The organism is Pseudoduganella violacea, assembly GCF_014191875.1.
Classification (GTDB): Bacteria; Pseudomonadota; Gammaproteobacteria; order Burkholderiales; family Burkholderiaceae_D; genus Rugamonas; species Rugamonas violacea_A.
The window spans coordinates 1-56944 of record NZ_JACHXD010000020.1 but is presented as its reverse complement, the minus strand read 5'-3'; the positions used below and the strand labels follow the sequence as shown (position 1 = coordinate 56944).

Here is a 56944-nt window from a genome sequence, read left to right as displayed (position 1 = left end):
CGGGGGCGGCATGCACCCGCTCCTCCACGCGCTCGATCAGGGCCAGTTTCCATTGCAGGCGCTGCATTTGCCACGTCCCTAAAGCGAAAAAGCCTGCACAAAGCAGGCTTCCCATCGCAATCAGGAAGAGGCGCAGGCCAGGTGAACGGCGCCGTGCCGCTTCCGGCGCCGCCAAGGCGGCTCCCGGTTGCTGCACGGCGCGATCCGCCGGGTCAGGCGTTTTCTTCATCACGGCATGTCATGGTGCATTACGTCGGGCGACATGCCCGGCATCATATTGTGGTTCATATGATACATGACCCAGATCGAGCCGGACAGCGTGATGACCACGATGATGATGGTGAAGATCAGCGCCAACATATTCCAGCCGCCTTCCGACTTGGCGTTCATGTGCAGGAAGTAGACCATGTGGACCACGATCTGCACCGCCGCCAGGCCCAGCAGCACGAAGGCTGCCGTGCTTGAGCTGGAGAAGACCTTGCCCATCACCAGCCAGAACGGAATCGCGGTCAGGATGACGGCCAGCACGAAGCCGGTCACATAGCTGCGCACGCTGCCGTGGTCATGATCGTCGTGACCGTGGTGGCCGTGGCCGTGGTCATCGTGTTCGTTATGGTTATGGCCGCTCATGGCAGGACTCCCATCAGGTAGACAAAGGTGAAGACGCCGATCCAGACCACGTCCAGGAAGTGCCAGAACATCGACAGGCACATCAGGCGGCGGCCGTTTTCCGGCGTCAGGCCGTGTTTTTTCAGCTGGAACAGCAGCGTCACCAGCCACACGATGCCGAAGCTCACGTGCAGGCCGTGGGTGCCGACCAGGGCGAAGAAGGAGGTCAGGAAGCCGCTGCGCTGCGGGCCCGCGCCTTCATGGATCAGGTGCATGAACTCATACAGCTCGAAGTAGATGAAGGCCACGCCCAGCAGGCCGGTAATGCCCAGCCAGATCATGGTCGGTTTCAGCTTCTTCTTTTGCATTTCCAGCATGGCGAAGCCGTAGGTGATCGACGACAGCAGCAGCAGCGCGGTATTGATCGCCACCAGCTTCAGGTCGAACAGCTCGGCGCCGGACGGGCCGCCCGCGTAGTTGCGGCCCAGCACAGCATACGCCGCGAACAGCACGGCGAAGATCAGGCAGTCGCTCATCAGGTACAGCCAGAAACCGAGCAAGGTGCCGTTTTCCGGGTGGTGCTCGCGCACCAGGAAGCGCGAGCTTGGGTTGGCGCCCAGGGCGCCGTCAGCAGTAACGTTATGGTTGCTCATGGCGTTAAGCGTGGCCTTCCAGCAGACGGGTGCGCGCATCTTCCGTGCGGGTGACTTCTTCCGCAGGGATGTAATAGTCGCGCTTGTAGTTAAAGGTATGGATGATGATCGCCGCCATCAGGACAACAAAGCCCAGCACGGCCGGCAGCCACATTTGCCAGATCAGCGCGAAACCGACCGCGAAGCTCAGAGCCGAGATGATGAAACCGGCGCCGGTATTCTTCGGCATGTGGATCGCCACGAAGTCTTTCAGCGGACGCTGGTAGCCATTCTTCTTCATGTCAGCCCAGGTGTCGTTGTCGTGCACGCGTGGGGTAAAGGCGAAGTTGTAGTCTGGCGGTGGCGAGGAAGTCGACCATTCCAGGGTACGGCCATTCCATGGGTCGCCCGTGACGTCGCGCAGCTTGTCGCGGCGGATGTAGCTGACCACGAACTGCACCACCATGGCGCCGATACCGACGGCGATCAGGGCAGCGCCGATGGCGGCGATGACGAACCAGATCTGCAGCGATGGGTCTTCGAAGTGGCTCATGCGGCGGGTCACGCCCATCAGGCCCAGTACGTACAGCGGCATGAAGGCCAGGTAGAAGCCGATGGTCCAGCTCCAGAAGGAGATCTTGCCCCAGAACTCGTCCAGCTTGTAGCCGAAGGCTTTCGGATACCAGTAGTTGATGCCGGCGAACAGGCCGAACAGCACGCCGCCGATGATCACGTTGTGGAAGTGGGCGATCAGGAACAGCGAGTTATGCAGCACGAAGTCGGCTGGAGGCACGGCCAGCAGCACGCCGGTCATACCGCCGATCACGAAGGTGATCATGAAGGCGATGGTCCACATCATCGGCAGCTCGAAGCGGATGCGGCCGCGGTACATGGTGAACAGCCAGTTGAAGATCTTGGCGCCGGTCGGGATCGAAATGATCATCGTCGTGATGCCGAAGAAGGAGTTGACGCTGGCGCCCGAACCCATGGTGAAGAAGTGGTGCAGCCATACCAGGTAGGACAGCAGCGTGATCACGCAGGTGGCGTACACCATCGAGGTGTAGCCGAACAGGCGCTTGCCGCAATAGGTCGACACGACTTCGGAGAAGATGCCGAAGCATGGCAGGATCAGGATGTACACCTCGGGGTGGCCCCAGATCCAGATCAGGTTCACGTACATCATGGCGTTGCCGCCCATGTCGTTGGTGAAGAAGTTGGTGCCGAACATGCGGTCCAGGGACAGCATGGCCAGAACGGCGGTCAGGACCGGGAAGGCGGCCACGATCAGCACGTTGGTGCACAGCGCGGTCCAGGTGAAGACCGGCATTTTCATCATGGTCATGCCTGGCGCGCGCATCTTGACGATGGTGACGATCAGGTTGACGCCGGACAGTAATGTCCCGACCCCGGCAATCTGTAATGACCAGATATAGTAGTCGACCCCGACGTCCGGACTGCCCAGGATGCCCGACAGCGGCGGATACGCCAGCCAGCCGGTACGCGCGAATTCGCCCACGAACAGGGAAGCCATGGTCAGCATGCCGCCGAACACGGACATCCAGAACGAGAAGTTATTCAGGAAGGGGAAAGCCACGTCGCGCGCGCCGATCTGCAGCGGCACCACGTAGTTCATCAGGCCCGTCACCAGCGGCATCGCCACGAAGAAGATCATGATCACGCCGTGGGCGGTGAAGATCTGGTCGTAGTGGTGCGGCGGCAGGTAGCCGACGTTTTCGCCAAAGGAGATGGCTTGCTGGGCACGCATCATCAGCGCATCGGCAAAGCCGCGCAGCAGCATGATCAGGCCGAAGATCATGTACATGATACCGATCTTCTTGTGGTCGATGCTGGTGATCCAGTCGCGCCACAGGGTGCCCCACAGCTTGTACTTGGTGAGCAGGCCGAATACGGCCGCGCCGCCCAGGGCCACCATGACAAAGGTGACCATCAGGATCGGTTCGTGGTAGGGAATCGCTTCCCAGGTCAGCCGTCCGAAGATCAGCTGCGTCAAATTCAGTTGGTCTTGCATGCTTAGTTCTTCTTCGTTTCAGGGGTGATGCACACTTCGGCCGTGGTGGCTTCGGTCATGCGGCGCGCGCTGCGCTCAGCGGCCACGGCGGCGCTGCTCACTTTGCGGCTGATACGGGTAGCGTCTTCAGCCATCTGATCCTTGATGCAGACGGCGTTGCGGTCTACGCAGCGGTTGACGATGGCGTCGTACAGACCGGCTTCGACGGAACCGTAGTGGCGCACTTTGTCGCCGATGCTGGGCTTGTCCAGCGCGGTGTAGTTGGCGCGGTCCAGCGCCACGGTGCTGCTCTTGGTCTTCTGCACCCACTTCTCGAAGTCCGCGGCGCTCGTGCCGTGGAATTTGAAGCGCATCTGGGAGAAGCCTTCGCCGCTGTAGTTGGCCGAGAAGCCGTCGTACACGCCGGTCTTGTTGATGACCGCGTTCAGCTGGGTTTCCATGCCGGCCATGGCGTAGATCTGGCCTGCCAGGGCTGGAATGTAGAAGGAATTCATCACGGTCGAGGCGGTGATCTTGAAGCGCACCGGCACGTCGATCGGAGCGACCAGCTCATTCACGCTCGCCACGCCCTGTTCCGGATAGATGAACAGCCATTTCCAGTCCATCGCCACCACTTGCACTTCCAGCGGCTTGACCGAAGCGGGAATCGGACGCTTGTCGTCCAGGCGCTGCAGCGGACGGTAAGGGTCGAGAGTGTGGGTGCTGATCCAGGTCAGCAGGCCCAGCACGATGATGATCAGCAGGGGCGCGCCCCAGATCACCAGTTCCAGACGGGTGGAGTGGTCCCAATCCGGCTCGTATTTCGCCTTGGTGTTGCTTTTACGGTAACGCCAAGCGAACAGGATGGTCAGGAAGATAACAGGAACGATAATCAGCAGCATCAGCAGGGTGGACACCGTGATAAGGTGGCTTTGCTGAAGGGCGATATCACCGGACGGATTCATCACCACCAGATCGCAGCCCGTGAGCGCAATAAGTGGTGTAAGGAACAGCCCGCGACGAAGGAGTGTATGTAACATGCGATATAGTGCTGTACAGGATATGTGAAACATGCCACTGTACCTGTATCGTTTAGTTTTGGACATTGGACACTTTGTCCTCCCCGTGTCCAAGGCCAGGACTGGGCGTGTGTAGCACCTATTACAACAATTATTGAGACAAAGACTATGGCCAGCATGAATACGACGCATGACGGCAGCATTCCTGCCGATTTTCCGCAGCATGACAATGCCGACGACGCGCGGCGCCTCAATACGGACAACGCCCCCATTTCACCAGGCGAAATAGCAGTCGGTGTGGTGATCGGGCGCGCTTCCGAGTATTTCGACTTCTTCGTCTACGCCATCGCCTCGGTACTGGTCTTCCCCTCCCTGTTCTTCCCGTTTGAAGGCCGCCTGGAAGGCACGCTGTACGCCTTCGTCATCTTCTCCTTTGCCTTTATTGCAAGGCCGATCGGCACCGTCCTGTCGATGGCCATCCAGCGCCGCTTCGGCCGTGAGGCCAAGCTCACCATCGCCCTCTTCCTGCTCGGCTCGACCACGGCCGGGATCGCCTTCCTGCCGCCGTATTCCGACCTGGGCGCCAACGCCATCATCATCCTGTCGCTGCTGCGCATCGGCCAGGGCTTGGCGCTGGGCGGCTCCTGGGACGGCCTGCCTTCGCTGCTGGCCCTGAACGCGCCGCAGGACAAGCGCGGCTGGTACGCCATGCTGGGCCAGTTGGGCGCGCCGGTCGGCTTCTTCATCGCCGCCGGCCTGTTCTGGTTCCTGATTTCGACCCTGGACAATCTGGACTTCATGGACTGGGGCTGGCGCTATCCCTTCTATGTAGCCTTCGCCATCAATGTGGTGGCCCTGTTCGCCCGCCTGCGCCTGATCTCCACCAATGAGTACTCGCGCCTGCTGGAAGAACGCGAGCTGCAGCCGACCAGCGTGGTCGAAATGGCAAGCTCACAGGGCCGCAACCTGATCATCGGCGCGCTGGCCGCGCTGGCCAGCTATGCCCTGTTTCATCTGGTCACGGTGTTCCCGCTGTCCTGGATCAATCTGTATTCGCCGCGCTCGGTGGCCGGCTTCCTGCTGACCGAGATGGGCGGCGTCTTCTTGATGGCGGGCGGGGTGGTGGCCTCGGGCATCATCGCCGACCGCATCGGCCGCCGCCGCACGCTGGGCACACTGGCCACCCTGATCGCCCTCTTCAGCGCCTTCGTGCCGATGCTGCTGAATGGCGGCGACGCCGGGCAGGATGCCTTCATCCTGATCGGTTTCACCCTGCTGGGACTGTCCTACGGCCAGGCGGCCGGCGCGGTGACGGCCAACTTCCCCGCCAAATACCGCTATACCGGCGCGGCCCTGACCTCCGATCTGGCCTGGCTGGTCGGCGCGGGCTTCGCACCGCTGGTGGCGCTGGGCGTTTCGGCCAAATTTGGGCTGGCCTATGTCGGCCTGTACCTGCTGTCGGGCGCGGTCTGCTCACTGGCGGCGCTCAGCCTGAACCGGGCGCTCGATATTAAAAATTAAACGCGGCGAAGTCTGCTCTATATACAGAAGCCGGGGCAACCCGGCTTTTTTACACCCCCACGCCGCGGCTTGCAGAATGGTCTATGTTGCGTAAACGCATCAGAATGACTTCAAAAGGAAGACCCTCATCATCCTCGGGCCGGCGCGCAATTTCCTCGCAACCCAGGCGCTGATAAAAGGCGCAGGCGGGGCGGTTTTCCGCATAGACCTCCAGTTCCAGCTCCCCCTTGAGCGCTAGCGCATGCGCGGCCAGCGCGCGGCCAATGCCACTGCCCTGGCGGCCTGGATCGACGAACATCCCGCCGATGAAGGAGTCGATCAGTCCGATAAACCCGACTGGCGCACCATCAAGGCATGCGACCCAAGTCTCCGCGTTGGGCAGATATACCTCTTCGATCAGCGTCCGCTGCTCGCGCAGGCGCGCCTCGCCCAGAAAGGCGTGCGCCCGGCGTGAAGCCTCAAACCAGATTGCCGACAATTTTCTCGTGTCCGCGGCCTCGAAGGCGCGAATTTGCAGCTGTATCTTATCCATCGTGTGGGAGCGCAGGCTTTTGAAACAAAAGGCGATGGTACATCGCCTTGAACATATTCGCAGCGCCGCCCGCCGGGGGCGCGCTGGCACGCCGGGGCAAATACGACACCATTGTCTTTTTTATTACCTTCCGGTTGTCTTCACCGGTCCAGCGGCATACACTGGTTCAGGTCGAATGGAGGGTCGAATGCCATGGAAACTAGCGCACTGCAAGCCCGCCTTTACCAAGCATTCCTGCGCGGCTACAGCGAGTTCCCAGGCCATCATGCGGCCGCCGCAAGCGCCCGCGCGCCCGCCGGACCATCGCCGGCGATGGTTGCCGGCGCGGCCTTGGAAAGCCGCGAACTGCGGCGCTCCATCGACGCCTGCCAGCACGCGCTGTCGCAGATGGCCGAGCTGCCCGAGGCAGAAAGAGAACAATTGCGCAGCGAGCTGCGCGCCACGCTCGACCATCTCGTCAAGGTGTCTGAGCAATTGCTGACCCAGCTTCGGGCTGGCGGCGAGGCGCCTGCCGCCGCCGACGCCAGCGCATCCGAAGACCCGTCCGATCTGCCGCCCAGTCCGTCCACGCGCGGCAAAAAACCACCGCGTAGGAGATAAAGCCATGAACCAATACAGCTTGCAGGAGGCGCTGCTGCTTGAGCAACTGGCCGTGCAGCAGCATGCCCAGCTTGAAGCGGAGGCCACCCAGGCGCAGCACTTGCATCTGCTGGCGGCGCAGGAAGCCGCCGCCGCAGGGATGGACCTGCCCACATATATAGCCGTGCTGCAGGCGCACGAAGAGCAGCAGTTGGCCGAGCTGGCGCACTACCAGCAGCAACAGCAATTGGCCGAGCTGGCTCAATACCAGGAACAGCAGCAGCTGGCGCAGTATCAGCAACAGGCGCTGGCGTCCGCCCACGCCCAAGGCTGCGCCCCGGCCACGCTGCAAGCCCTGGCCGAGCAGGAAGCCGCCGCCGCCGGCATGGACCTGCCGACGTATGCGGCCGCGCTGCAGCAGACCGAGCTTGCGCTGCTGGAGGAAGCGGCCTATCTGGAAGGCGTGGCCCAGCATGAGGCCGAACTGGCCCGGCAACAGCAGGCCGCCATGCCGCCGGCCCTTCTGGCCCACCTGCAGCAACTGCAGATCGCACAGCTCCAACAGGCGCAGGCACTCGGCCTGCTCTGAACGTCAAGCCGGTCGGCACAGCTGCTCGACGCGGCCGAGGAGAAGTCATGTCGGTCAGGAAGCGCTACATCATCGCCGTGCCGCAGCACGTCCGGCTGGGTTCCGGCCTGAGCCTGCAGGACGTGGTGGCAGGACTGCCGCAAGACCAATTGGGACGCGCCGGCTCGACCGGCACCCAGGTGGTGGAAATGAGCGCCGCCGAGGCGGACCAGCTGGCGCGCGCCAACAGCGATATGCTGATCGAGGAAGACCAGCCGCTGACGCTGCTGGCGCCGATGCCGGCCCTGGGCTTCGAGGTCGGGCCGGACCGCGGCCAGGAATACCGCTTCGCCGTGCGCGACGCGCAAACGGGGGCGCCGGTGGCCGACGCCACGCTGTTCGTCAAAGGCGCGCGCGCCACTTACCGCGGCCGTACCGGAAAAGACGGCAGCGCCAGCGTGCGCGTGCTCGACGCGGCGATCGAGCATGTGATCGTCTCGCCCGCCGCCAACTACTGGGCGCGCGTGATCGCGGCGCCGGCGCCGGAACAGACCACCGAGGTCGCGCTGCCCCCGCTGATTGCGCGCGGCGCCGCCGCCTGGGAGCGCCAATGGCTGGGCAAGACGAGCGAGGTGTCGGGCGGGGCCGGCGTCAAGGTCGCTCTGCTCGACAGCGGCATCGCCGAACACCCGGACCTGGCGGTGGCCGGCGGCATGAACGCGCTGGATGGCGCCCGCAGCAATGACTACCGCAGCGATGAAGATGGGCACGGCACCCATTGCGCGGGCGTGATCGGCGGCCGCAATGCCGTCCATGGCGTGTGCGGCGTGGCGCCCGAGGCCGAGCTGTATGCGGTGAAGGCCTTCCCCGGCGGCCGGCTCAGCGATCTGCTCGAAGGCCTGCAATGGTGCATCGAGAATGGCATGGACGTGGTCAACCTGAGCCTGGCCATCGAACGGCCAAGCCCCCTGCTCGCACTGAAGCTGGCCGAGGCGGCGCAGGCCGGCATCACGCTGGTGGCCGCCGCCGGCAATGGCGGCGACAGCCAGATCGCCTACCCGGCCGCCAGCGAGGGCGTGCTGGCGGTCACGGCGTTCGGCTCGATGCACGCCTTCCCCGCCGACAGCGCCCACGCGCTGCGCATCGCCGAACTGCGCAATGACGCCTCCGGCCTGTTCGTACCCAATTTCAGCAATCGCGGGCCGCAGACCGCTTTCATCGCGCCCGGAGTGGCGATCATTTCCAGCGTGCCCGGCGGCTATGCGGCCTGGGACGGCACGTCGATGGCTTGCGCCTTCGTCTCGGGCCTGGCGGCCCTGGCGCTGGCGGCCCACCCCGAGATCCGCAGCGGCGACGCGCGCCAGGGCGCCCACGTCCGGCAGTTGCTGGCGGCGGCGGCCATCGACCTGGCGCTGCCGGGCGCGATCCAGGGCGCCGGCGTGCCGCAGGCGGCCCGTCCCACGGCGCGTCCGGTCGGCCGGCCCGATGCTTCCGGCCTGGAGCAACAGCAGCAACGCGTCGCGGCGCTGATCAGCGACCTGGAAGGCAAGCAGCAGGAAATCCGTGCCATGATCGCCCAATTGGGCTAACGAGCTGGAGTAGCCAGGGGCGAACCCTATGCGGCTTCTTTGTTTTCCCCATGCGGGGGCCGGGCCTTCGCAATTCCGTTCCTGGCTGGCGGCGGGACCGGACAGGCTGCAGATCACGCCGGTCGCCCTGCCCGGCCGCGAGGCGCGCTACAAGGACGCGGCGCCGCGCCGTCTGGATGCGCTGCTGCACGACGTGTCCCGCCACATCGAACCCTTGCTGGACCAGCCCTTCGCCATGATGGGGCACAGCATGGGCGCCCTGCTCGCCTTCGAGCTGGCGCGCCTGCTGCGGCGCGCCGGACGGCGCCAGCCGGAGCGCCTGTTCGTCTCGGCCTTTCGCGCGCCCCACCTGGGCGGCCGCTGGCCGCCGCTGCATGCGCTGCCCGCGCCACTGCTCAAGGCCGAGTTGCTGCGGCTGGACGGCACGCCGCCCGGCGTGCTGGTCCAGCCCGATCTGATGGACACGCTGCTGCCGGTACTGCGCTCCGACCTCGAAATCGCCGAACATTACCGCTACCAGCCGGAGCCGCCGCTGGCCTGCCCGATCACCTGCCTGGGCGGCATCGCCGACGAGCGTATCAGCCGTCCCGAGCTGCGCGGCTGGCAGCAACACACCACGGCCGAATTCCGGCTGCGGCTCTTCCCCGGCGGCCATTTTTACCTCTATAAGACACCGGTACTGGTGCAGCATGCCATCTGCGCCGATCTCGGCCTTTCCACCCTGCGTCCCAACGAGGCGATGAACTGAGCATGGATACATCCGCCAACCTCTTCCCTCTCTCCTATTCGCAGGAAAGGCTATGGTTCCTGCACCTGCTGGCGCCGGCCAGTCCCTTCTACAACTTGCAGATCGATATGCCCTTGCACTGCGTGCTCGACGAGGCAATCTGGGGCCGGGTGATCAACGAGCTGGTGCGGCGCCATGAAGCCCTGCGCACCGTCTTTCACGCCGTCGACGGCGCGCCGGTCCAGCAAGTGCTGGGCGCGCTGGCCGTGCCGGTCGCCAGCGTCGATCTGCGCGACACCCCGCCAGCCGAACGCGCGGAAGCGGCGCGCAGGGTGGCGCTGGACGACGCCCAGCGTCCTTTCGACCTGGGCCGGGGGCCATTGCTGCGCCCCACGCTGATCCGCATGGAGGACCAGGCCTGGCTGTTCGTGCTGACCATGCACCACATCGTCACGGACGGCTGGTCGATGGACATCATCACGCACGAGATCGCGACGCTGTACGATGCGTTCGCCCAAGGCCAGCCCTCGCCGCTGCCCGAGCTGCCGATCCAGTACGCCGATTTCGCCGCCTGGCAGCGCCAGACCCAGACCGTGGCCCAGCTCGGCGTCCAGCTCGATTACTGGCGGACCCAGCTCGATGGCTGCCAGAACCTGCAACTGCCCACCGATTTCGCGCGCCCGTCCACGCCCAGCTATCGCGGCGGCTTCCAGAGCGTGGCGACCGCCCAGCCCGTGATCGACGGCCTGCGCCGCATCGCCCAGCAGGAAGGCGCGACCCTGTTCATGGTCCTGCTGGCCGCCTTCCAGGTGCTGATGATGCGCTATTCGGGCCAGGACGATGTCGTGGTCGGCACGCCGATCGCCAACCGCAACCGGCCCGAGATCGAGCCGCTGATCGGCTTTTTCGTCAACACCCTGGTGATGCGCGGCCGCCTGGCCGGGCGGCCGACTTTCCGCGAATACCTGCGCCGCGTGCGCGAAACGGCGCTGGGCGCCTACGCCAACCAGGATCTGCCGTTCGAAAAGCTGGTGGAGCATTTGCAGCCGCAGCGCGACCTGAGCCGCAATCCCCTGTTCCAGGTGATGTTCGTGCTGCAAAACAGCGCGGTGCAGCGCAGCGGCGCGGCAGCAGCGCCGTCCTACCAGCCCGGCCCGGCGACGCCGTCGGCCGTCTCCTACGGCAACGCCAAGTTCGACCTGACGCTCTACCTGGGCGAGGACGAGCAAGGCATCTGCGCCATTTTCGAGTACAGCACCGACCTGTTCGCCGACGAGACGATCGCGCGCCTGATCGGCCACTGGCAAACGCTGCTGCAAAGCATTGCCGCCAGCCCCGATACGCCCGTCACCCGGCTGCCGCTGCTGCCGCCGCGCGAGCGCGCCCTGCTGCTGACCGAGTGGAACGATACGGCCACGGCCTATCCACGCGAGGCCACGCTCGGCGAACTATTCCGCCAGCAGGCGCTGGCCGCGCCGGACGCGATCGCGCTAAATAGCGAAGAAGGCGCCCTGAGCTACGGCGAGCTGGCGCGGCGCACGGCGCGGCTGGCGCGCTGGCTGCGGCAGCAAGGCGTGCAGCGCGGCGAGCTGGTCGGTCTTTGCCTGCCGCGTGGCATCGACATGGTGGTGGCCGTGGTGGCCATCGTCGAGGCCGGCGCCGCCTATCTGCCGCTGGACCCGGCCTATCCGCCGGCGCGGCTGGACGCGCTGATCGGGCAAGCCGCGCCCCGCCTCATCCTCTCGCGCGGTGCGGCGGCCGCCGCCGTGGCGCCGCATGCGCCGATCCTGCTCGATAGCCTTGAGCTGCCCGGCGACGACAGCGCGCCGGACAGCGGCGCCGACGCCGGCACGCTGGCCTATGTGCTGTTCACGTCAGGCTCGACCGGCCAACCCAAGGGCGTCTGCGTCAGCCACCGCAATGTGGTGCGGCTGGTGCGCAACACGAATTATTGCAACATTCGTCCCGCCGACGTGCTGCTGCAGTTCGCCCCGCTCCAGTTCGACGCCTCGACCTTCGAAATCTGGGGCGCGCTGCTGAATGGCGCGCGGCTTGAAATCGCGCCGCCCGGGCTGCCTTCGCTGGAGGAGCTGGGCGCCTGCATCGAACGGGCCGGCGTCACCATCCTGTGGCTGACGGCCAGCCTGTTCCACCAGATGGTCGAAGCCCAGCTCGGCTCGCTGTGGCGGGTGCGCCAGTTGCTGGCCGGCGGCGACGTGCTGTCTCCCCCGCTGTGCCAGCGCGTGCTCGACGAACTGCCCGGCTGCACGCTGATTAACGGTTACGGCCCCACCGAGGCCACCACCTTCGCCGCCTGCCACCGCATGGAGCGCGGCACGGCGCTGGGCCAGCGCGTGCCGATCGGGCGCGCCCTGGCCAATACCCAGCTCTATGTGCTCGACACGGAAATGCAGCTGGCGCCGGCCGGCGTGGTCGGCGAGCTGTATATCGGCGGCGACGGCGTCGCCAGCGGCTATCTGGGCGACGCGGAGCTGAGCGCGCAGCGCTTCATCCCCAATCCCTTCGCGCCGCCCAATTCCGGCCAGCGCCTGTACCGTACGGGCGACCAGGTGCGCTACCGCGTCGACGGCGCGCTCGAATTCATCGGCCGCCGCGACCACCAGGTGAAACTGCGCGGCTTCCGCATCGAACTGGGCGAGATCGAGGCCGTGATGCGGCGCCATCCGCTGGTACGCGATGCCTGCGTGCTCGCCGCCGGCGACGGCCAGGAGCGCCGCCTGCTGGGCTACGCCATCCTCGAACGGGCGGCCGACATCCACGCGCTGCGCCGTTTCCTGCAACAGGAGCTGCCCGAGTATATGGTGCCGGCCACGCTGATCCCGCTCGACGCCTTCCCCTTGACGGCCAGCGGCAAGATCGACCGCCATGCGTTGCCGGCCGGCGACGGCGGCGAATGGGGCGGCCAACTCCCGTTCGCCGAACCGCAATCGGAACTGGAGCGCATCATCGCCGCCATCTGGCGCGAAGTGCTGGCGCACGAACGCGTCGGCCTGGACGACAATTTCTTCGACCTGGGCGGCCATTCGCTGCTGCTGCAGCAGATCCACAGCCGCCTGACGGGCCTGCTGGGCCGCGCCTTGCCGATGGTCGACCTGTTCCGCTTTCCCACCGTGGCGGCGCTGGCGCGGCACCTGGAACCTGGCGCCGAGCCGCAGCGCGCGCCGCTTCAGCCACGGGAGGAAGCGGCGCAGCCCGCGTCCATCGACCTGCTCGACCAGCGCATCGCGCAGCAGCGCCGCGCGCGGGCCGAGCGCCTGCACAGGAGAAGCACATGACGGACCAATCCGAATGCGTGGCGGTGATCGGCATGGCCGGCCGCTTCCCCATGGCCGCCGGCGTGGCCGAGTTCTGGGACAATCTGCGCCAGGGCCGCGAATGCATCCGCTTCTTCAGCGAGGAAGAGCTGCGCCAAGCCGGCGTGCCGGCCGAGACGCTGGCGCACCCAAGCTATGTGCGCGCCAATGGCGTGGTCGACGGCATCGAGCAGTTCGACGCCGACTTCTTCGGCTTCACGCCGCGCGAGGCCGAAATCCTCGATCCGCAGCAGCGCGTCTTTCTGGAGTGCGCCACCGAAGCGCTGCAGGACGCCGGCTGCGTGGCCGAGCGCCATCCGGGCATGATCGGCGTGTTCGCCGGCACCAGCATGAGCACCTATGCCTTCCAGCTTTACGGCAATGCCCAGCTGGCCGGCCGCGCCACCGGCTTCCAGATCCTGATCGGCAACGACAAAGACCACCTGGCCACCCGGGTGGCCTATAAGCTCAACCTGAAAGGACCGGCGATCACGGTGGGCACGGCCTGCTCCACTTCGCTGGTCGCGGTCGGCCTGGCCTGCCAAAGCCTGATCGAATACCAGTCCGACGTGGCGCTGGCCGGCGGCGTCACGCTCGGCGTGCCGATGCTGCGCGGCTATCTCCACGAGGAAGGCGGCATCGCCTCGCCGGATGGCCACTGCCGCTCCTTCGATGCCGCCGCCATGGGCACGGTCGGCGCCAATGGCGCCGGCTGCGTGGTGCTCAAGCGCTTGGCTGACGCGCTGGCCGACGGCGATCCGATCTGCGCCGTGATCCGCGGCTGGGGCTTGAACAACGATGGCGCCGACAAGGTCGGCTATACGGCGCCCAGCGTGGCCGGCCAGGCCCATGCGATTGCCACGGCGCTGGCTATGGCGGGCGTGGCGCCGGACACGATCACGATGATGGAGGCGCACGGCACGGCTACGCCGCTGGGCGATCCGATCGAGTTCGCCGCGCTGTGCCAGGCGTGGCGGAATAGCACGCAGCGCCGCTATTGCGCCCTGGGCTCGGTCAAGTCCAACACCGGGCATATGGATTCGGCCGCCGGCGTCGCCGGCTTGATCAAATGCGTGCTGGCGCTGCAACATCGCCAGATTCCGCCCAGCCTGCATTTCGAGCGGCCCAATCCCAAACTCGATATGGAGAACAGTCCCTTCTTCGTCAACACCGGGCTGCGCGACTGGCAGCCCGAGTGCGGCGTGCGGCGCGCGGCGGTCAGCTCCTTCGGCATCGGCGGCACCAATGCCCACGTGATTCTGGAAGAGGCGCCCGAAGTCGAACCGGGCGGCGCCTCGCGCGCGGCCCAGTTGCTGCTGCTCTCGGCCCGCAGCCCCGGCGCGCTGGACGCGGCGGCAGAGCGGCTCGCGGCCCATCTCGACGCCCACCCCGAACTGGCGCTGCCCGACGTGGCGCATACCCTGCAACTGGGCCGCAGCGAAATGAAATGCCGCCGCGCCATCGTCGTGCCGGCCGGCGCCGGTGCCGGCGATGCCGCCGCCCTGCTGCGCCAGGGCGCGCCGCGCCGCAGCGCCAGCAGCGCACGCGATGGCAAGTTCGAAGGTGTGGCCTTCCTGTTTCCCGGCCAGGGCGCCCAGCATCCCGGCATGGGCGCAGGCCTGTACCGCGCCGAACCCGTGTACCGGGAGATTGTCGACCATTGCGCCGGCCTGTTGCGCGCACCGCTCGGCCTCGACCTGCGTACCCTGATGCATGGGGCTGACCAGGGCGAGGTGCTGCGCCAGACCCAGGTCACGCAGGCGGCGGTGTTTGTCGCCAGTTACGCGCTGGCGCGATTGTGGATGCATTGGGGGATCAAGCCCGCCGCCCTCGCCGGCCATAGCGTGGGCGAATACACGGCGGCCTGCCTGGCCGGCGTGCTGTCGCTGGAAGATGCCTTGCAACTGATCGCCAGGCGCGGCCAGATCCTGGCCGGCATGCCGCCCGGGGCGATGCTGGCGGTGGCGCAGCCCGAGACGGCGCTGCGCGGGCGCTTCGCCGGCGCCGCCGAAATCGCAGCGGTCAATGGGCCGGCGCTGTGCGTGCTGTCGGGCGGCGTGGCGGCCATCGCGGACATCCGCCGCCAGCTCGAAAGCGAGGGCGTCACCGTGCAGGCGCTGCACACCTCGCACGCCTTCCATTCGCAACTGGTCGATGGCGCCATCGCGCCGATGATCGAGGCCATGGCTCAAATGCGCCTGCACGCGCCCACGATCCCCTACCTATCCAATCTGAGCGGCCATTGGATCGGGCCGCACGAGGCGCAGAATCCCGAATACTGGGGACGCCACTTGCGCGGGACGGTTCGTTTCGCCGACTGCCTCGGCCATCTGCTAGGCGATACCGGCTGCGCCCTGCTGGAGGTCGGCCCCGGCCAGACCCTGGCCGGCTTCGCGCGGCAGCACGAAGCCTATGCGCCGGGCCGCCTGATCGTCTCGTCCTGCCGCCATGCCCGCAACGCGGCCGACGACACGGTGGACGACGAGCGTGCCGCCTTGCACGCCCTGGGCAGCCTGTGGACAGCCGGCGCCACCGTGGACTGGCCCGCGTTCTACGGCGCCGAACGGCGTCGCCGCGTGCCGCTGCCGACCTATCCGTTCGAGCGGCAGCGCTACTGGATCGAATCGTCCGCCGCCGCTCCGGCTACCGCCATGCCGGCGCCTCCGGCCGCATCCCAGCCGCTGGAGGATTGGCTCTACCAGCCGCGCTGGGTGCGCACGGCGCCGACCGCGCCGCTGCCGGCTGACTACAGCGATGGCTGGGCCATCGTCGGCGGCACGGAACAGCAGGTGGCGGCGCTGGCCGAAACACTGGCTGATCTCGGCCAGCCGGTCGAACGCGCCGGCAGCGCCGCCGGCCTGGCCGAGCTGGCGCCCAGCGTGCGCACCGTCATTGCGCTGGACGGCATCGCGGACGGGGTGCCGTCCGCGGAACTCTACTACCGCGCACTGTCGCTTCTACATAGCCTGAGCCGTCGCAGCGCGCCCACCACCGTGCTGTTCGTAACGCGCTGGACCTTCGCCGTGGCGCCGCGCGAACGCGAGATCGAGCCGGAACGGGCCGCCATCATCGGCCTGGCCATCGCCGCCGCGCAGGAATATCCGCAGCTCAGCTGCCGCCTGATCGAACTCGACGCGGCCGCGCTGTCGCTGTTCGGCGGCGCGCACGCGGCGGCCCTGCTGGCCGAAGCGCTGCCGCAAGCGGCGCCCTGGATCGCCTACCGTGGCGCGCAGCGCTGGGCGCTGACGTTCGAACCGGCTCCGCTGGCGCAGGTGCAGCCCGCGCTGGCGCCAGCGCTGGAAGGCAACTACCTGATCACGGGCGGCTTCGGCAGGATCGGCCTGCTGATCGCTGAATTCCTGGCCCGGCGCGGCGCCGCCACGGTGGTACTCACAGGCCGCAGCCCCATGCCGCCGCGCGACCACTGGGACGGCAGCGGCGATCCGCGCATCGGACGGTTGCGCATGATTGAGGCCATGGGCACCAAGGTCGTGCTGTGCAGCGGCGACGGCGGCGTGCCGGCCGATGTCGCGCGCCTGGTTGCCGAGGCGCGCGCGCAAGGCGGCAAGATCCATGGCGTCTTCCATGCCGCGGGACTAACGGCGGCCGCCTATTTCCCCGGTTTTGCCGACATCGGCCGCGACGTCTCGGAGGCGCATTTCGCGGCCAAGCCGCGCGCCGCGCGCCTGCTGGCCGAGGCGCTGCGCGACGATCCGCCCGACTTCATCTGCCTGATGTCGTCCATTTCGGCGGTACTGGGCGGCATCGGCTTCGGCCCCTATGCGGCCGCCAACGCAATGCTCGACGCGCTGGCGGCGCAGCAGTCCGGCGCCACGCGCTGGATCAGCATCAATTGGGACGGCTGGACTTTCGAAAACCAGAGCGCCGCCGGCGAAGCGCTGATCCGCGCCGAAGACGGCATCGACGTGCTGGAACGGACGCTGGCCGCGCCGGAAATCCGCCAGTTGATCGTCTCGGTGGCGCCGCTCGGCCCGCGGCTGCAACGCTGGCTGCAGCCGCCAGCCGCCACGGCGGCGCCGGCACCGGCGCCTTCCGCATCGCACGAGCGGCCCGAGATGTCAGCCGGCTTCATTGCCCCCACGCCCGGCCGGCAAACGCTGGTCGCCGATCTCTGGCGTGACCTGATGGGCATCAGTCCGATCGGGGCCGACGACAACTTCTTCGAACTAGGCGGCCATTCTCTGCTGGCGATCCAGGTCGTATCGCGCCTGCGCGAGGCGCTGCAACGCGATCTGCCGGTGCGCATCCTGTTCGACCATCCCACGGTGGCGGCGCTGGCTGCCGCCCTCGATGCGCTGGACGAGCAGCCCGATGCCGAACTGGCGCGGCTGCTGGACCGGATCGAAGCCATGCCAGATGCCGAGGTCTCCTCGCTACTCGATGAAAGAGGGCCGGCGTGAGCCTCGCGCAACGCCTGGCCAACCTCTCCCCCGAACGGCGCGAACTGCTCGAACGGCTGGCGCGTCCGACCCGGCTCACCCGCGCCGGGCGGCGCGAGGAACAAGCCTCGTTCGAGCAGGAACGCCTATGGTTCCTGCAGCAGCTCGAACCGGAGGACAGCTCATACCACCTGCACCTGCAACTGGCGCTACCGCCGGAGCTGGACCGCGCCGCCTGGGACGCCGCATGGCGCTCTCTGGTTGCGCGCCACGAAACCCTGCGCACCCGCTTCGTCGAGCGCGACGGCGTGCCCTTCCAGGTGATCGAGGATGCGGACCCGGCCCCCATGCCGGTGTTCGACCTGTCAAACGAAACGCCCGCCGCGCAGCAGGAACAGGCCGCGCACCTGGCGCGCGAGCAGGCTGAAACGCCGTTTGATCTAAGCCGCGGCCCCCTATTCCGCGCCGCCCTGCTGTACCTGTCCAGCGGCGCGTTCCAGCTGCTGACGATCCACCATATCGTGGCGGACGGCTGGTCGATCGACATTCTGATGCGCGACCTGAACGCCGCCTATGAGGCTTCCCTGCAGGGGCGTCCGGTGCCGCTTGCGCCACTGCGCGTGCAGTTCGCCGACTTCGCCCGCTGGCAGCGCGCGCAATTGAGCGGCGCCCACCTCGACGAACTATTGGCGTTCTGGAGCGGCTATCTCGCCGGCGCGCCGGAACTGGCGCTGCCAACCGACCGACCGCCACCACCCATCGCCACCCGCCGCGCGGACGTGCGCGCGCGCCTGCTGGCAGCCCCCCAGCGCGACGCGCTGTACGAATTGGCGCGCCGCGCCGGCGCCACTGTGTTCCAGGTGCTGCTGGCGGCCTTCGCGGCCCTGCTGCACCGCTACACCGGCCAGACCGATCTCGTACTCGGCGCACCGATGGCCAACCGCGCGCCGGAGGAAGCCGAGGATCTGATCGGCTTCTTCCTCAACACCATCCTGCTGCGCGTGCGCCTGACTTCCGGACAAAGCTTTCTGCAGGTGCTGGCCGCCACGCGCGAATCCAGCGTGGCCGCCTACTCGGGCCAACAACTGCCCTTCGCCAGGCTGGTCGAACACCTGCAGCCGCGCCGCTCGCTGGGCCATAATCCCCTGTACCGGGCCACGGTGCAATTCTTCAAGTCACGCCACAATACGGCGCGGACCAGCGCACTGCGCGAGGAGATCGGCTACCAGCGCGCGGCCACCAACGTCGATCTGGCGCTCGACCTGTTCGAAAGCGGTGAAGGCTTGCTGAGCCGCTTTGAATTCAATTGCGACGTGTTCGATAGTCCGACTGTCGCGCGCCTGCTCGATCACTGGGAACGCATGCTGGCGGCCATACTCGCCGCGCCGGACCAGCCGATCGGCACCTTGCCGCTGACCAGCACCGCGGACCGGGCGCTGCTCGCTACCTGGGTCGGCCAGGCGCAAACGCCGCGCGCCGGCTGGACGTTCAAAAATTTTGGCGAGCGCACCGCCCTGACCACGCCGCAAGCCCGTCTGAGCTACGCGGAACTCGACCGCCGCTGCGGGCAGTTGGCCACGCTCCTGCGCGTGCGCGGCGCCGCTGCCGAGCGAATAGTCGCCATCCGCCTGGCCGATAATCTGGATACCGCCGTCGCCATCCTGGCGGCCTGGCGCGCGGAAGCCGCATTCGTTTACCTGGACCCGGAGTTGCCCGCCCAGCGCGCGGCGGCGATCCTGGCTGAAGCCGCGCCGGTGACCGTGCTTGACGATGCGCCCTGGTGGCGCGACACCCTGGCAGATGCGGAGGTGATGCCTGCGCGGCCGATCCCGCCGCAACGGCTGGCGGCGCTGATCTACACATCCGGCTCGACCGGCGTGCCGAAAGGCGTGCTGATCGAACATGGCGCGCTCGCCAATCAGGTGCAGTGGCTGCGGACGGCGCTGGACCTGAGGCTTACCGACGTGGTGCTGCAAAAATACTCCTTCAGTTTCGATGCCGCGCTGTCGGAGCTGCTGTGCGGACTGGCGGCCGGCGCCGAAATCGTCTTGGTCCGCAACCAGGGGCGCGATGCCGATGAATTGGTCCACCTTATCCAAAGCCAGGGCGTGACCCTGCTCGACGTCTTTCCTTCGCTGCTGGCCGTGCTGCTCGATCACGAGGGCTTTGCCGCCTGCACCACGCTGCGCCGCATCCTCGTTGGCGGCGAAGCGCTGCCGGCCGTCTTGGCCGCGCGGCTGGCGCAGGCGCTGCCCACGGTCCAGGTCATCAACGCCTATGGTCCGACCGAGGCCACGATCACCGCCACCGCCGCGCATCTGGCGCGCGATGCAACGCCGCCGGCCGTGCCGCCCATCGGCCGGCCAATCGCCGGCAATAGCGCGTATGTGCTGGACGGCGCCATGCAGCTTGTGCCACCTGGCTTGCCGGGCGAGTTGTATCTGGGCGGAGCGGGACTGGCGCGTGGCTATATGCATGACGCGGCGCTGACAGCGCGCCGCTTCGTCCCCAATCCTTTTGGGCCGGGCCGCCTGTACGCCAGCGGCGACCGCGCGCGTCACCGTGCCGATGGCCAGCTTGAATACCTGGGCCGGGCCGACCAGCAGATCAAGCTGCGCGGCTATCGCATCGAACCCGGAGAAATCGAAACGGCGCTACTGCGCCACCCCAGCGTGCGCGCGGCGGCGGCCACGCTACAGCGTTGTCCCGCGACATCCGACGCGCAAGCCGGGCTGCTGCAATGGCGGCTGGAGCAACTCAGCCCATCGGAAGCGGACTTCCTGTACCGCTTCGAAACCGACCAAGACCAGATACGGAGCCAGACCATGTGGCGCAACACTCCCCAATTCCAGCTATACCTGAACTTCCAGCAGCCCGGCTTCGCCCCCACGCCGCAGCCAGCGCAGCACAACTGGCTGCTGCAGCGGACACTCGACGAAACCGTCGCCGACCTGACAGCCATTGACGCCATTGCCCGCCAATGTGTCGCCGGTTCCACCCGGCCCGAGATGGAAGGCCGTTGGGAAACCAGCGCCGCCGCCTGGTCGGCGCGCGAGCTGCTGATCGAGGGACAGCAAGTGATGCAGGAATGGGAGCGGCCGCTGATGCAAGCCCTGGCCGGCGCCGCAGCCACGTCCGGTGGCCACGTCGCCGAAATCGGCTTCGGCATGGGCATCTCGGCTACGCTGCTGCAGGAATGCGGCGTGCGCTCCCACACGATAGTCGAATGCCACCCCGAAGTCCTGGCGCGGCTCGACCAGTGGCGCGCCCAGCGTCCCGGCGCCGCCATCACGGTCGTCCCCGGCCGCTGGCAGGACTGGATATTCGAACCCGGCTCCTTCGACGGCGTGCTGTTCGACACCTATCCCACTTCCGAGGAAGAGTACAGCACCGACGTCGCCGGCTCGCCCACCTTCGCCGCCGCGTTCTTCCCCGCCGCCCAACGCATGCTGCGGCCCGGCGGCGTGTTCACCTACTACAGCAACGAGATCGACTCGCTGTCGCGGCGGCACCAGCGACTGCTGTTGGAGCACTTCTCCTCGTTCTCGGTGACGCTCGTGCGCGGCCTGCGTCCGCCGCCAGATTGCCAATACTGGTGGGCCGATTCGATGGCCGTCGTAAAGGCAATGAAATGACCCCGGCGCATGAGAAGCTGCGCGCCCTATGGCTGTCGCGCGAGCGCGAATACTGCGAACGCCTGGCCGCTTTCGTCGTGCCGGCCAGCGGCGCGGAATGCGATCCCGAACAGCTGCGCGCCTGGCTGCGCGAATCGCTGCCCCATTACATGATCCCTGAGCTTATCTGCACTCTCGCGGAGCTGCCCCTCAACGCTGCTGGAAAGCTGGACCGGAGCGCGCTGCGACTGCCCGGGCAGCCGATAGCCGCATCACAGCCACTACGCGCGCCAAGCACACCGGCCGAGCAGACTATCGCCGCCCTGATCGCCCAGGTGCTGGGAGCCTGCCCGGACAGCATCGACCATGATTTCTTCGCCGATCTCGGCGGACATTCGCTCGCCGCCACACGGCTGGCCACGCTGATCCGCCGCGCCTGGCCGATCGCCTTTCCGCTGCGCGTGGTCTTCGAAAACCCGACGGTCGCCGCGATGGCGGCATATGTCGACCAGGCTTGCGCCGACAGTCCAGCCGACACCGCCATTCCGCGCCTGCCGCGTCGGACCGCCAGCGATCCTTAGCTGTACTAATTCAGGCCTGAGCTGCCACGAACTGTCTGATCAGCTAAAGTCTTCGTGGGGCCCCTCGCTGCATAAAAAGACACACTTCATTTCAAACGCGAGCACCAAAGGAGTGGCAATTTTTACGATCACCGCTTATCCAGCAATGTCCGCGCCAAACTAAAAAACACTGCAAATTTAGGCAGATCTCCAAGAAAGAGAAAATATCATGCGTCAACAGCGAATTGTAGCCATTGGATTTACAGCGATTTGTGCAGTTTTAGCCGGCTGCGCATCGCCGATTAGAACGGAACCCACTCTATTAGCTGGTCAAGGCCAGATATATAGAGACGGCATACCGTCTGCAATCTCTAAGAAAACATTCATCGTCATGGCCTCACCATCAAATTCCGTTCGAGAAGGAAAAGATAGAATGCGAGTAATCGTTTCCGTTGTAAATACATCACCAAACCCAATTGATGTCTCAATATCGAATTTTTCTGTTTTAGTTGACGGTAGGCTAGAAAAAATCTTCACATTTGAGGAAATTGCCCAAGAAATAAAGACCGAGCAGGCATGGGCAGCATTCGCGGTGGCACTTGGTGGCGCAATGCAAGCTTCTGCCGCTCAACAACAAGCAAGTTACAAATCAACTTACGGAACCTACAACACGAATACAACTGGCAGTCTGAATACATACGGCACCCGAAACAACTCGTTTGCGAATTTTAATGCCAATACGGTTGGTACGTACTCGGGTTGGATCTACGACCCTGCCGCTGGGCAGGCAGCCGCCTCCTCGGTACATGCTCAAACCACGGCAAATCTATCGAATTTGCAGACACAAGGCGAGGCGGCACTTAAAATAGCAGCACAAACTGTACTACAACGGACGACAGTCTTTCCAAACAACAGCCATGGTGGGCAGTTAGTAATCGGGAAATTTGAAGTACCAGACACAGGGATAATTGTTGATATATTGGCAAATATCGAAGGGGAAACACATACCTTTCGATTTACTCAGCTACCAGCTAGAAAGTAGAGAAAAATTGCGCAGCTAATATATGGCGGATTGCTTGACTTATGATCGCTTCAATGTCCAGATGAGGCCTAATTGCACCAGTTCGTTTTGCAGAAAGACTGTTTCATCCATCTGATCTGTATAACGGCCGATCCGTTCGATCGCCTGCAATATGTCCATCAAACAATCAATCAGGCGCTGCCTATCTCGATTCATACGAGCACGGCTTCTGCAAGAACCGCAGCACGGAATTTTTCCGGCAATGCCTTGGGGGTCAAGACATCAACCGGAACCCCCAACAACTCAATGAGCTCATGGCGAATGGCGCCGATATCGAACAGCGTGGTCTCTGGTGTCGGCTCGATGAGCAGATCCAGGTCGCTGTCTTCCGTATCGCGACCTTGACACACTGAACCAAACACCCGGGGATTGTGGGCACGATATTTCTCTACGATCCGCCGGATCGCGTCGCGGTGCGCCTTAAATGCAATGGATGGCTTCATTTGCATTGACATGGAAAATTCGCCGTATTGCCAAAAATCTGACCATTTTGATGCACCGCGTCTCGGTCTCAGGCCCTTTAAGTTCTCTTACTTCACAAGCACCTTGTCAGTACGGCGCAGCCATGCTTCGTGAATGACGGTCCAGGTCGCGCCGCCGTCGGTGCTGGAGTCCCAGACATGGTGCACGCCACCGGGGATCGGTTTCCAGACGGTGCGGTGGAACTCGCGCTCGCCCTTGTCGCTGATGAAGTAGCCGGTCATGAGCATGCGGTCGCCCTGCCAGCCGCCGTCGATCGGTGCGAAGTTGCCGCGCGCGCTGGCCCACACGTGGCGCCACAGTTTGTGCTTGCGGTCGTACATGCTGAGGCTGGTGCCGGCGCCGTTCTCCGGGCCGTTGCCGCGCCACCATTCCTGCAGCACGCAGCCTTGCTCGATCTTTTCAATCAAGGTATGCCCCAACAGCTTGCCGTCGCGGTCGACCGCTTCCCAATTGCCGACCCAGAAATCGAACTGTTTGGACTCGGGCGTATTGCATGCCGCCGCGTGCATGGCGGCGCCAGCCAGTAATGCGAATGCCAGCAGGAGCTTACGGTACATGGTTCTTCCTTTCACGATTGGTTTTGATGCCCCTATTGTCGCCAGCCGCGGCACGCCGCGACAGACCAGGAATGAACAGCAGGTTTTCAGGAATGAACATCGCCGTGCAGATAGCAAAAAGAATGCTACGATGCGCCACCTCATTACCTGGCGCGCCCAAGGAGCATTGTTGATGAATACCAGCAGCCTGGCCTGGAACGACTACCAGATCATCCTGGCGGTGGCGCGCCACGGTTCCCTGTCCAAGGCGGCCGAAGCATTAGGCTCCAGCCATCCCACCCTGTTTCGCCGCATCCGCGACATTGAGGCCGGCTTGCGCGCCACCTTGTTCGAACGCAGCCGCCAAGGCTACCGTCCGACCGCCGCAGCGGCCGAGCTGCTGGCGTTGGCCGAGGAATTCGACCAGCGCCTGCGTGACCTGGAACGCGATGCGGAACTGGGCGCCGCCGGACGCCTGACCTTGACCACGACCGAAGTGCTGATCCCCCGCATCGTGCCGCCACTCTTGGCCCGCTGCCGGCGCGAGCTGCCGCAAGTCACGATCAACCTCATTACCGGTGAGGGCCTGGCCAAGATGCGTCAGCGCGAAGCCGATATCGCCTTGCGTTCCGGCGGCGAACCGGATGGCGACTTGATTGGACGCGTGGTATGCAATATCGAGGTGGCCATCTACGCCCCAGTGAATTGGCCCGGCGTCTCGGAGGAGGACCTGCACGAGCAAACGTGGATCACCGTCGATGAGTCGCTGGGACATCTGGCATCGTCGCAATGGCTGCAGGCGCAAGGACTGATGCGGCGCGCGGCGGTGCGCTGCTCCAGCACGCTGGCCGTCTACCGCTTGCTCGAAGAGGGCCTGGGTGTCGGCATCCTGCCCTGCCACCTGGGCGACGCCAGCGCCCACCTGCGCCGCGTTTCTCCGCTGCTGACGGAGTTTCGTTCGCAATTGTGGCTGCTCACGCCACGCCAGTTGCGCGGCGTACCCAGGGTATCGGCGACGGTGGAATGCCTGACCGCCGGCCTGCGTGAAATGAAAGACCTGTTCGAAGGCAGGCGGCCGGCAACGTAATGTCCCCGATGGGTGCGTAGTCCTTGCGTCCAATATTGCGTGTTAAAATATACGCTGTATAAATATAGGGACGCCATGACTACCGCACACATTTTCATCGCCACCAGCCTGGATGGCTTTATCGCCCGCTCCGATGGCAACATCGACTGGCTCCTGCAGCGCGACGATCCGAACGAGGACCATGGCTATGCAAGCTTCATCGCCGACAAGGATATGATCGTGATGGGCCGCGGCTGTTATGAGAAGGTTTTGACCTTCGGCGCCTGGCCATACGAGCTGCCGGTGCTGGTGCTCTCTGAAAAACTGGCCGATACGCCGGTGCCGGAAGCGCTGCAAGGAAAGCTCCGCTTCTCCAGGCTCGCGCCAAAGGATGCGATGGCAAAGCTGGCTGGGGAAAATGTGCGCCGCGTCTATGTCGATGGCGGGCAGCTGGTGCAGTCCTTCCTGCGCGATGGCCTGGTTAGCGATTTGGTCATCACCACCGTGCCCGTGCTGATCGGATCGGGCCGGCCCCTGTTTGGCGAGCTGCCCAAGGACATCGATTTGAAGCTGGTGTCCAGCCACAGCTTCCCTTCGGGCCTGGTGCAATCCACCTATCGGCTGACGCCATGAGCCGCCCGCGCGGCCGTCCAGCGCAAGGAACGGGCGTGAGCCGCGACGACATTCTGACGGCTGCGCTCACGCTGCTCGATGAGGGTGGAGGACAAGGCCTATCCATGCGCGCCCTCGCCGCCCGGCTCAGCATCACCCCGATGAGTCTTTACCATCATGTGGAAGACCGCACAGGGCTGCTGCGGGCGCTATCGGACCGGGTCTACGCCGAAGTGCTCGACGACCCGGTCAAGCATGAACACCGCCGGGAGGAAATTCGCGCCATCATGACCCGCTATCACGGCGCCGTGTGCCGCCACCCGCAACTGACGCTGGCCATCTTTGCCACGCCCGAAGCCTTTGCCGGCGTGACGCGCCAGATCACCGACCGCTTGACCGGGCTGCTGGCGGACATCACGACCGAACCCCACTTGTGGCGCGATATTCTGATCGACCATGCGCACGGCAGCGGCTTGCCGCTGGTCGCGGCCAAGGCGCAGTCCATGCAGGAGCAATACCGGCTGGCGCTCAATCGCCTGCTGGAACGCCTGGAAGCCTGAAGCGTCCATTGAGCACGGCGTAGGCCAGCAGGCCGATGACCAGTCCCCAGAACGCCCCGCCAATCCCAAGCAGCGTGATATTGGCCGCCGCAGCCAGGAAGGTGATCAGCGAGGCTTCGCGCGTCTTCGCATCAGCCAGGGCGCCGGCCAGGCTGCCGCCGATGGTGCCCAGCAGCGCCAGCCCGGCCAGCGTGGTGATGAAGGTCGCCGGGAACGCCATGAAGACAGCGGCCAGCGTCACCCCGAATACGCCGACGAAGATATAGCAGGCGCCTGCCGCAATGCCCGCGATCCAGCGCCGGGATGGGTCTTCGTGCGCTTCCTTGCCGGTGCAGATTGCCGCTGTGATCGCGGCGATATTGAAGGCATGCGAGCCGAAAGGTGCCATCAGCAGCGAACCCAGTCCCGTCACGCTGACGATGGGATTGGCGCTGGTCTTGAAGCCGTCGTTGCGCAGCACCAGCATGCCTGGCATGTATTGGCCGGTCAGCGTGATCAGGAACAACGGCAGCGCCACGCTCAGCAAGGCATTCAGCGAGAAAGCCGGCATGGTGAAAACCGGCGCGGCGAACTGCAAGCGCAGTCCCGACAGGTCGATGCGGTCCTGGGTCAGCAGAAAAGCCAGCCCCAGTAGCAGAATGCCTGGCACGGCATAGCGCGCGTTGAAGCGCTTGAGCGCCACATAGGCCACGATCAGCAGGCCCGCCAGCAGCGGGTCGACGCTCATGCCGCCAAAGGCCTTGACGCCGAACTGCAGCAGAATCCCGGCCAGCAGTCCTGCGGCCACGCCCGGCGGGATCAGACGGATGACCCGCTCGAACCAGCCCGACAAGCCGAGCGCCACGAAGGCGGCGGCCGAAATCGCATACGCGCCCACCGCTTCGGCGTAGGACGTGCTGGCCAGCGCCGTGACCAGAAAAGCGGCGGCCGGCGTGGACCAGGCGGTGATGATGGGTTCGCGCGTCATCCAGCTCAGGATAATGCCCGTCACCCCCACGCCGATCGACACCGACCAGACCCACGACGCGGTCGATGCCGGGTCCAGGCCAGCCACTTTGGCCGCCTGGAAGACCAGGATGAAGGTGCCACCGTAATTGACGATGACCGAGATCAAGCCGGCCACGATGGGATGGGCGAGATCATGCAAACGAAGGGGAAAAGGCGATGTGGCGGACGTCATAATTTATATAGCACTCCTGAAAAGGCTTAGGCGGCAAAGGCCAGACTGTAGACCGGAAATGGTATGCTGCGCCCATCCACTTTTTCGATGTGATACAGGCCAATTGTTCAAGCACGCCCAACTCGAATCCGTCAAAGCCTGGGTCGGCGATCCGGCCCACGGCGCCCTGCCCCTGCATGCGCGCATCCAGCGCGCCATCCGGCAATTGATCCTCGACGGCGCCCTCGACGCCGGCAGACCGCTGCCCGCTTCACGGGCGCTGGCCAAATCGCTGGGCGTCTCGCGCGACACGGTGGAATCGGCCTATATCCAGTTGCATGCGGAGGGGTTCATCGAGCGCCGCGTGGGCAGCGGCAGCTTCGTTTCGGAGCGCGCGCAGCGCCTGCCAAGGCCGGGCGCCAGGCCGCGCCCTGTCGCGCAACCAGCGCCGCTACGACTGAGCCAGCGCGGCGCAAGCATGTATAAAGGCGGCGGCCTACGCGATTTCCTGGTTCCGCGTCCGTTTGCCCCCGGCGTACCGGAAACGCGCAACTTTCCCTTGCAGACCTGGGAGCGCCTGGAACGCCAGGTATTGAAGGAGTACGGCACCCAGGCGCTGCTGCATAGCCCACCGCAAGGGATGGAGCCGCTGCGGCGCGCCATTGCGGACTACGTCAACCTGGAACGCGGCGCGCGCGCCACGCCGGAGCGCGTGCTGATCCTGACCAGCTCACAGCAGGCGCTGACGCTGTGCGCCACCGTGCTGCTCGATGCCGGCGAGCGCATTTTCATCGAAGATCCCGCGTATCACGGCGCGCGCAAAGCTTTCGACGCCGCCGGCCTGGAATGCGTGCCCGTGCCGCTGGATGCCGACGGCATGCAGGTGGAGCGCTTGCGCGCCGCGCGCCATCCGGCCAAGGCGGTCTTCCTGACGCCATCGCACCAGTTCCCAACCGGGGCGACACTGGCCTTGGAGCGGCGCCTGGCCTTGATCGAATGGGCGCGGCAGCACCAGGCCTGGATCATCGAGGACGACTACGACAGCGAATTCCACTACGCCGGCAAGCCCACCGCCTGCGTGCAGGGACTCGACGCGCATGAGCGCACCGTCTACATCGGCACCTTTACCAAATCGCTTTTTCCCGGCTTGCGCATCGGCTTCATGGTGCTGCCGTCCCAGCTCGTGGCCCCAATGACGGCGGCGCGCACCCTGCTGGACGGGCATAGCGCGCCGATCCCGCAACTGACGCTGGCGCGCTTCATGGAAGGCGGGCATTTCGGGGCACACGTGCGAACCATGCGCGCCGTCTACGCCGAGCGGCTCGCGATACTGGAACGGCTGGTACGCAAGCACCTGGCCGATTTTCTTGAGCCAAGGACACCGATAGGCGGCATGCAGATGCCCTGCCTTCTTCGCTGCGACATCCCCGAACGCGCGGTCATCGACGCCGCGCGGCGTGCCGGCATCGATCTGCTGGGGTTGACGGCGCTGCATGCGTCAAGCGCGCCCAGGGGCGGCTTCCTCATGGGCTTTGCCGCCTATGCGCCGGGGGAACTGGAAATCGCGGTGAAAAAACTTGCCGATGTATTCCGCGCCCTAAGCCGCTGAGCCGCCCTTCATGGCAGTTGATCCACCAGCTGATACTTCTTCACGACGCCGGTCTTATCGAACAAAATTGACAGCTCCCTTTTGTTCTCCGCGCTGCTCAGTACAAGATTCACGTACGGCAGCGAATCGACCATTTTTGAGAAGCCAAGCTGATACAGCCACAGTTCATAGCCATTGGAGAATTTGGTGACGCTGGCACTGCCGAAGGATTCGCTGATATCGGCTTTGGTCGATTTGCCGATAACAATGGCTTGTGCGGCGCCCTCCTGCGTCAGGGTTTTGATTGCCCCGTTTCCGGTCGAGGCGCAGCCAGTCAAGGTCAAGGCAAGAGCGCAAAGGACGGCTGCGCATAAGGTCTTTTTCATATTGCGCCCCCCCTTATTGGCCATGGCCTGCGCCAGGCGCAGCCTGCGCGATGCCTGGCGCCTCGTCATCCATATACTCGAATTGCAGCAAGGTGTCGTCCGTCCAGCCCTTCTCATACAGCGATTTGAACTTGACCATGAACACACGCTCGCGCAGGAGAATCCAGTCTTCCTGGCTCGGCATCATGGGCGCTGCCGGGCCGTGTAACATGGCCGCCGGCATGACGCTACGGCGCGTCCCATCGGTCAGGGTGACGCTGAACAAGGCCCGCTCGGCAAAATAGAACATATTGATGGGCAGCGTGCGGCAGGGATCTTGCAGCTTCGTGATCATCATATTGATGGGATGGTGGACATACGCGATCAAGTCGCCAACCATGGCCACTTTGCACTCAAGCAGCAGGTCGCCCAGGCGGCGGGCCTTGGCCGGCACGCCCGGACTGCGGATGTCGGCGCGCCAGGCCAGGCTTTTGGCCTGGCGGTTGAACCGTACCGCCGCATCGTCGCGCACGGCATCTGCATTTCTCGGCAAGACGAAGCTGTAGTTGGCTTCCAGCGGAACCGGAATCTTCGTATGTTCGCCGCTAATCTGGAGCACCAGGCCATCCATGGCGACATCCGCTTGACGCGGCAGCACCTTGAAGCGCAAGGAAGCGCCAGGAGCGAGGCTGCGGTTTTGAACGAATACGTCCATCGCCGCGAGCATGGCACGGTAGGATTTTTCATCGCGATCCGGCACGGCGCCATGCACTTCCACACTCGCGACGGGCGTATCCGCTGCGGCGGGCGGCGAGTCCGCCCCGGCGGCGGCCAGCGGCGACAAAGCCAGCACGATCCGCAGCAGGCCCAGTCCGAATTGCATACGTTTTTTCATATTGCCCTCTTTGCGCGTGCAGTGACGCCGAGAGGAAATTGTATTCCCGCCAAACTTGGGAAATCTTAAGGTTTGAGAGTTATACTTTCGACATGCATATTCTGATCATCGAAGACGACCTCGCATTGGGCGCGTCGCTGCAGCAGGCGCTCAAACTGGAAGGCATCAGCAGCGAATGGCTGCGCCAGGCTGGCGATATTCCTTGCGGGTCCATGGAACAGCGCTGGGACTGCGTACTGCTCGATCTGACGCTGCCCGACGGCTCCGGACTGGCGCTGCTACGCGATTGGCGGCAAAGAGGCCACCTGATCCCCGTCATTATCATCACCGCGCAGGCTGCGCTGTCGGACCGGCTGACAGGCCTCGATAGCGGCGCCGACGATTTCATCGTCAAGCCCTTCGCCACCGCGGAGCTGGTCTCGCGCCTGCACGCCGTGCTGCGCCGTTACGCCGGCCAGGCCCACGACGTATGGACGGTCGGCGACCTGTATCTGGAGCCGAAGGGATATCACGCGCGCCTGGCGGATACCGATCTCCATCTCTCGCCGCGCGAATTCCACCTGGTACTGGAGCTGGCGCGCGAACCGGGCGTGGTCATTCCCAAGAGCGTGCTGGCGCAGCGGCTCGAACCGCTGGGCGATGCGCTGGACTACGGCGCTATTGAAGTCCACGTCTCCAATCTGCGCCGCAAGATCGGCGCCCAGCGCATCCGCACGGTACGCGGCGTCGGCTACATGCTGACGATATGACGCTTTCCATGCCGATGTTCGGCCGCCGCACCCTGGTGCGGCGCGTCATGCTCGCTTTGCTGGCGGCCTTCTGCCTAGTGTGGATCGTGCTGCTGGCGCGCGATTTCATCAACGAGACCGACAGCGCGCGATTCGACGAACGCGTGCTCACGCTGGGCAACCGTTTGAGCGGCATGCTGGCCAAGGCCAAAAATGACGACGAGGCGCGCGCCATCATCGCCACCACATCGACGCTGGTCAACGCAAGCTACCGTGAGCACAATGTGCCAGGAATCATGCTGATGCAGCTGTATGGCGCCGACGGCGCTCCCTTATACCGGTCGCCGGAAAGCGGCGCTACCCGGCTTGGACAGGCCGGCCGGCAACTGAGCGACGTCATGGTCGACGGCCAGCCTTTCCGCCTTTACCAGCAGCAGGCCGGGGGCCGCACCTTGCGCCTGGGCGCGCAGATCATCCAGCGCAACTGGATATTGCAGCGCATGGGCATCGACCTGGCCATCAGCATGCTGATCGCGCTGCCGCTCGTGGTCCTGCCGCTCTGGCTGGCGGTCCGGCGCGGCCTGCGGCCATTGCAGCAGTTGTCGGACCAGATCACCGCCAAAGGTCTGCACGACCTGGAGCCGCTGACTGCCGTACCGGAATACGAGGAAATCAAGCCGCTGGCGGCCGCGCTGGATACCCTGCTGACCCGATTGCGCCACAAAATCGCGCGCGAAGCCCGTTTCGTGCAGGACGCCGCGCACGAGCTGCGCACGCCGATGGCCGTGATCTCGGCCCAGGCCCATGTCCTGGCGCTGGCACCGGATGCGCGCCAGCGCGCCGAGGCGGAGCAGCAGCTGGACCAGGCCGTGGCCCGCTCCTCCCATCTGGTACAGCAATTGCTGGAAATGGCGCTGTTCGAACGCGAACTGGAACAGCACGCACCGCTCGAAAAGCTGGACGCAGCCCAATTGGCACAGCAAGCCATCGCCGACGTCGCGCCAGCCGCGATGCGGCGCGATATCGAATTGTCGCTGGAAGCACCGGACACACTGCTCCACGCGCTGGACCGGCATGCCTTCCTCTCCATCCTGCACAATCTGCTGCACAATGCGGTGCACTACATCCAGGAAGGCGGGCAAGTGCGCGTGGAACTGCTGCGCCTCGCCGCCGATGGCCCGCTGATGCTGGCCGTGACGGACAACGGCCCCGGCATCGCGCCGGCGGAACAGGCACTGGTATTCGAGCGCTTCTACCGCTGCGCCGGACAGAATATGCCTGGGTCGGGCCTGGGATTGTCCATCGTCCAGCAAGCGGCGATGCGCCTGCGCGGCACAGTCCAACTGACTACGACGCCGCAATCGGGCGGCTGCCGCTTCGTCATCGAAATTCCGGCTTGATTTCCCCCTTACTTGCCTCAGCGACGATATTTACGGCACACTGTCGCAGCAGCCAAAAATACAAGCATCCCAAGCTGGGATGTAGCACAACACTGCATCAGGAAAAATTCATGGGTTTTGAGTACAAGCTTTCATTCCAAAGTCCAGGCGGCGAATCCACGATCGGCGCCCTTGCCCGCCTGCCGGGGGCAAGGCTGCCCGCGAATCAAGCCGGCACGATAGAGTTTCGGCGTGGCGCGCCCGATTCCGGCATGCCTGATGCGACAGCTTCGGCAACAGCGTACGGCTTGTACTTCTGCGATCACGGCGGTTTTGGCCGCGAATACTTGGGCTATATCGCGGCTCAACTTATCCATGCCTTTGGCGCTATCACCATCGAAGAGCTGGAATGAGCGCCGCTGGGCGGCTTTGGAACCGGCGAGCTTGACCGCCTTGCTCGATGTGCACGCCCTGTGGTCCATCGATTAAGGAGAGCAAAAGGACACGCTCTTATGCCGCTGGCGACTGCCCCAATTCCGCCAGCTCGTCGGAAGCGAGTACCCGAATCCCCCGGCTGACGGGAACCGTACGGACCAAGGCTTTCGCGACAGCGCTGGCGTGGACAGGCTTATAGCGTCCAGGCAGGAATGGGGAGAAGAGCTGGGCGACCGGCGCCGCGATCTTTTCGCCCCAACGCATGGGTTGTTGCAAGCTGTCGCGGTCTCCCAGCAGGAGGGAGGGCTGCGCGATCACCAAGCCTGGATACAAGCCCTTGAGCGCGTGCTCCAGTTCACCTTTGACGCGATTGTAGAAAACGGAAGACCCGGCATCGGCACCGACAGCGCTCACCAGGCCAGCGCGCGTGGCCCCTGCCGCAGCCGCGGCCTTGGCTACCGCAAGATTGGCGTCCAGGTCCACCGCCCGGAACGCCTGCTGGCTGCCGGCAACGCGGATCGTCGTGCCGAGCGCCAGATAAACCTCATCCACGCCGGGCAAAGGAGGCAGGCGGGCAAAATCCACGAGATGGACGTGCGCCCGGGGAGCGGCATGGGCAAGCTCGCGCCGGCTGAGAATATGGATTTCATTTACCGTCTGGTCGGCCAGCAGTGCCTGGAGGATGTGCCCTCCGACCAGCCCGGTGGCGCCGGCGAGCAAGACCTTTCGAGGTGGGAGGTGATCGGGCATGCATTTCCTTATCGCGGGAATTCAGCTCGATCTTACCCGATCACTTGGCAGGGATTCCCATCGCCATGCGCAACAGCTTACCCGGTCCCATTTCAGTCCTGCGTTTTCACCCGGCCCAAAAGCAGGAAGATCACCAGCGCCGTCACTGCCGCCGCCGCTGCCAGCATCAGCAACTGCCAGCGGAAAGCCCCTTCATAGACCTGCAGCAGAACGGACTTGCCCACCGCTGGCACATGGACCAAGGCGTTCCCCATATCGCTCATGGCAAGCCGGTTCGATGCCGCCGCAAGAGCACCACCAGGTGTGCCATTGCCTGCGGAAGCGATCAGTCCGGACAGCATACGTGCCGACAGCATGGCCCCCACCGCCGCCAGCGCGATCCCATCCCCCGCCAGGCGAACCGCATTGAAGATACCGGCCGCCATGCCGGCCCGCTCCTTGGGCACCACGCTGACGGCCAGACCATCCATTACACCCCAGGGCAAACCGATGCCCATACCGATCGTCGCCATCGCCAGGAAGCGGCTGGCGGTATCGCTCGAAATACTGTGGCCCAGCCAAGCCAGGCCCATCGCGGCAATAACAAGTCCAAGCCCCGACAGCATGCCGACACTGATCCAGCGCGCCAGCTGGCCAGCGATGAAGGGGACTAGCAGCAAGGGCGCGGACAGCGCAATCATCATCCTGCCAGCCTGCAACGCGCTGCATCCTTCCACCCCGATAAAGCGCGCGGGCAGGATCACGAGCAGCACGATATAGGCATAAGCCGGTGCGACCGCCAATACCTGCACGCCGACAAAGCGCGCATTAGCGAACAGGGACAGGTCGAGCAAAGGCCGCTCGCGCCGCAATTCAATGCACACGAAGGCGCACAGCAGCGCGGCCGCACTGGCCAATGATGCCAGCACCGCGGCATGCCCCCACCCTTTCTCGGGCGCCAGAATGACCCCATAGGTGAGCAGCGCCAGTCCAGCGGTGAAACTGATGGCGCCGGGCCAATCCAGGCCCGTGGCTTGCGGGTCCCGCGTCTCGCGTGCAAAGCGCCCGATCAGAAGCGAGGCCAGCACCGCGACCAGGGCCGGCAGCAGAAAGACCCATTGCCAGCCCAAGCTATCTGTCAGCAGCCCGGCCAGGAAGGGGCCGAAAGCAGCGCCCGCGCCGAAGGTGGTTCCGATCAGGCTGAATACCCGGGTCCGGGCATGGCCGTCAAACTCCTGCGTCAACGCCGCCATGGCGCCCGCGAACGCCGCTGCCGCCGCCAATCCCTGGATCAGGCGCAGCAGGTCGATCCAGCGCACGGATGGCATATACGGTATGGCCGCCGTCACCAAGGCGAACAGCAGCATGCCCGTCAGCCAGGTCCGCTTGCGCCCATAGGTATCGGCCAGGCTGCCCGCCGCCAGGGTGGCGCTGCCGTAGGTGAGGATGTAGGCGTTGATGATCCAGGCCAGTTCCGCCGTGCTGCCGCCCAGCGCCTGATTGATCGCGGGAACAACCACGGCCGGGCCGGCAATGCTCAGCGGGATAATTGCCGCCGTCAAGCACGCGGTCAGGATCAAGGGTCCTGGACGGGCTACGGCGTCCGGCATGGGTACGGGGATGCTGCTCATCGATTCCTCCTCTGAATGGCAAAGAGGATTAATGCTACACAGGAATCAAAGTTGGAAAAATAGGCGTAATATCCTCACAGACATGACTACTTCATCATCAATGGGGCACTGTATTGGATAGCCTAAGTGGAATGACGCTCTTTGTGCGGGTGGCCGAGCTGCGCAGCTTCGTGGCGGCCGGTCGCCAATTGGGCATTTCTTCGTCGGCGGTCAGCAAGGGCGTCGCGCGGCTGGAAGAGCGGCTCGGCGTGCGCGTGTTTCAACGCAGCACCCGCAGCGTCAGCCTGACGGCCGAAGGCATGCTCTTCCTGGAACGCTGCCGGCGCATCCTGGCCGAGGTGGCGGCGGCGGAAAATGAGCTGGCCGGCACGCGGGCCAGTCCGCAAGGCCGTCTGCGGGTCAGCCTGCCCCTGGTCAGCGGCCTGATGCTGCCCGTGCTGTCGGCCTTCGCCGCGCACTATCCGCAAATCGAGCTCGACCTGGATTTCAGCGACCGGCTGGTGGATGTGATCGACGAAGGTTTCGATGCCGTCGTGCGCACCGGCGAACTCAGCGACTCCCGCCTATTGAGCAAGCGCCTTGGCAGCAGCCGTTTCCTGTGCGTCGGCGCCCCGGCCTATTTCGCCCGGCACGGCTGGCCGCAAGGCCCCGCCGATCTGGTTGGCCACGCCTGCCTGCTGCACCGCTTCCCCACCACCGGCCTGCTGGAGAAATGGCCCCTTCAGCGCGCCGGCCAGGACGCCGATATCCGGCTGCCGCCCGGTATGACCAGCAACCATGTGGAGACCCTGTTGTATATGGCGATGCAGGGCCACGGCATCGCCTGCCTGCCGGATTTCGCCGTCCGCCAGGCGCTCGCCGACGGCACGCTGGCCACGGTGCTCGATGACTGGACGGGCGCATCCAGCACCTTTTGGGTCCTGTGGCCCTCCAACCGCCAGCTGCTGCCTCGGGTGCGCGCCTTTGTCGACTTCATGGCAGAGCATCTGCTGCCGGCAAACGCCTGAGTTACGGCGCGTCCACGCTGTCGTAACTCAGGCGTGCCGCATCCAGTTCAGGAAAATGCTGTTCAGCCCAGCGGTCAAGCGCGCTCAGCGTTTCCACCAGGGTATAAATTACTGCGGGGCAGGCACCAAGCGCCATCCCAGCACCGTTTCACCTGAAACACGATGAAACGTCGAAACGCCCCGTGAAACACTCCCAGTCCAGCCTTGCCGTCGCGCCGGAATCTAAGCCTTTGAATATTAAGATAATTTAAGCAAGATGGCTCTCTGGCATGAAAACTGCTGAAACAGAAGTTTTTTGAAAATGAGGAACTTATGAGCCAAATTTCAGCCACCCGCCGTGCCGCGTTTCGTCAGCGTGTTCAGGAACGTAAAGGAATCCTTGTCACCGGGGCTTTCAATGCGCTTAGTGCGCGCGTCATTGAAGACCTCGGATTCGAAGCCTTGTATTTGACTGGCGCCGGTATTTCCAATATGTCGCTTGGCTTGCCCGATCTTGGTTTCATCGGATTGCATGAAGTAGCCGAGCATACCGCGCGCGTTCGGGACGCCTCCACTCTGCCGATTATCGTGGATGCCGACACCGGCTTTGGCAATGCCTTGAATGTCTTCCGCACGGTCCGCACACTTGAACGTGCCGGCGCCGATGCCATTCAGCTCGAAGACCAGGTCATGCCGAAGAAATGCGGTCACTTTGCCGGGAAAGCGGTGATCTCGACCAGTGAAATGGTCGGCAAATTACACGCGGCGGTGGATGCGCGCGAAGACCGGAACGTGCAGCTTATCGCCCGCTGCGATGCCTGTGCCGTGCACGGCATCGAGGACGCTATCGAGCGCAGCCATCGCTACATTGAGGCCGGCGCAGACATTCTCTTCATCGAAGCGACCGAAACGCTGGCGGACATAAAACGCCTGCCGCAGCTGTTTAAAACGCCGCAGCTTATCAATATCGTCATCGGCGGCAAAACACCTACCTTATCGCGCGCTGAACTTGAACAACTAGGCTACGGGATAGTCTTGTACGCCAATGCCACCCTGCAAAGCGCGGTACATGGGATGCAAAAGGCCTTGCGCCAGCTGCGCGAGAATGGCCAGCTGGCGGAAGATTTATCGCTGGTGGCGCCATTCGAGGAAAGACAGCGTTTGGTCGACAAGGAGCTATACGACTCCCTTGAGCGCAAATACGCGCCTGCGGACTAAGCAGGCTGTTCGGGTAAGCCTGGCCTTTCGGCCTGTGCGCGGTTTGTGGATCACCAAGCAACGCCAGCAGATAACTGACCTGCTTTGAGAATTTGTAGCCACCGCCGCAATTAGTCTTCGACTTTACGCCGCCATTTTTTGGCGCCGCAGATTCCCGACCAAAGCTGGGGTGCGGTTGCCGAGCGCAGAATGCGGCCGCTCATTGTTATAGAAGTGCCGCCATTTTTCAATCACGAGTTTGGCTTCTTGGCGGCTTAGGAACCATTCCCGATTCAGACACTCGTCGCGCAGCTTGCCATTAAAGCTCTCAACGAATCCATTTTGCCAAGGGCTACCGTAGCGGCAGGGATGCGGATGTCGCTGCCACAGCGCCGCTTCCTCGGCCTGCGTTTGGGGAGGTTTAACCCCAGCCGGCTCCAAAGCCTCCATACCCGGCTTTCAGACATATCCGTCATCACGGCGATCCGACGATAACCGAAACGTGGATATCGACCGGATGCATCGATCAAGACAGAACCTAGCATCTGATCTTTGGCGGGTTGCTTCAGATCGTACTGCGCAACGCGCCTACTTACCCCGGCATATCGGCATGCAGCGCGCTCAGAAAGTCCTTTGCCTTTCAGGATCTCGAGGGCCTGGCGCTTCGCTACCGGGGTCACCATTTTTTCCAGCGATCTCCTTCAATCCCTCGATCGCCAGCAACTGTTCTGCCAGGAGCTTCTTCAACTTGGCGTTCTCAGCCTCCAAGTCCTTGAGCCGACGTGCTTCCGGCACGGTAAAGCCGTTGTACTTAGTGCGCCACCGGAAAAAAGTCTGCTCGGTGATATTGTGCTTCTTACAGAGATCGCGAATTACGACGCCGTCGGCATCGGCCTGGCGCAAAATTCCAATGATCTGTTCTTCGGTGAATCGTTTCTTCATCTAGCCTCCATGTGCAAAAATAACATGAAGACTAACCAAGCGGCTGGCTACATCTTTTCTAGCAGGTCAGCTTGCCGCTGCCACCGTTTGCTGGACCATGCCAAGTAAAAAAGCCCCTGGAAATCCAGGGGCTTTGCCTTTTTTGCTGCCGAGTACCTCGTTATGTAGCCGGCTCAAATATGCAGGGCATGCCCCAAGGCGCGCAGCGCTGCCTCCTGGATCGCTTCGCCCAAGGTCGGATGCGCGTGGATCGTGCCCGCCACATCTTCGAGCGTCGCGCCCATCTCGATGGATTGGCCGAACGCGGCGGACAGCTCCGACACCGCCTTGCCGACCGCCTGCCAGCCGATGATCAGATGGTTGTCGCTGCGCGCCACCACCCGCACGAAACCGTCCTTCGATTCGAGCGACATGGCGCGCCCGTTGGCGGCGAAGGGGAACATCGCGTCGATGCAGGCGATGCCCTGCGCGCGCGCCTGCTGCGGCGTGAGGCCGACCACCACCACTTCCGGATCGGTAAAGCACACCGCCGCAATGGCCGCAGGCGTGAAATGGCGGCGCTTGCCGCTGATGATCTCGGCCACCATCTCGCCTTGCGCCATGGCGCGGTGCGCCAGCATCGGCTCACCGGTCACGTCGCCGATGGCCCATACATCGCGCATCGACGTGCGGCACTGGTCGTCGACCTTGATGAAATGCCCATCCATGTCGATGCGCAGCTTCTCCAGGCCGAAGCCGCGTGTATTCGGACGCCGACCGACGGCGACCAGCACCTGATCCGCGGCCAATACCGACTCTTCGCCAGCGGCATTCTTGATACGCACCGCACTGCCCTTCTCGTCCAGGCCGAGCACCGAGCAACCCAGGTGGGTTTCGACGCCCAGGCCCTTGAGCGCAATGCCGACGGGACGGGTCAGATCCGCATCATAGGCTGGCAGGATGCGCTCCTGCGCTTCCACCACATGCACCTGCGCTCCCAACTTGGCATAGGTGATGCCCAGTTCAAGACCGATATAACCTCCGCCCACGACCACCAGTTTGTCCGGCACGGTCTTGGGCGACAGCGCTTCCGTTGCGCTGATCACCGGCCCGCCGAACGGCATGAAGGGCAATTCGGTAGCGTGCGAACCAGTGGCCAGCAGCAGGTGCTGGCAGCCGATGCGCTGCGGGATTTCGCCGTCGCGTATCACCTCGACGGTCTTGCCGTCGACGATATTGGCCCAGCCCTTGACGACATGCACACCGCTTTTTTTCAGCAGTGCCGCCACGCCGCCGGTCAGGCGGCTGACGATGCCGTCTTTCCACAGCACGGTCTGGCCGATGTCGATGCGCGGCGACTGCACCGAAATGCCAAGCGCCGAGCCGCCCGCGAAATGGGTGGCTTTTTCGAACTCTTCGGCCGCATGGATCAGCGCCTTCGAGGGTATGCAGCCGACATTGAGGCAGGTGCCGCCCAGCTCAGCGGCCTCGATCAGCGTGGTAGGTATGCCCAGCTGGCCGGCGCGGATGGCCGCGATATAGCCGCCAGGACCGCCGCCGATCACCAGCAGCGTAGTGGTATGTTGATTCATCGATTACTCCACAAATAGCATCGCAGGGCATTCCAGCAAGGCGCGGATCGCTTGCACGAACTGGGCCGCATGCATGCCGTCGACCACGCGGTGGTCGAACGAGGACGAGAGGTTCATCATCTTGCGCACTACCAGCCCGCCCTGGCGCACCATGGGCCGCTCCACGATCTTGTTGACGCCGATGATGGCCACTTCGGGATGGTTGATCACAGGCGTCGTGACGATGCCGCCCAAGGCGCCCAGGCTGGAGATGGTGATCGTCGAGCCGGACAGTTCTTCGCGCGTGGCCTTGCCCGTGCGCGCGGCATCGGCCAGGCGTCCGATCTCGGTGGCGCACGACCACAGATCGAGCGCCTCGGCGTGGCGCATCACCGACACCATCAGGCCGGCGTCGGTCTGGGTGGCGACGCCCAGATGGACGGCGCCGTATTGCGTAACGACGCCGGCGTCGTCATCGTAGCGCGCGTTCATCTGCGGGAACTGGCGCAGAGCGACAACCAGGGCGCGCGCCAGCAGCGGCAGCACGGTCAGCTTGCCGCGCTCCTTGCCCCACTGTTCGTTCATGCGCGCGCGCAGGCTCTCAAGCTCCGTGACGTCGATCTCCTCCACGTAGGAGAAGTGCGGGATGCGGCGCTTCGACTCCTGCATCTTCTGCGCGATCTTGCGGCGCAGGCCAATCACCGGGATGGTCTGTTCCGTATGGTTCTCGCGATAGCCGCCCGGACCTGCGGATGGTGCGTCCTGCACGCCGCGCGCGACGTAAGAGTCGAGATCCGAGTGCAGAATGCGGCCGGCCGGGCCGCTGCCATGCACAAACTGCAATTCAACGCCCATATCCCAAGCGCGCTTGCGCACCGCAGGCGAAGCAAGCGGACGTTCGCCTGCTTCGCGCGCCGCGCGGGTGGATGCCGCGGACGAGGTGGCGGCAGGCACCGCTGCAGGTTTGGCTGCGGCAGGCGTGGCTGCGGGTTTGTCGGCCACGGGAGCCGCTGCGGGAGCTACCGGCGCGGCAGCAGGGACAGGAGCCGGGGCCGACGCCACAGCCGGCGCGGCAGCTGCGGCGGACTGCGGTTTCAGGTTACCCGCGCCCTCCACTTCAATATGGATCAGGTCCGCTCCTACGGCCATCACCTGGCCCGCAGCACCACCGAGCATGGCTACGGTGCCGTGCACCGGCGATGGAATCTCAATGGTGGCCTTGTCGGTCATGACGTCAGCCAGGATCATATCCTCGGTAACCGCGTCGCCCACCTTCACATGCCACATAACCAGTTCAACTTCTGCAATGCCCTCGCCAATGTCAGGCATCTTGATGACGTGAATACCCATCTTTATTATGCCTCCACCGCACGTTTGAACGCTGCGCCAACGCGCGCAGGCCCCGGGAAATACGCCCATTCCTGCGCATGCGGGTAAGGTGTATCCCAACCCGTTACGCGTTCAATCGGCGCTTCCAGATGGTAGAAGCAATGCTCTTGAACCAGCGACACCAGTTCGGCGCCGAAACCGCAGGTGCGCGTAGCCTCATGCACCACCACGCAACGGCGGGTTTTCTTGACCGACTCGACGATCGTTTCCAGATCCAGCGGCCAAAGGCTGCGCAGGTCGATGATCTCGGCGTCGATGCCGGTCTCGCGCGCCGCCGCCTCGCTTACCCACACCATGGTGCCGTAGGCGAGCACGGTGAGCTGCTTGCCCGGGCGGAAAATGGCCGCCTTGTCGAGCGGGACGGTGTAATACCCTTCCGGCACCTCGCCCAACGGATTTTGCGACCAGGGCACCACCGGTTTGTCGTGGTGGCCGTCGAACGGGCCGTTGTACAGCCGCTTCGGCTCCAGGAAGATCACCGGATCGTCATTCTCGATGGAGGCAATCAGCAAGCCCTTGGCGTCGTAAGGATTCGACGGCATCACGGTGCGCAAGCCGCAAACGTGGGCAAACACCGCCTCCGGGCTTTGGCTGTGGGTCTGGCCGCCGTAGATGCCGCCGCCGCAAGGCGTGCGGATGGTGATCGGCGCGGTAAAGTCGCCGGCCGAACGGTAGCGCAGGCGCGCCGCCTCGGACACGATCTGGTCGTAGGCCGGATAAATGTAATCGGCAAACTGGATTTCGATGCATGGGCGCAGACCATACGCCCCCATGCCGATTGCCACGCCGACGATGCCGCCTTCGGAAATCGGCGTGTCGAACACGCGCGATTTGCCGTATTTCTTTTGCAGGCCCTCGGTGCAGCGGAACACGCCGCCGAAGTAGCCCACGTCCTGGCCGAAGACCACGACGTTGTCATCCTTCTCCATCATCACGTCCATCGCCGAACGCAGCGCCTGGATCATGGTCATGGAAGTCTTCACTATATTCTCCGCCATCTTAGATCCCCAGTTGCTGACGTTGTACGCGCAAATGTTCCGGCATGTCTTTATAGATGCCGTCGAACATTTCGGCTGGACTGAAGGTATGGCCGCTGGCCATGGTGCCGTATTGCTCGGCTTCCTTCTGGGCGGCCAATACTTCCGCCTCCAGGCGCTTCTGGGTTTCTTCGTGCTCCTGCTCGGACCACGCGCCGGCCTTGATCAAGTATTGCTTCAGGCGCGCGATCGGATCTCCCAGCGGGAAATGCGACCAGTCGTCGCCGGGACGGTACTTCGATGGATCGTCCGAGGTCGAATGCGGACCGGCGCGGTACGTCACCCATTCGATCAGGCATGGTCCGAGGTTGCGGCGCGCGCGCTCGGCGGCCCAGCGCGATGCCGCGTACACGGCCAGGAAGTCATTGCCATCGACACGCAACGATGCGATGCCGCAGCCGACGCCACGCGCGGCGAAGGTGGTGTCCTCGCCGCCGGCGATGGCCTGGAAGGTCGAGATGGCCCACTGGTTGTTGACCACATTGAGGATGACCGGCGCGCGGTACACGTGGGCGAAAGTCAGGGCGGTGTCGAAGTCCGCTTCGGCCGTGGCGCCGTCGCCGATCCATGCCGAAGCGATCTTGGTATCGCCCTTGATCGCCGAGGCCATGCCCCAGCCGACCGCCTGGATGTATTGCGTCGCCAGGTTGCCGGAGATGGAGAAGAAGCCAGCCTTTTTCACCGAATACATGACGGGCAGTTGACGGCCTTTAAGCGGGTCGCGTTCGTTCGACATCAGCTGGCAGATCATATCCACCATTGGATAGTCGCGCACGACCAGAATGCTTTGCTGGCGATAGGTGGGGAAGCACATATCGTCCTCATTCAGCGCGAGCGCCTGCGCGGTGCCGATGGCTTCCTCGCCAAGGCTCTGCATGTAGAACGACATTTTCTTTTGGCGCTGCGCCATCAGCATGCGGCTATCGAAGACGCGGGTCTTCATCATGGCGCGCAAACCCTTGCGCACGACTTCGATATCGATTTGCGGCACCCACGGCCCGACCGCGTTGCCCTCGGCGTCGATCACGCTGATCAGGGAGTACGCAAGATCGCGCGTATCCATGGGGGCCACATCGACTTCGGGACGGCGCACGGCGCCAGCCGGCGACAGGCGTAGATAGGAAAAATCTGTTGCACAACCTGGACGCCCCGTTGGTTCGGGGACGTGCAAGCGTAATGGTTCACCCTTGCTCATTCTGATTCCTTGATGTGCGATGGTTTCGCACTTGCAGTGATCAATCCTGGCTGGTCTGCGGCGGGTAGCTGCAGTCGGCCGGACCGTGGAACCGCCCGCTGCATTTGCATGGCGGGCACGAAAACATTTCCTGGACAACAATGAGAGCGTACCATGCTTTCCTCTTCTCAAGAAGAGTTGTTCGCATTCCCCCTTCGGCACGAGGGGAAATGCGATGTCGACGCCAGACCACGCCGCCCTACCCGCGTCCTGCTTGCGGTTTCCGGATCCCCAGCGCTATGCCGCCGAGTATGGCCGCGGAAGCCAATACCAGACGCAGGCTGATGCTCTCGCCAAGCAGTATGACGCCGCCGAGCGCGGCAATCACCGGCACGCTCAGTTGCACGGTCGCCGCGCTGATCGCCCGTAAAGCGGGCAAAACGCTGTACCAGATGACGTATCCCAAGCCCGATGTCACGGCGCCCGACAAAACGGCATATCCAAGGCCGGCCATATCCACAGACGCCTGTCCTCGCATTGCCAGGAACAGGCCCGGCCCCGCCGCGACAAGTGCCGCCCGCGCAAAATTTCCAGCAGTCACTTCTGTCGGATCACCCGCGCCCTTGGCGCGAAGCGAATAGATCCCCCAGGCAGCGCCGGCGGATAACATCAGCAACGCCCCTACGACGGGCGGCGAGGCGAGGCCCGGCAGCAGCAAGACCACCAACCCACCTGCTGCCAGTAGAAACCCGGCGAACTGAATCCGGGATAGCCGCTCTCCAGTCCAGATTCCACGCCCAACATAGCTAAAAGTGCAATTTGCAAGTAGAATGCGCGGCAATTACGTGAATGGTGCCCTCCCGCTTCTCAGCGGGAGGGTGAAACGGGAAGCCGGTGACCTGCGAGATTTTCATTTCGCACCAGTCCGGCGCAGCCCCCGCTGCTGTAAGCCTGACGACCCTGTTCAACCGCCACTGCGCATCGCGCGGGAAGGCAAGAACAGGGAAGGATGAGGGCAAGCCAGAAGACCGGCCAGTCACGATGCATGCGTCAAGCCACGGGGCGTGGCTTGACCAGAGATACGTTCGCTGTTTTTTCATTGATCGTTTAAGCAATCGCACACGGCCGCCGTGCGCGCTGCCGTTCGCTTCGCGCGCACGGTCAGCGCCATGCCTGCTGGTGGGCTTGCGCGCCACAAATTTACTGACTACAGAACTGCTGCCATGATCCCATTCCGTCCCAACCACGCCCCCTCCCTGCGTCCTATCGTTGCCACCATCGCCGCACTTTGCGCCCCGGGCATCTGGGCGCAGCAAACCGAAGTCATGCCAACCGTGACGGTGCAGGCAAAGGCGTCGCATGAAGGATTGGGCCTGACCAGCGAGAGCGCGACGGCCAGCCGCTTGAACCTGACCTTGCAGGAGCTGCCGGCCAGCGCCGAAATGCTCGGCGCCGACACCATGCAGGCACGCGGCGACCTGCTGCTCAAGGATGCCATCACCCGTACCACCGGCCTGACCGACACGAGCTCGCCGGGCAATGGCGTGGCCTACTCTTCCCGCGGTTTCAGCGGCAATAGCGCCATCGCCCTGCTGGAAAATGGCCAGCGTCCGCAAGTCGGCTCGGGCACGGCGACCTATCCAGCCGATCCCTGGGGCTACGAATATATCGAAGTGCTGCGCGGCCCAGGTTCGATCGTCTATGGCAGCGGCACCACCGGCGCCACCATCAACGCCGTGCGCAAGGCGCCGCAGCGCAAGACCAGCGTCGAAGCCATGGCCGGCATCGGCGGCGGCAAGACGCTGCGCGGCGGCATTGGCGCCACCGGCGCCCTGGGCGACAAAGGCGCGTTCCGCGTCGACGCCTATGCCGACCGCAGCGACGGCTTTATCGATCGTGGCCAATCGCGCCGCGGCAAGATCCTGACCAGCATGAATTATGCGCTGGCCTCCAACGTCGACTTTGACCTCTCGCTCGACCACTCGGAGCAACGTCCTCGGCGCTATTTCGGCACGCCGCTGGTCGAGGGCCGGATCGCGCGCGAACTGCGCGACCAGAACTACAACGTCGGCGACGCCGACATCTCGTTCAAGGACGACAAGGCGGTTGCCCGCCTGACCTGGCGCGTCAGCCCGGCGCTGAGCATCAGCAATGAGTTGGCCTATATGAAGGCGCACCGCAATTGGCGCAATGTGGAACACTATTCCTATGACGCGCAAGCCAAGGTGGTCAAGCGTAGCGACTACCTCGCCCTCCAGCACGATCAGGAACAAACCGGTAATCGCCTCGAAGCGCGCTGGAACGCCGGCGCCAACCGCGTAGTGGCCGGATGGGAAGCCGCCACCATCAACTTCACGCACACCAATAACTCGCCCTACGGCGGCGCGTCCACCGTGGCGCCGATTGGCTTCAACCCGGGCACATTCGACAGCCCGGATCCGCTGCGGCCCAACTTCCGCACCGACACCACCACCAATGCGCTGTACTTTGAGGACGCCTACAGCGTCAACGAACGCTTGCTGTTCCTGGCCGGCCTGCGCCATGACCAGTACAAGGTCGATCGCGTCAGCCTTCTGGGCGCGGCGGGCTTCAGCTCCAAGCTGCATGCGAACGCTGTCCGTCTCGGCTTGACCTGGAAACTCAGCGCCGACACCGCCCTGTATGGGCAGGTCAGCAGCGGCAGCGATCCGGTCACCAGCCTGCTGTCGCTAAACCTGAGCAACAGCCGCTACAAGCTGACCAGCTCACGCCAGGTCGAGACCGGCATCAAGCAGTCGCTGGCCAATGGCAAGGCGGAATGGACCGCGGCCTTGTACCGCATCAGCAAGGACGACATCATCACCCGCGATCCCGCCAATCCGGCGCTGTCGATCCAGGGCGGTTCGCAATCGTCGCGCGGCGCCGAAGTCAGTGCCAGCGTCGCGCTGGCGTCCGCATGGCGCCTGGCAGCGAACGCGGCCTACACCGACGCCCAGTTCGACCAGCTGCTTGAAGGCGGCAATATCTCGCGCGCCGGCAAGCGCCCGTCCAATGTGCCGAAAATCTCGTCCAACCTGTGGCTCACCTACCGCGCCGAGGGCTGGCGCGCAGCGGTCGGCGCGCGCTACGTCGGCGAACGCTATATCGACAACGGCAACACCAAGGTATTGCCGGCCTACGCCACGATGGATGCATCGCTGGGCTGGAACGTCAACCGCAATCTGCTGGTGCAGCTGAACTTGCGCAACCTGACCGACAAGCTGTACGCCACCACCTCGTACAGCGATAGCCAGTACCTGCTGGGCGACCGCCGCCACGTCGAGCTGAGCGCCCAATGGCGCTATTGATCGCCGGCGCCATGGGTTCCTGGAAGCGCCAGCTGCACCTGCTGCACCGCTGGCTGGGCATCGGCATCGGCTTGCTGGTGCTGCTGTGGTTCGGCTCCGGCATCGTGATGATGTATGTGCCGTATCCGAAGCTCAGCGAACAGGAACGCAGGGCCTGGCTCCCGGCGCTGGATGCGGCACAGGTCAAGGTCAGCGCGTGGGATGCCTGGCAGTCCCTCGCGCAGCCCGGCGTTCCCAGCGTCGTGAAACTCAACACCGTGGCGGGCCGGCCCGCCTACCATTTCATGGGCAATGGCCGCTGGTCGTCCGTCTGGGCCGACACCGGCGCCGCATTGCACGCCACGGAAGCCATGGCGCGCGCCGCTGCGGCCAGCGCCGCCCCTGGCGCCACCGCTTTATCGGTCGGCCAGATCGACCTGGACCAGTGGACTTTCGGTCCAGTCAAAATGCACCGGCCGCTGTACCGTGTTGAAGCGGACGACGTTGCGGGCAGTGTGTTGTACGTATCGGGCCGCACCGGCGAACTGGTGCGCGACACGACGCGCAGTGAACGTGCATGGAACTGGGCCGGATCGGTGATCCACTGGATTTACTTTACGCCCTTGCGTACGCATGGCGAGCCATGGCGCCAGGTGGTGATGTGGACCTCGGGCGCGGCTTTCCTCCTGGTCATGGCCGGCATGGTGCTGGGCATACAGCGAATCAGGCTGCGCCAGCCCTATGCCAGCGGACGGCGCTCGCCCTATCGCGGCTGGCAGGCTTGGCACCACTGGCTCGGCCTGGGCGTCGGTACGCTGACGTTGACCTGGCTGTTCAGCGGCTGGCTATCCGTCACGCCATTCGACTGGCTCGCGTCGCCGGGCGTGACAGCAAAAGACAGGCTGGCATTCGCGGGCGGCCCGCTGAACCAGGGGGATTTGTCAGTGGCGTTGGCCCCGGCCATCCGCGCGCGTCCCGGCCTGCTCGAACTGGAATGGCGGCGGGTAGGCGGCAAGTTATATTTTAGTGCGCTCGAACGCACAGGGCGCAGCCTGTTAAGCGCCGAGAACGGCGCGGTACTGCCATCGATTCCGGACAAGGCGCTGCTGCTCGCCATCCGCGCCACCCGGCCCGACGTTCCCTTGCTGGCAGTCGAGCGGCTTACCAGCGGCGACAGCTATTACTACAGCCATCATGCCGACCGCCCCTTCCCCGTCATGCGCGCGCAGTTCATGCTGGCTGACGAGACAACCTTCTATGTCAACCCGGCCCAGGGGACGCTGGTCGCCTATGCCGACCGCAACAGCAAGTGGAACCGCTGGCTATTCAACGGCTTGCATCAGCTCGATTTTGCAGCCAGCCTGCGCACTCGCCCGGTATGGGACGTGATGGTGGCATCGCTTAGCGTGCTGGGCGCGATGCTGAGCGCAACGGGACTGGTCCTGGGCTGGCGCCGCCTGAGGAAGCGCCGCCCGAAACCGCTCCGGCGCGATCAGGCGTACATCGCATCGAGTTGACGCTGCATTTCTTCGCCGGACACTTGTTTCTTATGCGTGGCGATGGTCCAGGTATTGCCGAACGGGTCGATCACGCGGCCTTCGCGCGAGCCGAAGAACATATCGGTCACCGGACTCAGCTCCTTGGCGCCTTCCGTGATGGCCAACGCGAACGTGGCGTCCGAATCGGGCACATAGATTTGCGCCAGCAAGGGCTGTTCCGGCCAGCCCTCCATCGCCTCGCCCAGATTGATGCGCGAGTCGCCGAATTTCAATTCGCAATGGACTACTTTGCCATCCGGCGTGTTGAGGCGCAGCAGCTCTTCCGCACCAAACACTTTCTGGTAAAACTTGACGGCATCGGTCACGCTGCTGACGATGCTGTTTGGCGTGATGGTATTAAAGCCTTCGGGTTTTCCCATGGTACTCATTAATATCTCCTTCAACGCGGCCTCAAGAATAATGCCAAGGTAGCATGCTTTTCCGTCATCATGCGCTCCGCAAGAAAATAATAAAGCATCACAATTAAAGTTTCCCCAACAACCTGTCGATAAGCGGGTATGAGTTCCATCACTACCCTCTCCAACTGGCAACCAGCCACCCGCTACGTCGCGCCCACATCCGGCCGCAATAGCAATCCCATCGTCGCCAAATTAGACGCGGCGGCGGCGACGTCGCCATCAACGATCGTCACACTGAGTCCAGAAGCGCTCGCTGCTGCATCCGCCCCCATCCCGACCCGCTTGCGCTACCAGGACCTTGGTTCGGACATGCTCAAGCAGCTCGACTCCGGTTCGGTGATTCCGCTGGACCATGCCAAATTGCCGGAGTCGGTGGATAACAAGTTCAGCTTGAGTATCACCACTCGAAGCGGCACCAAGGTTGACCTTACGCTGGCCAATGTTGGCGATGAAATGATCTACCAGATCAGCTCAAGCGCCGAACTGACGGGTGAGGAGCGCAAGGCACTGTCCCATCTGGCGGAAGGATTCCAGAGCGCCATCGACGGCATGGCGGGATCGAACCCGCAAGTCCGGCTAGGCGGCCTGACACAGCTCGATAGCAAGTTTGTGCAGTCCATCGACTTCCACGCCCAAGTGGAGCGCCCAGACGCCGCATCGCAGACTTTGGATTTCCACATTGACGACACAAAACGGAAAGTGAGCATTGGCGGACCTGAGGGGCAGGCTGAAGTGAACGTAAACACAAGCACTTTAGAGCACGTAGGCAACAAGCAGCAGCAGGAAAAAGCCCTCAAAAATTATCTGGCCCAATTCGATCAGGCGGCCTCGCGCGGGCGCGGTGACAAGCAGTTGATGTCAATGTTCAAAGACGCCTTCTCCGATATGAATCGAACCGCCATCAGCGAAGAACGGCGCAGCGACCTCAGTACACTGCACCGGTGGCAGCTGAACTCCCACGACCGTACCACGCTGACCGGCCTATCCGATTTCAGCGCTTCCGTCACCCAGACGCCGAAATACAGCAATCCGCTCAAGGCGCGGGAGGAAGACAACTTCTCCTACGATATTTCGCAGCAGACTGTGGTGGATAACCGCACTCCCGACGAGCGCTCCGTTCGCCAAACCCAGCAATCGCACATGGAGGCTCAATTCCATACCGAGATCGGCAAATCCAGCGCGCCAACGTTCGATGGAACGCCGCAAACCCAAAACTACGACTATCACCATATCAACGATAGCGCCAGCAGCAATGTCTCGCTGAATTACAGGGAAGGCAAGCTGAAAAAGGCGACGCTGGAACAGGTGGCCAACCAGTCGGAGCAAGTGCAGACATTCATACTAGGCAAGCTAACCGCGGACAAGACCACACCGAGCCAGCAGGCACTCGTGCGCGACCTGCTCCCCACGCTTACCTCATATGAGCACTATAAAGGTGAGGACAAGCTGAACGACAACATCTTCCTGCTCGGCTCACCGCGCGAACTTACAGCGCGCAACCTGGAGTTCTGAGGTCACACGTGTGATCCGCTGCGACCACGGAGTCAACGATGGATCACCGATCGCGGATGGCTCTAAGCAGTCGGCTGCATAGCGCTGCTGTCGCAATTTCTCCGAATTGGGCCAGCAGAGCGATTGCGTTCAAGTAGGTCTGCCGCATCTGTTGTTCCATGCCTGAGAAATCAGTTGGTTTGCCAGCGGCATCAAGCGGAGCCGGTGCGACCAGAGCGCCCTCGCCATCATGTCCAAGTTGACCGGAAACGTAAATCACGTCTTTCACCTTGACCGCCTGGTTGTAGCCATAGATGCCTTCCCAGGCAACGCCATGATTCGCGAATGTTTTGTTGATGGTTCTATTCATAATGGTCCCTCGGTTTGTTGAGATGTTTGGATTCGTACGCGCGACCGTTGTTGCCCGCATCAGCATACGGGGCTAATTTTCAGCGAACGAATCAATTACCGCATCCCTAAATAGGGTGATAGAACTTACGATTCCGCTTTCAAACTCTGCAATTCACCAGTTCGCACCTTGGCGGCCTTACTGTTGGATTTGGGTTGGCGGTGACGGACCGCCGCGATATGTCAGCCACTGCGTCCCGGAGCGACGAAGGCCAGGGCTTCCTCACAGGACTGCAGCACGAGATCGACATGTTTCGCCACTTGCGACAGTTCCTCAGCCATGCTGTCATGCGGACGGATGGTCGCCAGCGGAACGTCCGGCAGCGCGGCGCGCAGCTCGGTCACAGCGGCGGTCCACGCCGGCAGTTCACTTTCGACCGGATAGGCAATGAAAGCGGTGGAGATCAGTTGGCCGGCATCGGGCGCGCTGTCGGCATTGCTCTCATCCTGTTTGAGGACAAAACTGCGCGCATCCAGGCGCGCTTCGCGAAACACCAGCACCAGCAGCTCGCTCATGAACTCTTCACGCACACCCGGCATGGCCGTCGAGAGAATGACTGAGCGCGCCGGAACGTCCAGCGAACCTTGCCAGCGCCCCAACCTCTCCTCCCGACGGTGCCGTAGATGCGCGCCGATGCTTTCGTTCAGCATGGAGATCCTGCGCCGGCGCGAACGGCTCGACGAATGGCCGGCAGCCAAGGTATCCGCCACCATCGCGACGGTCGCCCGCAAGCGCTGCTCCTGGCTGCCCAGCAGGTCCGAGCTGGCAAGCGACATTCCGGGCAGCAGCACCTTGTCGCAATAGCGCGCCAAGGTCGACTTCCGCAAGAAAGCGCGCGCGTCCTCCAGAATGGCGTCGGCATCGCCGCTCAGCACACGGTGGTGGAAACGCTGCGCGTCGTTGGTGTCCGGCGCCTCCGCCAGCAGGATGCTGATCGGTTCCAGTCCTTTGATATAGCGGCCTGCGACCACGATACACAGTGTCAGCGGCGTCGATAACAGCAATCCAAGCGGCCCCCAGATGGCGCCCCAGAACAGCGCGGAAACAATGACCGCCAGCGCGGACATGCCGACACTGTGGCCGTACACCCGCGGCTCAACCACGTGCGCGACCAGCAGTTCCAGAATCAGGAACAGCACAAGCGCATATGCGGCGAGCATCCACCCCGGCTCCACCGCCGCCGCAAACAAGGCAATCGCGGCGCCTGCGATCAAGGCGCCGATATAGGGAACGAAGCGCAAGGCGGCGCAAATGGCGCCCCACAACGCCGCGTGCGGAATGCCGATCAGCCACAGGGCGATGCCGATCACCACGCCGAACATCACATTCAGCACCAGCTGAGCGAAGAAGAAGCGGGAGACACCTTCGGCCGCATCTTCCAGCCCTTTGATGGCGCGGCTCACTTCGCGTTGTCCGACCAGGCGCAGCACGCGGTCCCGCAGGTTCTCCCGATCCAGCAAGATGAAGACCAGCAGCACGAGTACCAGGAAAGCTTCGCCCAGCGGACCGGAAACCACGCCGATCGCTTTGGCGATAGCGTCGCTGGTGCTGGCACGCTCGTGAATTTCGACCGGCAACGGCCGCACACTGGTTTCATGATTCGTCGTCGCGGGCGTCCCTTCCAGCAATTGCGGCGCCAGGCGGGCTAGCGGATGCTGGGTCATTTCCTGCAATGATTTGGACTTGGCGCGGATCTCTGCACTGTATCGCGGCAGTTCGGACGTCAGCGCCAGCACGTTCGCACCAAGCACGGAAAAAGCAGCGGCAAAGACCACGACCACCAAGCCCAATGCGCCGAAAGTCGCACTCATACGCGACAATCCAAACCGGCCCGCCGTACGGATCAAGGGGGCGATCGCCAGGCTGAGTACCAGGGCCGCCACAACGGGCTGCAACACCTCCCGCCCAAAATACAAAAGACCAAGCACACACGCCGCCGTAACGGCAAAATTCACATTCATCAAGCGTACGCTCCAAGTACCATGAACAGGGTAATTACCTAGGCCACTACAAGGGCCGGCAGCCATACTACTTGATCTTCATGGCCACCGCCACCGAGGCTCTGACATGGATGCCATACGGCTCGAAAAACATGGTTTTTTCACGGAACAGCCGCGCAAATTACCACCCGGCCTATCGGAACACCGCTTGCTGCGCATCGGAGTACCCTTGCAATGTGAAAGTCGAAATCCTTATTTATCGCAGGCATCTCAATCCGTCCTGGGACTTGAGCGATCAGGAATCGAACATGCTGCAGAGACGCCTGCGAACCTTACCTCGCGTCGCCATGACGATACTGCCCGGCACGTTGGGCTACCCTGCCCTCCACATCGCCACGCACGCTCATTCAGGCGACCTGGTTCGCCGCCCCGACGCCTTGATCGAGGCGGAACTGGACGCCAACCTGATCTGGCTGCGACGCAGTGATGGCAGAGTCGAGTATCGCCTGGATGCCAGCCAGTCCATCTCGCGTTGGTTACTTTCCATCGCGCAGGGCCGCACGGACGAGGTCATTCGGAAGGTGGTGTTGGCCCGCATTGCCGCGCGGTGCACATGATGGCTCGGCAAAGTCCCCATACCAGCTACCGCGCTGTATGCAGACGTGCCGCTTATAACCGTTCTGCCGACGATGCACCACGCAACATCGATGCCGCTGGCTTACTGTTCATCTGCACGACGATCATGCCCAGCACGATCAGCGCAACACCCGCCACCCGCAACACGCTGGCCGGTTTGGCCGCCATCCCCATCAGGCCATAGTGATCGATCAGCAGCGATGCCAGCATCTGGCCGGCGACGACGCTGGCAATGAAGCTGGCAGCGCCCAGCTTGGGGGTCATGATCAGCGCGACAGTGATATAGAGCACGCCGGCTACGCCGCCCAGCCACCACCACGCCGGCCCCCGCGCCGCAATGGCCAACGCCGGTGCCGGGACGCGCATGAGCAGCATCAAGGGCAAGACCACCAGTACGCTGACGGCCAAGGACGTCAAGGTGGCCCACAATGGATGCCCTAACGCCCGGCCCAGCGCGGCATTGCTGGCGGCCTGGAAAGGCACGGCCGCGCCCGCCAGCACGGCAACGGCCATCGGCAACAGCTTGGAGAAAGAAGAAAACTTCAACATAGGGAACGCCTCATCGGAAATGAAAGAACTACCCCTATGCTGCTATATTCGCCAAATAAATGGAAATTCTGAATTGGCATTGATAGTATTCGTGACATGGATGATCTTAGACGTATCGACCTCAACCTGCTGCTGACGCTGCATGCCTTGTTGGCGGAGCAGCACGTCACCCGGGCAGCAGTGCGGCTGCACAAGAGCCAGCCAGCAGTCAGCCATGCGCTGGCCCAATTGCGGGACATCTTCCAAGATCCCTTGCTGATGCGGCGTGGCGCAGGGATGGCGTTGACGCCGCGCGCCCAGGATCTGCTGCAGCCGCTGTCAACGGCCCTACAGCACCTCAACGCCCTGCTGCAAGAAGGCAGCTTCGACCCGCGCCAGACGGTGCGCCGCTTTCGCGTCGCGATGTCCGACTACGCGGCCCATCTGGTCCTGCCGACACTGGTGAGGCGGCTGCGCGACGAGGCGCCGTGCGTCGACTTAGGCGTCTGCCATGCCAGCCGCGAGGCGATGCTGGCCCAGCTCGCCGACGGCGAGATCGACCTGGCCCTTGGCGTATTCCCGGAGGCACCCGGCGACATCGTGATCGACGCCTTGTTTGAGGAGCATTTTGTCAGCGTGGCCGACAGCCACACCCTCCCAAAGCGCGGCAGGCTACCACTGGACACATGGCTGGCACGGCCGCATGTGCTGGTCGCCACACGGCTGGACTCCGGCAGCGAAATCGATGCGGCCCTGGCTACGCAAGGGCTGCATCGGCACGTCGCCCTTGTCCTGCCCTATTGGCGGGCAGCGACCGAGGTCCTGGCCGGCACCGATTTCATCCTGACCGTTGCCAGCCGCACGCTGGAACATCTGCCGCATGACCAAGGACTGACCTGGTTCATGCCGCCCGTCCCCCTGCCCCGCTTCACGTTCCAACAGGCATGGCATCAACGGCGCCATGCCGATTCGGCGCACCACTGGTTACGCGGTTTGGTGATGGATTGCAGCCGGCCCTTGACGGCACCACAGACCAATCGGCGGTCGAAAGGCAGCCCATAAGCGCCACGCGCTGACGCGCTTTGCCAGGCCAACTTTCGAACACTTTCGGTATTCAGACGATTGCAAATCACCAGTTGAAGAAGGTAACGCCGGTTCCCATCACATGGAAATTAAAAACCCCTGATAAATCAGGGGTTTCGATGGCTTTCTTGCCGCATACCGCGCTAGGCGGCCGGACTAAGGACCATTCCCACTCGGTCATCAATAGGTCACTTAGACCCGTATAGTTAAAGGCATTGGTGGTGATTGATTTGGACTTTACCGTCAGAACCGCGCAGCTTGTCTTACGAGCGAGAGATTGAACTGCAGCGAACGACGTTGGCAATACCATCTTCAACCAGAATGTATCGTACCCGATTCAGCGGTATCTGCCCACATTACTTCCGCGCCAAAGTGTCGAAGGATATGGATTTTACCGGCGAGAGCGAATTTCCGTTGACAGTAAGCGCGGCTCAAAGTACCGGATCAATGCCTAGTCGTTGAATCAGCTCCTGCTGCAGCTCAATTGCGGAGAGTTTTCGCTTTCCCGCGTCCGTCTTGACATATACCTCCTGCCCGCCGGTCGCGAAAAGCAATGTGCGCCTGACCGATGGCACCCGGACTTCCACGACAAACAAATCATCTATCGGAGCAAAGCCATTACTCACCGGATGAAGCTCGATCCGATAGGAAGTTGGAGCGATAGGAGGAACAATCTGATGCAATCGTTCTGTGACAATACGCCGCAGTTCATCACAGTCCTGCGGCTGAAGTTGGACTCCAACGATAGATCGGTCCGAATCACGAATTCCCAAAAAAATGGCGTCCTCTTGCGCTATACCTGCATTCATAAATGCAACTACATACTGATCCACAATCCCCTTAATTGCGCCAAGTGGATTACCTCCCATATCATGCTTGACCGTTATTACTTACAGAGCAGGATGACGGCCATTGCTTGGAATGAATGATTGCCTCGATCATTCCAAGTGTAAGTGGGCTGTAGTCTGCCTTACGTTCCACTATGCGCCTAGCGAAAGGAATCTGCCATAGAAGGAATCTCGATACGCCCGTCTTTCCAGGAAATTCAAGCGGGAAGTACGTTTTAAAGTCAAAATTCGTCATATCAACTTGGTAGGCATTTACCAACACCTCCATACAGCCTTCCGCGACCTCTCCATAAATCCCCAAATCGTGGTAAAGCCTCGTATTTAAATCGCAATTATCAATCCGCGACTGGCGAAGACCACACAGCTTCAGAAAGTTAATTAGCACTGGTGTCAGTCCGCTCATGATCTGCTTTCAATCGCATGTAAATGCGTCATAAAGTTCGTATCCGGCAAATGCCGCAGAAGCATAAGGCACTCTACGGGCCACACTCGTAATAGCATTTCGCGTGGCAATCGAATATGCACCGCTTCTCGCCGCAGCATGATTAATCTTACTGAAGATCGATGTTTTACTACCCGCCGGACCGCCTCCCGCCACGCCAGTACGTGGCTTGGAATCATATGGTCCAAAAAGCCCAACGGCGCCACCCAAAGCCCCGTTTCCGGCAGCTCCCGCTGGTGTGCTGGCGGTTGGGCATGAGCAGTTTTTCTTTTTCCACTCGCTCACGCCGTAGTCGAACGCCATACCGACACCGATACCAATCAGGATCGGAACGAAAGCGACTTCACCAGTTGGATCGACTTTACTATGCGGGTTTCCTTCAACGTACCCATAGGTGTTGAGACCGCCGTTCAGGCCAATTGGATCACTCTGCAGATACCGCCCCGTCTGCGGATCATAATCCCGATAGTAGTTGTAGTTTAGCGTAGTTTCTCTATCGGAGTATTGGCCAGGAAACCGCAGCTTAAACTCATTGTCTGCCGACAGAAGAGATCGCGGTGGCTGTGAACCAAATGCGTCGGCATCCCAAAGCCAAACAGCGATACCGGCGGCACTGCTGAGCAGTCGTGGTGTACCCAGATGATCCACGTGGATGTAGAGCGTTGCGTCCTTTTCTCCCTGAGCGGAGGGAGTACTGAATAATCTGGCGACAGGAATATCATTCAGATAAACGTATTCTAAGAAGGTTTCGCCGTTACTCTCCGCCAGCAACTTCCCTTGCATGCCGTAATGAAATACCGTGGGCGCATTGGGCGTCCTTTTCTGCACGCGCTCGCCGACAGAGTTAATCAGATATACGACGCGTCCAATCGCAGTGTCTGCGGCAACCAATCGGCCACGGGCATCATAGCTGAACGAGCTATTCGCATTGCTGACCATGCTCCCGTTGGCATCTGATAGGATCGCCGTCGTTTGTATCCCCGCCACTTGTATAAGGTGGTTACTATCGGTCGCATAGCTTGCCGTGGTCTAATTTGCCCGGACACCTCAATAGGTGGAAAATCCACTATCTGAGGAGTTAAAGCATGACGACAAGAAAACGTAAAACATT

General features: G+C 63.3%; 50 protein-coding genes, 1 pseudogene and 1 riboswitch (1 of these 52 cut by a window edge). Of the genes and pseudogenes, 24 read left to right on the top strand and 27 right to left on the bottom strand.

Going from position 1 to position 56944, the window contains the following annotated elements; translation table 11 throughout:
* The 5 genes in view from FHS03_RS24395 to cyoA are tightly spaced (at most 4 nt apart) and all read right to left on the bottom strand, a layout consistent with a single transcriptional unit that may run on beyond the window.
* Positions 1-229, bottom strand: the 5' portion of a protein-coding gene (locus FHS03_RS24395) for an SURF1 family protein (protein ID WP_183443514.1). It extends 626 nt beyond the left edge of the window; only the first 229 of its 855 coding nucleotides appear in the window; the start codon lies at positions 227-229; its stop codon lies off the left edge, out of view.
* On the bottom strand, positions 229-630 hold the full coding sequence (gene cyoD, locus FHS03_RS24390) for a cytochrome o ubiquinol oxidase subunit IV (protein ID WP_183443513.1): 402 nt from the start codon (positions 628-630) through the stop codon (positions 229-231). Before cyoD ends, FHS03_RS24395 begins: the two co-directional genes overlap by 1 nt.
* The gene (cyoC, locus tag FHS03_RS24385) at positions 627-1262 is read right to left on the bottom strand and encodes a cytochrome o ubiquinol oxidase subunit III (protein ID WP_183443512.1); all 636 of its coding nucleotides are present in this window, start codon (positions 1260-1262) and stop codon (positions 627-629) included. Before cyoC ends, cyoD begins: the two co-directional genes overlap by 4 nt.
* 4 nt (positions 1263-1266) lie before the next feature.
* Positions 1267-3270: a cytochrome o ubiquinol oxidase subunit I gene (gene cyoB, locus FHS03_RS24380; RefSeq protein ID WP_183443511.1), complete on the bottom strand. Its 2004-nt coding sequence runs from the start codon at positions 3268-3270 to the stop codon at positions 1267-1269.
* Between the two features lie 2 nt (positions 3271-3272).
* Positions 3273-4289 carry a ubiquinol oxidase subunit II gene (gene cyoA, locus FHS03_RS24375; protein WP_183443510.1) on the bottom strand — a complete coding sequence of 339 codons (1017 nt, stop codon included), beginning with the start codon at positions 4287-4289 and terminating at the stop codon, positions 3273-3275.
* A gap of 156 nt (positions 4290-4445) precedes the next feature.
* Here cyoA and FHS03_RS24370 point away from each other — a divergent pair, with 156 nt between their 5' ends.
* The gene (locus FHS03_RS24370; RefSeq protein WP_183443509.1) at positions 4446-5789 is read left to right on the top strand and encodes an MFS transporter; all 1344 of its coding nucleotides are present in this window, start codon (positions 4446-4448) and stop codon (positions 5787-5789) included.
* 49 nt (positions 5790-5838) lie between these two features.
* On the opposite strand, the gene FHS03_RS24365 is transcribed toward FHS03_RS24370, so the two are convergent.
* Complete coding sequence (locus FHS03_RS24365; RefSeq protein ID WP_183443508.1) at positions 5839-6321, bottom strand: GNAT family N-acetyltransferase; 483 nt, start codon at positions 6319-6321, stop codon at positions 5839-5841.
* Positions 6322-6513: 192 nt separating this feature from the next.
* Here FHS03_RS24365 and FHS03_RS24360 point away from each other — a divergent pair, with 192 nt between their 5' ends.
* The 9 genes from FHS03_RS24360 to FHS03_RS24320 all read left to right on the top strand — a co-directional run bounded on the left by FHS03_RS24360 (position 6514) and on the right by FHS03_RS24320 (position 22714).
* Positions 6514-6921, top strand: a complete 408-nt coding sequence (locus FHS03_RS24360; RefSeq protein ID WP_183443507.1) for a hypothetical protein — start codon at positions 6514-6516, stop codon at positions 6919-6921.
* 4 nt (positions 6922-6925) lie between these two features.
* Positions 6926-7489 (top strand): hypothetical protein, encoded by a 564-nt coding sequence (locus tag FHS03_RS24355; protein WP_183443506.1) that lies wholly within the window; start codon positions 6926-6928, stop codon positions 7487-7489.
* A 47-nt stretch (positions 7490-7536) separates the two neighbouring features.
* Positions 7537-9057, top strand: a complete 1521-nt coding sequence (locus tag FHS03_RS24350; protein WP_183443505.1) for a S8 family serine peptidase — start codon at positions 7537-7539, stop codon at positions 9055-9057.
* Positions 9058-9085: 28 nt separating this feature from the next.
* On the top strand, positions 9086-9805 hold the full coding sequence (locus FHS03_RS24345; protein WP_183443504.1) for a thioesterase II family protein: 720 nt from the start codon (positions 9086-9088) through the stop codon (positions 9803-9805).
* Between the two features lie 2 nt (positions 9806-9807).
* Entirely contained in the window at positions 9808-13080 is a 3273-nt protein-coding gene (locus FHS03_RS24340) for a non-ribosomal peptide synthetase (RefSeq protein WP_183443503.1), read from the top strand.
* Positions 13077-17519: a type I polyketide synthase gene (locus tag FHS03_RS24335; RefSeq protein ID WP_183443502.1), complete on the top strand. Its 4443-nt coding sequence runs from the start codon at positions 13077-13079 to the stop codon at positions 17517-17519. Before FHS03_RS24340 ends, FHS03_RS24335 begins: the two co-directional genes overlap by 4 nt.
* Complete coding sequence (locus tag FHS03_RS24330) at positions 17516-21133, top strand: amino acid adenylation domain-containing protein (protein ID WP_183443501.1); 3618 nt, start codon at positions 17516-17518, stop codon at positions 21131-21133. Before FHS03_RS24335 ends, FHS03_RS24330 begins: the two co-directional genes overlap by 4 nt.
* On the top strand, positions 21130-21693 hold the full coding sequence (locus FHS03_RS24325) for a phosphopantetheine-binding protein (RefSeq protein ID WP_183443500.1): 564 nt from the start codon (positions 21130-21132) through the stop codon (positions 21691-21693). Before FHS03_RS24330 ends, FHS03_RS24325 begins: the two co-directional genes overlap by 4 nt.
* A gap of 208 nt (positions 21694-21901) precedes the next feature.
* Complete coding sequence (locus FHS03_RS24320) at positions 21902-22714, top strand: hypothetical protein (protein ID WP_183443499.1); 813 nt, start codon at positions 21902-21904, stop codon at positions 22712-22714.
* A 191-nt stretch (positions 22715-22905) separates the two neighbouring features.
* On the opposite strand, the gene FHS03_RS24315 is transcribed toward FHS03_RS24320, so the two are convergent.
* Both FHS03_RS24315 and FHS03_RS24310 read right to left on the bottom strand, forming a co-directional pair.
* On the bottom strand, positions 22906-23196 hold the full coding sequence (locus FHS03_RS24315; protein WP_183443535.1) for a nucleotidyltransferase family protein: 291 nt from the start codon (positions 23194-23196) through the stop codon (positions 22906-22908).
* Positions 23197-23283: 87 nt separating this feature from the next.
* A complete protein-coding gene (locus FHS03_RS24310) occupies positions 23284-23793 on the bottom strand; it encodes a hypothetical protein (protein ID WP_183443498.1) in 510 nt (169 codons plus the stop codon).
* Between the two features lie 172 nt (positions 23794-23965).
* Here FHS03_RS24310 and FHS03_RS24305 point away from each other — a divergent pair, with 172 nt between their 5' ends.
* The 3 genes from FHS03_RS24305 to FHS03_RS24295 all read left to right on the top strand — a co-directional run bounded on the left by FHS03_RS24305 (position 23966) and on the right by FHS03_RS24295 (position 26010).
* A complete protein-coding gene (locus tag FHS03_RS24305) occupies positions 23966-24859 on the top strand; it encodes a LysR family transcriptional regulator (protein ID WP_183443497.1) in 894 nt (297 codons plus the stop codon).
* 75 nt (positions 24860-24934) lie between these two features.
* Positions 24935-25471: a dihydrofolate reductase family protein gene (locus tag FHS03_RS24300; protein WP_183443496.1), complete on the top strand. Its 537-nt coding sequence runs from the start codon at positions 24935-24937 to the stop codon at positions 25469-25471.
* Positions 25468-26010, top strand: a complete 543-nt coding sequence (locus tag FHS03_RS24295; RefSeq protein WP_183443495.1) for a TetR/AcrR family transcriptional regulator — start codon at positions 25468-25470, stop codon at positions 26008-26010. The genes FHS03_RS24300 and FHS03_RS24295 overlap by 4 nt, the downstream gene beginning before the upstream one ends.
* On the opposite strand, the gene FHS03_RS24290 is transcribed toward FHS03_RS24295, so the two are convergent.
* The gene (locus tag FHS03_RS24290; RefSeq protein ID WP_183443494.1) at positions 25979-27190 is read right to left on the bottom strand and encodes a benzoate/H(+) symporter BenE family transporter; all 1212 of its coding nucleotides are present in this window, start codon (positions 27188-27190) and stop codon (positions 25979-25981) included. The genes FHS03_RS24295 and FHS03_RS24290 overlap by 32 nt on opposite strands.
* 103 nt (positions 27191-27293) lie before the next feature.
* On the opposite strand from FHS03_RS24290, the gene pdxR reads away from it, so the two are divergent.
* Positions 27294-28778 (top strand): MocR-like pyridoxine biosynthesis transcription factor PdxR, encoded by a 1485-nt coding sequence (pdxR, locus tag FHS03_RS24285; RefSeq protein ID WP_183443493.1) that lies wholly within the window; start codon positions 27294-27296, stop codon positions 28776-28778.
* Positions 28779-28786: 8 nt separating this feature from the next.
* Here pdxR and FHS03_RS24280 read toward each other — a convergent pair whose 3' ends face one another.
* The gene (locus tag FHS03_RS24280; protein WP_183443492.1) at positions 28787-29143 is read right to left on the bottom strand and encodes a hypothetical protein; all 357 of its coding nucleotides are present in this window, start codon (positions 29141-29143) and stop codon (positions 28787-28789) included.
* Positions 29144-29156: 13 nt separating this feature from the next.
* Complete coding sequence (locus FHS03_RS24275) at positions 29157-30017, bottom strand: hypothetical protein (RefSeq protein ID WP_183443491.1); 861 nt, start codon at positions 30015-30017, stop codon at positions 29157-29159.
* Positions 30018-30109: 92 nt separating this feature from the next.
* On the opposite strand from FHS03_RS24275, the gene FHS03_RS24270 reads away from it, so the two are divergent.
* From FHS03_RS24270 to FHS03_RS24260, 3 genes are all read left to right on the top strand, one after another.
* Positions 30110-30766, top strand: a complete 657-nt coding sequence (locus FHS03_RS24270; protein ID WP_183443490.1) for a response regulator — start codon at positions 30110-30112, stop codon at positions 30764-30766.
* Positions 30763-32145: a sensor histidine kinase gene (locus tag FHS03_RS24265; protein ID WP_183443489.1), complete on the top strand. Its 1383-nt coding sequence runs from the start codon at positions 30763-30765 to the stop codon at positions 32143-32145. Before FHS03_RS24270 ends, FHS03_RS24265 begins: the two co-directional genes overlap by 4 nt.
* Before the next feature lie 110 nt (positions 32146-32255).
* Positions 32256-32537 carry a hypothetical protein gene (locus FHS03_RS24260; RefSeq protein ID WP_183443488.1) on the top strand — a complete coding sequence of 94 codons (282 nt, stop codon included), beginning with the start codon at positions 32256-32258 and terminating at the stop codon, positions 32535-32537.
* A 97-nt stretch (positions 32538-32634) separates the two neighbouring features.
* On the opposite strand, the gene FHS03_RS24255 is transcribed toward FHS03_RS24260, so the two are convergent.
* Positions 32635-33309: a Rossmann-fold NAD(P)-binding domain-containing protein gene (locus FHS03_RS24255; RefSeq protein ID WP_183443487.1), complete on the bottom strand. Its 675-nt coding sequence runs from the start codon at positions 33307-33309 to the stop codon at positions 32635-32637.
* A gap of 92 nt (positions 33310-33401) precedes the next feature.
* Positions 33402-34919: an MFS transporter gene (locus FHS03_RS24250; RefSeq protein ID WP_221208249.1), complete on the bottom strand. Its 1518-nt coding sequence runs from the start codon at positions 34917-34919 to the stop codon at positions 33402-33404.
* A 113-nt stretch (positions 34920-35032) separates the two neighbouring features.
* Between FHS03_RS24250 and FHS03_RS24245 the strand changes: the two genes are divergently transcribed.
* Both FHS03_RS24245 and FHS03_RS24240 read left to right on the top strand, forming a co-directional pair.
* Positions 35033-35926: a LysR family transcriptional regulator gene (locus FHS03_RS24245; protein ID WP_183443486.1), complete on the top strand. Its 894-nt coding sequence runs from the start codon at positions 35033-35035 to the stop codon at positions 35924-35926.
* A gap of 312 nt (positions 35927-36238) precedes the next feature.
* Positions 36239-37123, top strand: a complete 885-nt coding sequence (locus FHS03_RS24240; protein WP_183443485.1) for an isocitrate lyase/PEP mutase family protein — start codon at positions 36239-36241, stop codon at positions 37121-37123.
* A gap of 123 nt (positions 37124-37246) precedes the next feature.
* Here the strand turns inward: FHS03_RS24240 and FHS03_RS28470 are convergent.
* The 7 genes and pseudogenes from FHS03_RS28470 to FHS03_RS24205 all read right to left on the bottom strand — a co-directional run.
* Positions 37247-37465, bottom strand: a pseudogene (locus FHS03_RS28470) (integrase core domain-containing protein); the annotation flags it as partial.
* A 258-nt stretch (positions 37466-37723) separates the two neighbouring features.
* On the bottom strand, positions 37724-38044 hold the full coding sequence (locus FHS03_RS28465; protein WP_183443482.1) for a transposase: 321 nt from the start codon (positions 38042-38044) through the stop codon (positions 37724-37726).
* Between the two features lie 173 nt (positions 38045-38217).
* Positions 38218-39615 (bottom strand): dihydrolipoyl dehydrogenase, encoded by a 1398-nt coding sequence (gene lpdA / locus FHS03_RS24225; protein ID WP_183443480.1) that lies wholly within the window; start codon positions 39613-39615, stop codon positions 38218-38220.
* Positions 39616-39618: 3 nt separating this feature from the next.
* Positions 39619-40944: a dihydrolipoamide acetyltransferase family protein gene (locus FHS03_RS24220; protein ID WP_183443478.1), complete on the bottom strand. Its 1326-nt coding sequence runs from the start codon at positions 40942-40944 to the stop codon at positions 39619-39621.
* 5 nt (positions 40945-40949) lie between these two features.
* On the bottom strand, positions 40950-41954 hold the full coding sequence (locus FHS03_RS24215) for an alpha-ketoacid dehydrogenase subunit beta (protein ID WP_221208252.1): 1005 nt from the start codon (positions 41952-41954) through the stop codon (positions 40950-40952).
* Positions 41955-41982: 28 nt separating this feature from the next.
* Positions 41983-43215: a 3-methyl-2-oxobutanoate dehydrogenase (2-methylpropanoyl-transferring) subunit alpha gene (locus tag FHS03_RS24210; RefSeq protein WP_183443475.1), complete on the bottom strand. Its 1233-nt coding sequence runs from the start codon at positions 43213-43215 to the stop codon at positions 41983-41985.
* Positions 43216-43453: 238 nt separating this feature from the next.
* Positions 43454-43918 carry an EamA family transporter gene (locus FHS03_RS24205; protein ID WP_371871770.1) on the bottom strand — a complete coding sequence of 155 codons (465 nt, stop codon included), beginning with the start codon at positions 43916-43918 and terminating at the stop codon, positions 43454-43456.
* Between the two features lie 109 nt (positions 43919-44027).
* Positions 44028-44245, top strand: a riboswitch (cobalamin riboswitch).
* Positions 44246-44417: 172 nt separating this feature from the next.
* On the opposite strand from FHS03_RS24205, the gene FHS03_RS24200 reads away from it, so the two are divergent.
* Both FHS03_RS24200 and FHS03_RS24195 read left to right on the top strand, forming a co-directional pair.
* Complete coding sequence (locus tag FHS03_RS24200; RefSeq protein WP_183443472.1) at positions 44418-46520, top strand: TonB-dependent receptor; 2103 nt, start codon at positions 44418-44420, stop codon at positions 46518-46520.
* Positions 46508-48016, top strand: coding sequence for a PepSY domain-containing protein (locus tag FHS03_RS24195; RefSeq protein ID WP_183443471.1), 1509 nt, complete (start codon positions 46508-46510; stop codon positions 48014-48016). The genes FHS03_RS24200 and FHS03_RS24195 overlap by 13 nt, the downstream gene beginning before the upstream one ends.
* On the opposite strand, the gene FHS03_RS24190 is transcribed toward FHS03_RS24195, so the two are convergent.
* Positions 47992-48426 (bottom strand): VOC family protein, encoded by a 435-nt coding sequence (locus FHS03_RS24190; RefSeq protein ID WP_183443470.1) that lies wholly within the window; start codon positions 48424-48426, stop codon positions 47992-47994. The genes FHS03_RS24195 and FHS03_RS24190 overlap by 25 nt on opposite strands.
* A gap of 129 nt (positions 48427-48555) precedes the next feature.
* Between FHS03_RS24190 and FHS03_RS24185 the strand changes: the two genes are divergently transcribed.
* On the top strand, positions 48556-49968 hold the full coding sequence (locus FHS03_RS24185) for a hypothetical protein (protein WP_183443469.1): 1413 nt from the start codon (positions 48556-48558) through the stop codon (positions 49966-49968).
* Positions 49969-50011: 43 nt separating this feature from the next.
* Here the strand turns inward: FHS03_RS24185 and FHS03_RS24180 are convergent, their stop codons facing one another.
* Positions 50012-50317, bottom strand: coding sequence for a RidA family protein (locus FHS03_RS24180; RefSeq protein ID WP_183443468.1), 306 nt, complete (start codon positions 50315-50317; stop codon positions 50012-50014).
* A 221-nt stretch (positions 50318-50538) separates the two neighbouring features.
* Positions 50539-52317, bottom strand: coding sequence for an AI-2E family transporter (locus tag FHS03_RS24175; RefSeq protein ID WP_183443533.1), 1779 nt, complete (start codon positions 52315-52317; stop codon positions 50539-50541).
* An 80-nt stretch (positions 52318-52397) separates the two neighbouring features.
* On the opposite strand from FHS03_RS24175, the gene FHS03_RS24170 reads away from it, so the two are divergent.
* Positions 52398-52913 (top strand): hypothetical protein, encoded by a 516-nt coding sequence (locus FHS03_RS24170; RefSeq protein ID WP_183443467.1) that lies wholly within the window; start codon positions 52398-52400, stop codon positions 52911-52913.
* Between the two features lie 52 nt (positions 52914-52965).
* Here FHS03_RS24170 and FHS03_RS24165 read toward each other — a convergent pair whose 3' ends face one another.
* The gene (locus FHS03_RS24165; protein ID WP_183443466.1) at positions 52966-53481 is read right to left on the bottom strand and encodes a DMT family transporter; all 516 of its coding nucleotides are present in this window, start codon (positions 53479-53481) and stop codon (positions 52966-52968) included.
* A 96-nt stretch (positions 53482-53577) separates the two neighbouring features.
* On the opposite strand from FHS03_RS24165, the gene FHS03_RS24160 reads away from it, so the two are divergent.
* Positions 53578-54522 (top strand): LysR family transcriptional regulator, encoded by a 945-nt coding sequence (locus FHS03_RS24160; protein ID WP_183443465.1) that lies wholly within the window; start codon positions 53578-53580, stop codon positions 54520-54522.
* Between the two features lie 452 nt (positions 54523-54974).
* Here FHS03_RS24160 and FHS03_RS24155 read toward each other — a convergent pair whose 3' ends face one another.
* From FHS03_RS24155 to FHS03_RS24145, 3 genes are read right to left on the bottom strand one after another with little or no spacing between them, the layout of a single operon-like run.
* Positions 54975-55412, bottom strand: a complete 438-nt coding sequence (locus FHS03_RS24155; protein WP_183443464.1) for an AlbA family DNA-binding domain-containing protein — start codon at positions 55410-55412, stop codon at positions 54975-54977.
* Position 55413: 1 nt separating this feature from the next.
* A complete protein-coding gene (locus FHS03_RS24150) occupies positions 55414-55794 on the bottom strand; it encodes a DUF1493 family protein (protein WP_183443463.1) in 381 nt (126 codons plus the stop codon).
* Positions 55795-55803: 9 nt separating this feature from the next.
* Positions 55804-56820 carry an RHS repeat domain-containing protein gene (locus tag FHS03_RS24145; RefSeq protein ID WP_503826788.1) on the bottom strand — a complete coding sequence of 339 codons (1017 nt, stop codon included), beginning with the start codon at positions 56818-56820 and terminating at the stop codon, positions 55804-55806.
* Positions 56821-56944 lie beyond the last annotated feature (124 nt).

Bases quoted from the DNA above. Each gene is read 5' to 3' on its own strand.
- FHS03_RS24260 (WP_183443488.1), top strand. From the start codon at position 32,256: ATGGGTTTTGAGTACAAGCTTTCATTCCAAAGTCCAGGCGGCGAATCC.
- FHS03_RS24175 (WP_183443533.1), bottom strand. From the start codon at position 52,317: ATGAATGTGAATTTTGCCGTTACGGCGGCGTGTGTGCTTGGTCTTTTG.
- FHS03_RS28465 (WP_183443482.1), bottom strand. From the start codon at position 38,044: ATGAAGAAACGATTCACCGAAGAACAGATCATTGGAATTTTGCGCCAG.
- FHS03_RS24295 (WP_183443495.1), top strand. From the start codon at position 25,468: ATGAGCCGCCCGCGCGGCCGTCCAGCGCAAGGAACGGGCGTGAGCCGC.
- FHS03_RS24165 (WP_183443466.1), bottom strand. From the start codon at position 53,481: ATGTTGAAGTTTTCTTCTTTCTCCAAGCTGTTGCCGATGGCCGTTGCC.
- cyoA (WP_183443510.1), bottom strand. From the start codon at position 4,289: ATGTTACATACACTCCTTCGTCGCGGGCTGTTCCTTACACCACTTATT.
- FHS03_RS24240 (WP_183443485.1), top strand. From the start codon at position 36,239: ATGAGCCAAATTTCAGCCACCCGCCGTGCCGCGTTTCGTCAGCGTGTT.
- cyoC (WP_183443512.1), bottom strand. From the start codon at position 1,262: ATGAGCAACCATAACGTTACTGCTGACGGCGCCCTGGGCGCCAACCCA.
- FHS03_RS24160 (WP_183443465.1), top strand. From the start codon at position 53,578: ATGGATGATCTTAGACGTATCGACCTCAACCTGCTGCTGACGCTGCAT.
- FHS03_RS24310 (WP_183443498.1), bottom strand. From the start codon at position 23,793: ATGTACCGTAAGCTCCTGCTGGCATTCGCATTACTGGCTGGCGCCGCC.
- FHS03_RS24305 (WP_183443497.1), top strand. From the start codon at position 23,966: ATGAATACCAGCAGCCTGGCCTGGAACGACTACCAGATCATCCTGGCG.
- FHS03_RS24170 (WP_183443467.1), top strand. From the start codon at position 52,398: ATGGCCACCGCCACCGAGGCTCTGACATGGATGCCATACGGCTCGAAA.
- FHS03_RS24250 (WP_221208249.1), bottom strand. From the start codon at position 34,919: ATGAGCAGCATCCCCGTACCCATGCCGGACGCCGTAGCCCGTCCAGGA.
- FHS03_RS24320 (WP_183443499.1), top strand. From the start codon at position 21,902: ATGCGTCAACAGCGAATTGTAGCCATTGGATTTACAGCGATTTGTGCA.
- FHS03_RS24265 (WP_183443489.1), top strand. From the start codon at position 30,763: ATGACGCTTTCCATGCCGATGTTCGGCCGCCGCACCCTGGTGCGGCGC.
- FHS03_RS24180 (WP_183443468.1), bottom strand. From the start codon at position 50,317: ATGAATAGAACCATCAACAAAACATTCGCGAATCATGGCGTTGCCTGG.
- cyoD (WP_183443513.1), bottom strand. From the start codon at position 630: ATGAGCGGCCATAACCATAACGAACACGATGACCACGGCCACGGCCAC.
- FHS03_RS24345 (WP_183443504.1), top strand. From the start codon at position 9,086: ATGCGGCTTCTTTGTTTTCCCCATGCGGGGGCCGGGCCTTCGCAATTC.
- FHS03_RS24335 (WP_183443502.1), top strand. From the start codon at position 13,077: ATGACGGACCAATCCGAATGCGTGGCGGTGATCGGCATGGCCGGCCGC.
- FHS03_RS24365 (WP_183443508.1), bottom strand. From the start codon at position 6,321: ATGGATAAGATACAGCTGCAAATTCGCGCCTTCGAGGCCGCGGACACG.
- FHS03_RS24280 (WP_183443492.1), bottom strand. From the start codon at position 29,143: ATGAAAAAGACCTTATGCGCAGCCGTCCTTTGCGCTCTTGCCTTGACC.
- FHS03_RS24350 (WP_183443505.1), top strand. From the start codon at position 7,537: ATGTCGGTCAGGAAGCGCTACATCATCGCCGTGCCGCAGCACGTCCGG.
- FHS03_RS24210 (WP_183443475.1), bottom strand. From the start codon at position 43,215: ATGAGCAAGGGTGAACCATTACGCTTGCACGTCCCCGAACCAACGGGG.
- FHS03_RS24255 (WP_183443487.1), bottom strand. From the start codon at position 33,309: ATGCCCGATCACCTCCCACCTCGAAAGGTCTTGCTCGCCGGCGCCACC.
- FHS03_RS24215 (WP_221208252.1), bottom strand. From the start codon at position 41,954: ATGACCATGATCCAGGCGCTGCGTTCGGCGATGGACGTGATGATGGAG.
- FHS03_RS24220 (WP_183443478.1), bottom strand. From the start codon at position 40,944: ATGGGTATTCACGTCATCAAGATGCCTGACATTGGCGAGGGCATTGCA.
- FHS03_RS24300 (WP_183443496.1), top strand. From the start codon at position 24,935: ATGACTACCGCACACATTTTCATCGCCACCAGCCTGGATGGCTTTATC.
- FHS03_RS24355 (WP_183443506.1), top strand. From the start codon at position 6,926: ATGAACCAATACAGCTTGCAGGAGGCGCTGCTGCTTGAGCAACTGGCC.
- FHS03_RS24360 (WP_183443507.1), top strand. From the start codon at position 6,514: ATGGAAACTAGCGCACTGCAAGCCCGCCTTTACCAAGCATTCCTGCGC.
- FHS03_RS24185 (WP_183443469.1), top strand. From the start codon at position 48,556: ATGAGTTCCATCACTACCCTCTCCAACTGGCAACCAGCCACCCGCTAC.
- FHS03_RS24370 (WP_183443509.1), top strand. From the start codon at position 4,446: ATGAATACGACGCATGACGGCAGCATTCCTGCCGATTTTCCGCAGCAT.
- FHS03_RS24340 (WP_183443503.1), top strand. From the start codon at position 9,808: ATGGATACATCCGCCAACCTCTTCCCTCTCTCCTATTCGCAGGAAAGG.
- FHS03_RS24190 (WP_183443470.1), bottom strand. From the start codon at position 48,426: ATGAGTACCATGGGAAAACCCGAAGGCTTTAATACCATCACGCCAAAC.
- FHS03_RS24195 (WP_183443471.1), top strand. From the start codon at position 46,508: ATGGCGCTATTGATCGCCGGCGCCATGGGTTCCTGGAAGCGCCAGCTG.
- FHS03_RS24155 (WP_183443464.1), bottom strand. From the start codon at position 55,412: ATGGGAGGTAATCCACTTGGCGCAATTAAGGGGATTGTGGATCAGTAT.
- FHS03_RS24315 (WP_183443535.1), bottom strand. From the start codon at position 23,196: ATGAAGCCATCCATTGCATTTAAGGCGCACCGCGACGCGATCCGGCGG.
- FHS03_RS24270 (WP_183443490.1), top strand. From the start codon at position 30,110: ATGCATATTCTGATCATCGAAGACGACCTCGCATTGGGCGCGTCGCTG.
- FHS03_RS24275 (WP_183443491.1), bottom strand. From the start codon at position 30,017: ATGAAAAAACGTATGCAATTCGGACTGGGCCTGCTGCGGATCGTGCTG.
- FHS03_RS24325 (WP_183443500.1), top strand. From the start codon at position 21,130: ATGACCCCGGCGCATGAGAAGCTGCGCGCCCTATGGCTGTCGCGCGAG.
- FHS03_RS24200 (WP_183443472.1), top strand. From the start codon at position 44,418: ATGATCCCATTCCGTCCCAACCACGCCCCCTCCCTGCGTCCTATCGTT.
- lpdA (WP_183443480.1), bottom strand. From the start codon at position 39,615: ATGAATCAACATACCACTACGCTGCTGGTGATCGGCGGCGGTCCTGGC.
- FHS03_RS24290 (WP_183443494.1), bottom strand. From the start codon at position 27,190: ATGACGTCCGCCACATCGCCTTTTCCCCTTCGTTTGCATGATCTCGCC.
- FHS03_RS24150 (WP_183443463.1), bottom strand. From the start codon at position 55,794: ATGAGCGGACTGACACCAGTGCTAATTAACTTTCTGAAGCTGTGTGGT.
- cyoB (WP_183443511.1), bottom strand. From the start codon at position 3,270: ATGCAAGACCAACTGAATTTGACGCAGCTGATCTTCGGACGGCTGACC.